The organism is Ornithinimicrobium sp. INDO-MA30-4, from assembly GCF_021535045.1.
In the GTDB taxonomy this organism is placed as follows: domain Bacteria; phylum Actinomycetota; class Actinomycetes; order Actinomycetales; family Dermatophilaceae; genus Ornithinicoccus.
Genome location: NZ_CP091056.1, coordinates 1,076,790 through 1,134,460, shown reverse-complemented (window position 1 = coordinate 1,134,460; position 57,671 = coordinate 1,076,790). Strand labels below are relative to the sequence as shown.

At 61.6% G+C, this 57,671-nt stretch carries 46 protein-coding genes and 13 pseudogenes (2 of these 59 cut by a window edge); 33 read left to right on the top strand and 26 right to left on the bottom strand.

Annotated elements, in window-relative coordinates; all coding sequences use genetic code 11:
* The 10 genes and pseudogenes from L0A91_RS06545 to L0A91_RS06505 form a co-directional block, all read left to right on the top strand.
* A pseudogene (locus L0A91_RS06545) lies at window positions 1-1,918 on the top strand (ATP-dependent DNA helicase) (it extends 263 nt beyond the left edge of the window).
* A 352-nt stretch (window positions 1,919-2,270) separates the two neighbouring features.
* Window positions 2,271-2,894 (top strand): DNA polymerase III subunit delta, encoded by a 624-nt coding sequence (gene holA, locus L0A91_RS18655; protein ID WP_397333822.1) that lies wholly within the window; start codon window positions 2,271-2,273, stop codon window positions 2,892-2,894.
* 189 nt (window positions 2,895-3,083) lie between these two features.
* A complete protein-coding gene (rpsT, locus tag L0A91_RS06530) occupies window positions 3,084-3,347 on the top strand; it encodes a 30S ribosomal protein S20 (protein WP_235246301.1) in 264 nt (87 codons plus the stop codon).
* 227 nt (window positions 3,348-3,574) lie between these two features.
* A pseudogene (gene leuS, locus L0A91_RS06525) lies at window positions 3,575-6,483 on the top strand (leucine--tRNA ligase).
* A gap of 37 nt (window positions 6,484-6,520) precedes the next feature.
* Entirely contained in the window at window positions 6,521-7,084 is a 564-nt protein-coding gene (locus L0A91_RS17350) for a DegV family protein (protein ID WP_260115315.1), read from the top strand.
* Window positions 7,081-7,218: a hypothetical protein gene (locus L0A91_RS17345; RefSeq protein ID WP_260115314.1), complete on the top strand. Its 138-nt coding sequence runs from the start codon at window positions 7,081-7,083 to the stop codon at window positions 7,216-7,218. Before L0A91_RS17350 ends, L0A91_RS17345 begins: the two co-directional genes overlap by 4 nt.
* On the top strand, window positions 7,215-7,388 hold the full coding sequence (locus L0A91_RS17340; RefSeq protein ID WP_260115313.1) for a DegV family protein: 174 nt from the start codon (window positions 7,215-7,217) through the stop codon (window positions 7,386-7,388). Before L0A91_RS17345 ends, L0A91_RS17340 begins: the two co-directional genes overlap by 4 nt.
* Window positions 7,389-7,498: 110 nt before the next feature.
* A complete protein-coding gene (locus tag L0A91_RS06515) occupies window positions 7,499-8,011 on the top strand; it encodes a hypothetical protein (protein ID WP_235246300.1) in 513 nt (170 codons plus the stop codon).
* The gene (locus L0A91_RS06510) at window positions 7,894-8,397 is read left to right on the top strand and encodes a helix-hairpin-helix domain-containing protein (RefSeq protein WP_311198153.1); all 504 of its coding nucleotides are present in this window, start codon (window positions 7,894-7,896) and stop codon (window positions 8,395-8,397) included. The genes L0A91_RS06515 and L0A91_RS06510 overlap by 118 nt, the downstream gene beginning before the upstream one ends.
* Window positions 8,398-8,424: 27 nt before the next feature.
* Window positions 8,425-10,845, top strand: a complete 2,421-nt coding sequence (locus L0A91_RS06505) for a ComEC/Rec2 family competence protein (RefSeq protein WP_235246297.1) — start codon at window positions 8,425-8,427, stop codon at window positions 10,843-10,845.
* A 9-nt stretch (window positions 10,846-10,854) separates the two neighbouring features.
* Here the strand turns inward: L0A91_RS06505 and L0A91_RS06500 are convergent, their stop codons facing one another.
* Both L0A91_RS06500 and L0A91_RS06495 read right to left on the bottom strand, forming a co-directional pair.
* Window positions 10,855-11,817, bottom strand: a complete 963-nt coding sequence (locus L0A91_RS06500) for a LysR family transcriptional regulator (RefSeq protein WP_235246296.1) — start codon at window positions 11,815-11,817, stop codon at window positions 10,855-10,857.
* 71 nt (window positions 11,818-11,888) lie between these two features.
* Window positions 11,889-12,317: a hypothetical protein gene (locus L0A91_RS06495; RefSeq protein ID WP_235246702.1), complete on the bottom strand. Its 429-nt coding sequence runs from the start codon at window positions 12,315-12,317 to the stop codon at window positions 11,889-11,891.
* Window positions 12,318-12,418: 101 nt separating this feature from the next.
* Here L0A91_RS06495 and L0A91_RS06490 point away from each other — a divergent pair, with 101 nt between their 5' ends.
* From L0A91_RS06490 to L0A91_RS06470, 5 genes and pseudogenes are all read left to right on the top strand, one after another.
* The gene (locus L0A91_RS06490; protein ID WP_235246295.1) at window positions 12,419-13,129 is read left to right on the top strand and encodes an AIM24 family protein; all 711 of its coding nucleotides are present in this window, start codon (window positions 12,419-12,421) and stop codon (window positions 13,127-13,129) included.
* A 68-nt stretch (window positions 13,130-13,197) separates the two neighbouring features.
* Complete coding sequence (locus L0A91_RS06485; protein ID WP_235246294.1) at window positions 13,198-14,265, top strand: aminotransferase class V-fold PLP-dependent enzyme; 1,068 nt, start codon at window positions 13,198-13,200, stop codon at window positions 14,263-14,265.
* Between the two features lie 33 nt (window positions 14,266-14,298).
* Window positions 14,299-15,029 (top strand): annotated as a pseudogene (locus tag L0A91_RS06480) (response regulator transcription factor).
* 3 nt (window positions 15,030-15,032) lie between these two features.
* Window positions 15,033-16,517, top strand: coding sequence for a cell wall metabolism sensor histidine kinase WalK (locus L0A91_RS06475; protein ID WP_235246293.1), 1,485 nt, complete (start codon window positions 15,033-15,035; stop codon window positions 16,515-16,517).
* A 124-nt stretch (window positions 16,518-16,641) separates the two neighbouring features.
* Window positions 16,642-17,421 (top strand): Sir2 family NAD-dependent protein deacetylase, encoded by a 780-nt coding sequence (locus tag L0A91_RS06470; protein ID WP_235246292.1) that lies wholly within the window; start codon window positions 16,642-16,644, stop codon window positions 17,419-17,421.
* A gap of 16 nt (window positions 17,422-17,437) precedes the next feature.
* On the opposite strand, the gene lexA is transcribed toward L0A91_RS06470, so the two are convergent.
* Window positions 17,438-18,148, bottom strand: coding sequence for a transcriptional repressor LexA (gene lexA, locus L0A91_RS06465; protein WP_235246291.1), 711 nt, complete (start codon window positions 18,146-18,148; stop codon window positions 17,438-17,440).
* A gap of 277 nt (window positions 18,149-18,425) precedes the next feature.
* Here lexA and L0A91_RS06460 point away from each other — a divergent pair, with 277 nt between their 5' ends.
* Window positions 18,426-18,851 (top strand): LysM peptidoglycan-binding domain-containing protein, encoded by a 426-nt coding sequence (locus tag L0A91_RS06460; protein WP_235246290.1) that lies wholly within the window; start codon window positions 18,426-18,428, stop codon window positions 18,849-18,851.
* A 116-nt stretch (window positions 18,852-18,967) separates the two neighbouring features.
* On the opposite strand, the gene L0A91_RS06455 is transcribed toward L0A91_RS06460, so the two are convergent.
* The 5 genes and pseudogenes from L0A91_RS06455 to L0A91_RS18645 all read right to left on the bottom strand — a co-directional run bounded on the left by L0A91_RS06455 (window position 18,968) and on the right by L0A91_RS18645 (window position 22,840).
* Entirely contained in the window at window positions 18,968-19,228 is a 261-nt protein-coding gene (locus tag L0A91_RS06455; RefSeq protein WP_235246289.1) for a hypothetical protein, read from the bottom strand.
* Window positions 19,228-19,458 (bottom strand): hypothetical protein, encoded by a 231-nt coding sequence (locus tag L0A91_RS06450; protein ID WP_235246288.1) that lies wholly within the window; start codon window positions 19,456-19,458, stop codon window positions 19,228-19,230. Before L0A91_RS06450 ends, L0A91_RS06455 begins: the two co-directional genes overlap by 1 nt.
* 112 nt (window positions 19,459-19,570) lie before the next feature.
* A pseudogene (locus L0A91_RS06445) lies at window positions 19,571-22,107 on the bottom strand (glycoside hydrolase family 65 protein).
* Window positions 22,107-22,358 carry an HAD family phosphatase gene (locus L0A91_RS18650; protein WP_311198068.1) on the bottom strand — a complete coding sequence of 84 codons (252 nt, stop codon included), beginning with the start codon at window positions 22,356-22,358 and terminating at the stop codon, window positions 22,107-22,109. The pseudogene L0A91_RS06445 and the gene L0A91_RS18650 overlap by 1 nt, the downstream one beginning before the upstream one ends.
* A gap of 35 nt (window positions 22,359-22,393) precedes the next feature.
* Window positions 22,394-22,840 carry an HAD family hydrolase gene (locus tag L0A91_RS18645; protein WP_311198067.1) on the bottom strand — a complete coding sequence of 149 codons (447 nt, stop codon included), beginning with the start codon at window positions 22,838-22,840 and terminating at the stop codon, window positions 22,394-22,396.
* A gap of 194 nt (window positions 22,841-23,034) precedes the next feature.
* Here L0A91_RS18645 and L0A91_RS06435 point away from each other — a divergent pair.
* A pseudogene (locus L0A91_RS06435) lies at window positions 23,035-25,122 on the top strand (RecQ family ATP-dependent DNA helicase).
* Here the strand turns inward: L0A91_RS06435 and L0A91_RS06430 are convergent.
* Together L0A91_RS06430 and L0A91_RS06425 are read right to left on the bottom strand one after the other, a co-directional pair.
* A pseudogene (locus L0A91_RS06430) lies at window positions 25,119-26,091 on the bottom strand (LLM class flavin-dependent oxidoreductase). The pseudogenes L0A91_RS06435 and L0A91_RS06430 sit on opposite strands and share 4 nt — an antisense overlap.
* Window positions 26,092-26,181: 90 nt before the next feature.
* Entirely contained in the window at window positions 26,182-26,661 is a 480-nt protein-coding gene (locus L0A91_RS06425) for a hypothetical protein (protein ID WP_235246287.1), read from the bottom strand.
* A 481-nt stretch (window positions 26,662-27,142) separates the two neighbouring features.
* Between L0A91_RS06425 and nrdR the strand changes: the two are divergent.
* The 3 pseudogenes from nrdR to L0A91_RS06410 all read left to right on the top strand — a co-directional run.
* Window positions 27,143-27,615, top strand: a pseudogene (gene nrdR, locus L0A91_RS06420) (transcriptional regulator NrdR).
* A gap of 51 nt (window positions 27,616-27,666) precedes the next feature.
* Window positions 27,667-30,556: pseudogene (locus tag L0A91_RS06415) on the top strand (vitamin B12-dependent ribonucleotide reductase).
* Window positions 30,557-30,655: 99 nt separating this feature from the next.
* A pseudogene (locus L0A91_RS06410) lies at window positions 30,656-30,928 on the top strand (magnesium chelatase); the annotation flags it as partial.
* 384 nt (window positions 30,929-31,312) lie between these two features.
* Here L0A91_RS06410 and L0A91_RS06405 read toward each other — a convergent pair.
* The 4 genes and pseudogenes from L0A91_RS06405 to L0A91_RS19700 all read right to left on the bottom strand — a co-directional run.
* On the bottom strand, window positions 31,313-31,768 hold the full coding sequence (locus L0A91_RS06405) for a hypothetical protein (protein WP_235246286.1): 456 nt from the start codon (window positions 31,766-31,768) through the stop codon (window positions 31,313-31,315).
* 45 nt (window positions 31,769-31,813) lie between these two features.
* Window positions 31,814-32,173 carry a hypothetical protein gene (locus L0A91_RS06400; protein ID WP_235246284.1) on the bottom strand — a complete coding sequence of 120 codons (360 nt, stop codon included), beginning with the start codon at window positions 32,171-32,173 and terminating at the stop codon, window positions 31,814-31,816.
* A gap of 40 nt (window positions 32,174-32,213) precedes the next feature.
* Window positions 32,214-32,411: a hypothetical protein gene (locus L0A91_RS06395; protein WP_235246283.1), complete on the bottom strand. Its 198-nt coding sequence runs from the start codon at window positions 32,409-32,411 to the stop codon at window positions 32,214-32,216.
* A 12-nt stretch (window positions 32,412-32,423) separates the two neighbouring features.
* A pseudogene (locus L0A91_RS19700) lies at window positions 32,424-32,516 on the bottom strand (DUF2752 domain-containing protein); the annotation flags it as partial.
* 250 nt (window positions 32,517-32,766) lie between these two features.
* On the opposite strand from L0A91_RS19700, the gene L0A91_RS06390 reads away from it, so the two are divergent.
* Window positions 32,767-33,210 (top strand): hypothetical protein, encoded by a 444-nt coding sequence (locus L0A91_RS06390; protein WP_235246282.1) that lies wholly within the window; start codon window positions 32,767-32,769, stop codon window positions 33,208-33,210.
* Window positions 33,211-33,467: 257 nt separating this feature from the next.
* Window positions 33,468-34,886 (top strand): amino acid permease, encoded by a 1,419-nt coding sequence (locus L0A91_RS06385; protein WP_311198066.1) that lies wholly within the window; start codon window positions 33,468-33,470, stop codon window positions 34,884-34,886.
* 97 nt (window positions 34,887-34,983) lie between these two features.
* Here L0A91_RS06385 and L0A91_RS06380 read toward each other — a convergent pair.
* Both L0A91_RS06380 and L0A91_RS06375 read right to left on the bottom strand, forming a co-directional pair.
* Window positions 34,984-36,179, bottom strand: a pseudogene (locus L0A91_RS06380) (acyl-CoA dehydrogenase family protein).
* 28 nt (window positions 36,180-36,207) lie between these two features.
* Complete coding sequence (locus L0A91_RS06375; RefSeq protein ID WP_235246280.1) at window positions 36,208-37,392, bottom strand: CaiB/BaiF CoA-transferase family protein; 1,185 nt, start codon at window positions 37,390-37,392, stop codon at window positions 36,208-36,210.
* Window positions 37,393-37,586: 194 nt separating this feature from the next.
* On the opposite strand from L0A91_RS06375, the gene L0A91_RS06370 reads away from it, so the two are divergent.
* The 6 genes from L0A91_RS06370 (at window position 37,587) to coaE (ending at window position 43,406) form a co-directional block, all read left to right on the top strand.
* Complete coding sequence (locus tag L0A91_RS06370; RefSeq protein WP_235246279.1) at window positions 37,587-37,835, top strand: DUF445 family protein; 249 nt, start codon at window positions 37,587-37,589, stop codon at window positions 37,833-37,835.
* Window positions 37,836-37,855: 20 nt separating this feature from the next.
* The gene (locus L0A91_RS06365) at window positions 37,856-38,839 is read left to right on the top strand and encodes a DUF445 domain-containing protein (RefSeq protein ID WP_235246278.1); all 984 of its coding nucleotides are present in this window, start codon (window positions 37,856-37,858) and stop codon (window positions 38,837-38,839) included.
* A 50-nt stretch (window positions 38,840-38,889) separates the two neighbouring features.
* Window positions 38,890-40,857 carry an ATP-dependent RNA helicase HrpA gene (gene hrpA / locus L0A91_RS18640; RefSeq protein WP_235246277.1) on the top strand — a complete coding sequence of 656 codons (1,968 nt, stop codon included), beginning with the start codon at window positions 38,890-38,892 and terminating at the stop codon, window positions 40,855-40,857.
* Window positions 40,740-41,855: a DUF3418 domain-containing protein gene (locus L0A91_RS18635; RefSeq protein ID WP_311198152.1), complete on the top strand. Its 1,116-nt coding sequence runs from the start codon at window positions 40,740-40,742 to the stop codon at window positions 41,853-41,855. Before hrpA ends, L0A91_RS18635 begins: the two co-directional genes overlap by 118 nt.
* A gap of 61 nt (window positions 41,856-41,916) precedes the next feature.
* Window positions 41,917-42,309 carry a DUF3418 domain-containing protein gene (locus tag L0A91_RS18630; RefSeq protein WP_311198151.1) on the top strand — a complete coding sequence of 131 codons (393 nt, stop codon included), beginning with the start codon at window positions 41,917-41,919 and terminating at the stop codon, window positions 42,307-42,309.
* A complete protein-coding gene (gene coaE / locus L0A91_RS18625) occupies window positions 42,306-43,406 on the top strand; it encodes a dephospho-CoA kinase (RefSeq protein ID WP_311198065.1) in 1,101 nt (366 codons plus the stop codon). The genes L0A91_RS18630 and coaE overlap by 4 nt, the downstream gene beginning before the upstream one ends.
* 12 nt (window positions 43,407-43,418) lie before the next feature.
* On the opposite strand, the gene L0A91_RS06345 is transcribed toward coaE, so the two are convergent.
* From L0A91_RS06345 to L0A91_RS06330, 4 genes are all read right to left on the bottom strand, one after another.
* Window positions 43,419-44,057, bottom strand: a complete 639-nt coding sequence (locus tag L0A91_RS06345) for a hypothetical protein (RefSeq protein WP_235246276.1) — start codon at window positions 44,055-44,057, stop codon at window positions 43,419-43,421.
* 87 nt (window positions 44,058-44,144) lie between these two features.
* Complete coding sequence (locus L0A91_RS06340; RefSeq protein ID WP_235246275.1) at window positions 44,145-44,312, bottom strand: hypothetical protein; 168 nt, start codon at window positions 44,310-44,312, stop codon at window positions 44,145-44,147.
* Window positions 44,313-44,473: 161 nt separating this feature from the next.
* Complete coding sequence (locus L0A91_RS06335; RefSeq protein WP_235246274.1) at window positions 44,474-44,716, bottom strand: hypothetical protein; 243 nt, start codon at window positions 44,714-44,716, stop codon at window positions 44,474-44,476.
* Window positions 44,717-44,749: 33 nt separating this feature from the next.
* Window positions 44,750-46,813, bottom strand: coding sequence for a prolyl oligopeptidase family serine peptidase (locus L0A91_RS06330; RefSeq protein WP_235246273.1), 2,064 nt, complete (start codon window positions 46,811-46,813; stop codon window positions 44,750-44,752).
* A gap of 90 nt (window positions 46,814-46,903) precedes the next feature.
* Here L0A91_RS06330 and L0A91_RS06325 point away from each other — a divergent pair, with 90 nt between their 5' ends.
* Window positions 46,904-47,875 carry a PAC2 family protein gene (locus L0A91_RS06325; protein WP_235246271.1) on the top strand — a complete coding sequence of 324 codons (972 nt, stop codon included), beginning with the start codon at window positions 46,904-46,906 and terminating at the stop codon, window positions 47,873-47,875.
* A 96-nt stretch (window positions 47,876-47,971) separates the two neighbouring features.
* Here the strand turns inward: L0A91_RS06325 and L0A91_RS06320 are convergent, their stop codons facing one another.
* Complete coding sequence (locus L0A91_RS06320) at window positions 47,972-49,171, bottom strand: hypothetical protein (RefSeq protein ID WP_235246270.1); 1,200 nt, start codon at window positions 49,169-49,171, stop codon at window positions 47,972-47,974.
* 117 nt (window positions 49,172-49,288) lie between these two features.
* On the opposite strand from L0A91_RS06320, the gene L0A91_RS06315 reads away from it, so the two are divergent.
* From L0A91_RS06315 to L0A91_RS06300, 4 genes and pseudogenes are all read left to right on the top strand, one after another.
* Window positions 49,289-49,999 (top strand): EcsC family protein, encoded by a 711-nt coding sequence (locus tag L0A91_RS06315; protein ID WP_235246269.1) that lies wholly within the window; start codon window positions 49,289-49,291, stop codon window positions 49,997-49,999.
* 113 nt (window positions 50,000-50,112) lie between these two features.
* Complete coding sequence (locus L0A91_RS06310) at window positions 50,113-51,183, top strand: DUF4192 domain-containing protein (protein ID WP_235246268.1); 1,071 nt, start codon at window positions 50,113-50,115, stop codon at window positions 51,181-51,183.
* Between the two features lie 41 nt (window positions 51,184-51,224).
* A complete protein-coding gene (locus L0A91_RS06305) occupies window positions 51,225-51,632 on the top strand; it encodes a universal stress protein (protein WP_235246267.1) in 408 nt (135 codons plus the stop codon).
* A 333-nt stretch (window positions 51,633-51,965) separates the two neighbouring features.
* Window positions 51,966-53,629: pseudogene (locus tag L0A91_RS06300) on the top strand (RNA polymerase sigma factor).
* Window positions 53,630-53,910: 281 nt separating this feature from the next.
* Here the strand turns inward: L0A91_RS06300 and L0A91_RS06295 are convergent.
* The 5 genes and pseudogenes from L0A91_RS06295 to L0A91_RS06270 all read right to left on the bottom strand — a co-directional run.
* Entirely contained in the window at window positions 53,911-54,744 is an 834-nt protein-coding gene (locus tag L0A91_RS06295; protein WP_235246266.1) for a transglutaminase family protein, read from the bottom strand.
* Window positions 54,672-56,014 (bottom strand): annotated as a pseudogene (locus L0A91_RS19695) (DUF3488 domain-containing protein). The gene L0A91_RS06295 and the pseudogene L0A91_RS19695 overlap by 73 nt, the downstream one beginning before the upstream one ends.
* Window positions 56,011-56,244, bottom strand: a complete 234-nt coding sequence (locus L0A91_RS06280; RefSeq protein ID WP_235246262.1) for a hypothetical protein — start codon at window positions 56,242-56,244, stop codon at window positions 56,011-56,013. The pseudogene L0A91_RS19695 and the gene L0A91_RS06280 overlap by 4 nt, the downstream one beginning before the upstream one ends.
* A 14-nt stretch (window positions 56,245-56,258) precedes the next feature.
* On the bottom strand, window positions 56,259-57,179 hold the full coding sequence (locus L0A91_RS06275) for a DUF58 domain-containing protein (protein ID WP_235246261.1): 921 nt from the start codon (window positions 57,177-57,179) through the stop codon (window positions 56,259-56,261).
* A 44-nt stretch (window positions 57,180-57,223) separates the two neighbouring features.
* On the bottom strand, window positions 57,224-57,671 hold the end of the coding sequence (locus L0A91_RS06270) for a MoxR family ATPase (RefSeq protein WP_235246260.1). The gene runs 524 nt beyond the window's last position; 448 of the gene's 972 nt are visible here — the last part of the coding sequence; its start codon lies beyond the right edge, outside the window; it ends in the stop codon at window positions 57,224-57,226.

The following is a 57,671-nucleotide window of genomic DNA, read 5'->3' as shown; positions in this document are numbered from 1 at the left end:
TGACCTGCCTCGTATTGCCGAAGCGTTGCGTCCACTGATGGGGCGGTTGCCTACGTTTGCCCTCGTCAAGGGCCGCTCTAACTACCTCTGCAAGCACAAGATGACCGGTGGCTTCCCCGACGAAGACGAAGACACCCTTTGTCGATGGGCTCCGTCGACGCCGACCGCTCGAAGTTGGGCGGCGAAGTGCTGCGGTTGCGTGATTGGTCTGACGTGACTGAGTCGGGAGACCGGGACGAGCTCGTGCCGGGCGTGAGTATGCGGGCGTGGCGGCAGGTCTCGGTCAGCGCTCGCGAGTGCCTCGGCTCAAAATGCCCGATGGCCACCGAGTGTTTTGTCGAGGTCAGCCGCGCGGCCGCCCAAGAAGTCGACGTCATCGTCACCAACCATGCCTTCATGGCCATCGACGCATTCGAGGGGCGCCGGATGCTGCCCGAGCATGACGTGCTGATCGTTGATGAAGCCCACGAACTCACTGATCGCGTCACCTCCACGGTGACCGATGAGATCACCTCCGCAACCGTTGCCATCGCTGCCAAGCGTGCCGCTCGCTATGGCAGCACCGAGCAACTCAACGATGGTGCAGACACACTGCAGTCAGTCTTGGACGAGTTGCCAGAGGGACGTTCAGCCCGCGGCCTGCCCGACGCGCTGGCCATCGCTCTCGGCGCTATCCGCGATGCCGCCCGCGGTTTGCAGAGCGAGCTCAAGGGCGACCTCAAGGGAGGCCCTGATGGAGCCCGGCAGATTGCCCGCTCTGGCATCGACGAAATCTTCGACGCCTGCGAGCGTCTGCTCGATGAGCGTGAATTGGATGTCGCCTGGGTTAGCAAGGACCCGCGGCGTGGGTCGTCGTTGCGGGTGGCGCCGATGAGCGTGGCCATGACCTTGCGGGAAAAGATCTTTGGCGACCGCACTGTCGTGCTCACCTCGGCCACTCTGGAGTTGGGTGGCACCTTCGACGTTGTTGCTGGCACGTTGGGTCTGCGCGGCGACAACGCCCGAAGTGGACCGGCCTGGATGTCGGCAGCCCTTGATTACCCGCAACAAGCGATTGCGTATGTCGCCAGTGGGCTGCCCGCGCCCGGCCGGGATGGCGCGGCTGACGTGGTCTTTGATGAGATTGAGCAACTGATCCGCTCGGCTGGCGGACGCACCCTGGGGCTGTTTAGCTCGCGGCGCGCTGCTGAGACTGCGGCCTTCCACATGCGCACACGGCTCGCTGACCTGGGCATCAAGGTGCTGTGCCAAGGCGATGACCAGACCCCGACGCTGGTGCGCGAGTTTGCCTCGGACGCCAAGACGTGCCTGTTCGGCACGATGTCGCTCTGGCAAGGCGTTGATGTGCCAGGGTCGGCCTGCCAATTGGTGATCATCGACCGGATCCCGTTCCCTCGGCCCGACGACCCGTTGTCCTCGGCGCGGACCGAGGCCATCTCCAAGATGGGTGGCAACGGCTTCATGGCGGTCTCGGCGACTCACGCGGCTCTCCGGTTGGCTCAAGGTGCTGGCCGGCTGATCCGCCGCCAGGATGACCGCGGTGTTGTGGCCTTCCTCGACTCCCGGATGGTCTCGGCACGCTATGCGGGTTTCCTGCAAAGTCGTTGCCGCCGTTTTGGCCTACCCAGGACGCCAAGTTGGTGCGCAAGGCACTCAAGCGGTTGGACGAAACAGCGCCCGATCCCGTCGACGTGGGAGAGGTCGCGACCCGTCCCGCCGCGGTCGCGCCCCTGTGGCCAGATCAGCCCGCACCGCGGTGACCTCCGGGCATGCCTGGAGTGAAGAAGAAGATCAAGAATTGCGCGATGGCGTCGAGGCTGAAATTAGCATTGAGGAGTTGGCCGAGCATCTCGAGTTGGCTCCCGATGTCATTACCGCCCGGATGAATCAACTCGAACTCGTGGAGGCAGCCGAATGAGCACTCCTTTCCCGCTCCTAGCGTTGATCAGCGGACCCGAAGAGGTGCTGGCTGAGCGAGCCGTCGATGCCATCTTTGGTGAGTTGCGCGATTTTGAGCGTGACGCCGAGACGGTCCGGTTGGCGGCAAGTTCCTACGCCCCTGGGGACTTGTTGACCCACGCCAGCCCGTCCCTGTTCGGTGGCTGGACGGGCATCGTGATCTCTGGCCTCGAAGAAGCCAGCGATCCACTGCTCGAGGACGTGCTGACATACCTGGATCAGCAGCCAGACAGCGTGGTGCTGATCTTGCGGCACAAGGGTGGCAATCGCGGCAAGCGAGTCGTTGATGCAGTCAAGAAGGCCGGCGCCCGGTGGTTGAGGCCAAGGCCATCAAAACCGAAGGTGACAAGGTTGCTTTCGTCACCGGCGAGTTCCAGGCAGCCCGGCGCAAGATTTCTCGCGATGCCACCGTGGCGCTGGTCAATGCGGTCGGGCGGGACGTTCGTGAGTTGGCGTCAGCCTGTTCGCAGTTGATCCGTGACACCAAGGGCATGATCGACGTCGCCGACGTTGAGTTGTATTACGGCGAACGCGTCGAGACGACTGGCTTCAAAGTTGCCGAAGCCGCACTGGGCGGAAAAGAGGCCGAAGCGTTGCGGTTGCTGCGGCACGCGATGAGCGGGGGCTCGACCCCGTGCCGATCGTCGCTGTTCTTGCCATGCAGTTGCGCCAGGTTGGTCGTTGCCTCCGCCGGGCCTGGGCCCTCAGCCTCCATGGCCAAACAACTGGGGATGGCCCCGTGGCAGATCGATCAGGCTCGTCGGGTTGCTCAGGGATGGAACGGCGCTCGCCTGGGTGCGGCGATTCAGGCCGTCGCCGAGGCAGATGTTGAGGTCAAGGGCGGTTTACGCAACATTGCGCACCGCGCCGGAGACCCGGCATTCGCGGTCGAGCGAGCTGTTGTTGCCATCTGCGCCCTGCGCAGGGCGGCCTGACCGCCACCAGTTTTGGGGAATGGCTTAAGCGACCGGTACTGTTGGACATTGCGTGCGCGCTCAGGTCGTGCGCGCACGAGCACCACCCTCGCAAGGGATTCACCACGGGTACCCCCACGCCCAGTCTCTTAACTTGCGAATGTCGCCCTCTACGACAACCAGTGACCGACCAATCAGGAAGAATACTTCGTGGCAAACATTAAGTCTCAGATCAAGCGCGTTAAGACCAACGCCGTCCGCACCGAGCGCAACCGGGCCCACAAGTCCGAACTGCGCACCTGGTTGCGCAAGTTCCGCGAGGCTCTGGCCAGCGGCGACGCGGCCGAGACGCAGAAGGCTCTGGCCGCTGCTTCGCGCAAGCTGGACAAGGCTGTCACCAAGGGTGTTATCCACAAGAACCAGGCCGCCAACAAGAAGTCGGCCATGGCCAAGCAGGCTGCAAAGCTGGGCTGATTCACCCTTGTGCTGACGGGCTCGCCGGCAACGCACTTGTAGAAGGCGCTCACCCTGATGGGGTGGGCGCTTTCTGCGTTACCATGGCATCACCATGACGATCTTTCGACTTTGCTTATTTGGCAGTGCTGAGTTAATTCAGATCACGCACTGCCACCCCTCGACGCCCGAGGGGTTTTTATGTACGGGCCGGTCCGCCGGCATACGAGGCAAGGAAACGCACGAACATGAGCCAGGACACCCCACAGCATCGTTACACCGCGGCACTGGCCGGCGAGATCGAACTGCGTTGGCAGCAACGCTGGGATGACGAAGGCACGTTCAGCGCGCCCAACCCGGCTGGCCCTGGGCGGAGCCCAACGATTCTCGCCTGCAGGCGGGCGCTGGCCACACCATGGTGATGGACATGTTCCCCTACCCTCCGGCGCCGGTCTGCACGTTGGCCACCCGCTGGGCTTCATTTCCACCGATGTCTTCTGCCGCTACCAGCGCACGATGGGCCGCAATGTCCTGCACACGATGGGCTTCGACGCCTTCGGACTGCCCGCCGAGCAGTATGCGGTGACCACCGGCCAGCACCCGCGCACCACCACCGAGCGCAACATGGAGGTCTATCGAGGCCAGTTGCGTCGCTTGGGCATGGGCCATGAGAAGCGTCGGTCATTTGCCACGATTGACCCCGATTACTACCGCTGGACGCAGTGGATCTTCACCCAGATCTACCAGAGCTGGTATGACGAGAGTGCGCCTCGCGCGGACGGCAGCCTGGGCAAGGCTCGCCCGATCGAAACCCTGATTGAGCAGTTTGAGTCGGGGGAGCGGTCGACACCGAGCGGCCAAGCTTGGGCCGACCTGTCGGCGCCAGAGCGCGCTGCCGTGCTGGACGACTACCGACTGGCTTACGTCTCGGCCGCGCCGGTTAACTGGTGCCCAGGCTTGGGCACAGTGCTGTCCAACGAAGAAGTGACCAACGAGGGCAAGTCTGAACGCGGCGACTTCCCGGTCTTCCAGCGCAACCTGAGCCAGTGGAAGATGCGGATCACCGCATACGCTGACCGGCTGGTGGATGACCTGGAGCGCCTCGACTGGCCCGAGCGGGTCAAGACGATTCAGCGCAACTGGATTGGCCGCTCGACTGGTGCTGCCGTGCACTTTGCTGCTTCCTCGAGCGCTGGCTCGGCCGACATCGAGGTCTTCACCACCCGGCCTGACACCTTGTTTGGTGCGTCGTTTATGGTGTTGGCGCCGGAGCACCCGCTGGTGACTCAGTTGACCCCCGAGGCTTGGCCCGAGGGCACCAAGGACGCGTGGACCGATGGCGCAGCGACCCCCACTGAAGCCGTTGCGGCCTACCGAGTGGCGGCCTCGCGCAAGACCGATCTGGAGCGCCAGACCGACACCAAGACCAAGTCCGGTGTCTTCATCGGAGCCTTTGCCACCAACCCCGCTAACGGCGAGCAACTGCCAGTGTTCATCGCTGATTACGTGCTGATGGGATACGGCACCGGTGCGATCATGGCGGTTCCTGCTCAAGACGAGCGCGACTTCGCCTTCGCCCAGGCCTACGAACTGCCGATTCGCCACACAGTCCAGGCGCCCGAGGACTACCCGCAGGGCCGGGCCTACACCGGCCCCGGCGTGGCCATTAACTCTGCCAACGACGAGATCAGCCTGAATGGCATGGCTCGCGACGAGGCCAAAGATGCCATGGTTGAGTGGCTGGCAGGCAAGGGCGTCGGCGAGGCAACCATCACCTACCGTCTGCGCGACTGGCTGTTTAGCCGTCAGCGCTACTGGGGCGAGCCGTTCCCGGTGGTTTGGGACGAAGACGGCGTGGCCCACACGGTGCCCGATTCGATGTTGCCCATCGAGTTGCCGGATGTCCCGGACTATTCGCCGCGTACCTATGACCCCCAAGACGCTGCGTCCATGCCAGAGCCGCCGCTTTCGCGTGCCACCGAGTGGGTTGAGGTCGAACTTGACCTCGGCGATGGGCCGAAGAAGTATCGCCGCGACACCAACACCATGCCCAACTGGGCTGGCTCCTGCTGGTATCACCTGCGTTACCTGGACCCCAAGAACGACCAGGCTCTGGTTGACCCCGAGGTCGAAAACTACTGGATCGGCCCACGCGATGAAGCCGTCGCGGGTGCGCCCGAAGGCGCCGTTGACCCCGGTGGTGTTGACCTCTACATCGGTGGTGTCGAGCACGCCGTGCTGCACCTGCTCTACGCCCGTTTCTGGCACAAGGTGCTGTTTGACCTGGGCCATGTCAGCAGTGAAGAGCCCTTCCGCAAGTTGATCAACCAGGGCATGATCGAGGCGGCTGTCTACCGCGACGACCGCGGCCAACCGGTGCCCGCGATTGAAGTCGAAGAGCACACGGACTCTGCCGGTGGCGCCTCGACATACACCTGGCAGGGCCAACCTGTCACCAAAGAGCACGGCAAAATGGGCAAGTCGCTCAAGAACGTCGTGACACCAGATGAGATGTGCGAAGAGTATGGAGCCGACACCTTCCGCATCTATGAGATGTCGATGGGGCCGTTGAGCAATACCGCCCATGGGAGACGCGTGCCGTCGTTGGCTCACAGCGCTTCCTGCAGCGGCTGTGGCGCAACATCTTGGACGAAGAGACCGGCCAGTTGACGGTCACTGACGACGCCCCGATGCCGCCACCGAGAAGTTGCTGCACCGCACGATCGATGGCGTGCGCAGCGATTACGAGGGCATCCGCTTCAACACGGCGATCGCCAAGATGATCGAGTTCAACAACGCGCTGACCAAGCTGGACGCGGTCCCGCGCAGTGTTGTTGAGCCATTGGTGCAGATGGTGTCTCCGGTGGCTCCGCACATCGCTGAAGAACTGTGGACCCGTTTGGGCCATGACGGCTCACTGGCCTATGCGCCCTTCCCTGAAGCCAACCCAGAGTTGCTGGTGGAAGACGCCGTGACCTGCGTGGTGCAGATCAAGGGCAAGGTGCGCGACCGCCTCGACGTGCCGGTCGACATCTCTGAGGACGACCTGAAGGCACAAGCTTTGGCCCTGCCTAAGATCGCTGAGTTGTTGGGCGACTCGCAGATCCGCATGGTGATTGTGCGGGCACCCAAGTTGGTCAATATCGTTCCAGCATGAGTATGCGGTCAGCGGCAGCGCGCGAAGGAGCCACGCCATGACGGTTGTTGTGGTGACTGACTCCACCTCGTGCCTGCCGCTGGACCGAGCCCAGGCTGCCGGGGTCGAGGTCGTGCCGTTGCATGTCACGGTCGGTCGTCGCACCTTGGTGGAGGGGCGTGACATCTCGACCGATGAGGTCGCGTCGCTCTTAAAGGCGGGCAAGGAACAAGTCAGCACCTCACGGATTGCGCCGGGCGACCTGGTGGTGGCCTATCGCGAGATCGCTGAACGGACCGGGGCCGACCACATCGTTTCCGTTCACCTGTCGTCGCGGGTCAGCGGCACAGTCGACGCTGCCGAGTTGGCGGCCGCAGCGGTGCGCTCGCAGGTCGCCGCCACGGTGATCGACAGCCGCACACTCGGCATGGCGATGGGGTATGCGGCGCTGTGGGGTGCGGATGCTGCACGCGCTGGCAGCGACGCCAGCGAGGTGGCAGGCATCGTTCGGTCGGCCTGCGCCGATTCGAGGGCCTGGTTTTATGTCGACTCTCTGGAGTATTTGCGCCGAGGAGGACGAATCGGCTCCGCCGCTGCGCTGTTGGGGGCGCACTCTCGATGAAGCCGCTGCTGCAGGTGGCCGATGGCCAGGTGCAACCGTGGGAGCGGGTGCGGACGAGGGCTAAGGCTCTTGCACGCTTGCACCTCCAGACCGTGCAGCAGGCCAAAGTTGGGCCGACGCTGGCCGTCAAGTGAGTATCGCGGTCCACCATTTTGCTTGGGCGCAGCAGGCTGACCTCGCTGCCAGTCAACTTCGTGAGGCCTTGCCGGACGCCACCGTGGACGTGGTCGAGTTGGGGGCTGTGACGGCCGTGCACACGGGGCCCGGGACCTTGGCTGTTGTCGTGTCAAGCCATCCCATGTAGCGCGATCGCAGGCAGATTCTCGGTCTTCCACACCGATCCGCTCAGCAAGGCTTCGTCCACCGATTTTGATGAGAACCCCAGGGGAGGCACGTCGTCCCTAGCGTCGAAGCATGGCTCCTGGACTTGGTGATCTCGATCGACTGACGCATGCCTTGCGTGGCGAGTCGGAGCGCCCTGACGCAGTCCCGCAGGGGAGACACCGCGGCACTCGCTTCACCCGCGAGCACGTGGATCTCGACGCTGACACGGCAGCAGAAGAGATCGACGAAGAGCCGACTCCGCCGGTGCTTAGTATCCCGCCAGCCATTCAGCAGGGCCGGTTCCGGCTGAGTGGCCAAGCCGTCTGGGGTGTCCTGCTCACGGTCGCACTGATGGCAGCCGTGTTTATGGGCCGGATGTATGTCAGCCAGGCCACGGCACCCGCCCCTTGCCTGTGGCTGCGCAGGACAATCCCACCGAGCCTGCTCAGCCCGAAACAGCCGCAGACCCAACCGACCAAGGCTTGGTGGCGACGGCCACACCTGCATCAACTCCCGCCGAAACGGTGGTCCATGTCATCGGCGCGGTCAAAGACCCAGGCGTCTACACCTTGCCCGGTGGATCTCGAGTCGTTGATGCGTTGACGGAGGCAGGCGGCTCCACCGAGGCCGCCGAGTTGAGCCGGATGAACTTGGCATTGATATTGAGCGATGGCGACCAAATTTGGGTGCCGGTTCATGGGGAGGAACCACCTGATGTCGTTGCAGTTGAGAGTCCGATCAGTAGCGACGCGCCATCCGTTGGCCAGGGCGTGGCTGATGGCGAGGAAAGTCTGGGCGCGGTCGGCCTCAACTCCGCGTCCTCGCAACAATTGGAGACCATCCCAGGAGTGGGGCCGGTGACGGCTGGCCGCATTTTGGCGTTCCGCGAGGAGAGGGGACCGTTCACCAGCGTTGACCAATTGCTCGACGTCAGCGGGATTGGCGAAAAGACTCTTGAGAGTCTGCGGCCGTACGTGAGCCTGGACTGAGGCTGGCCGCAGCGCATGAAGCAGGACGTGACCGCGACCAATGCTTCGCGTGCGCCCACCGGGACGCCACCTGATTTCAGATTGCTTGTCCCGTCCTTGATCGCTTGGGCTGCGACTTGTGGCCTTCTCTACACCGGGTACCGCGTCCAGCTTGCGATTGCCTGCTTGTGCTTGGGCAGTGGACTCTTGGTGTGGATCCTCGGGTGGCTGGGTGTTAGCCGTAGCGCGGGGGAAGGTAGCGAGCAGACAATTCAACCCGTCTGGTCTGGGTTTATCACGGTGGCGCTGCTTATCTGTGCACTCACCCTCTTCGCTGGTGGCGTTGATGCCCGCGCCCGCCAGGTGGGACCAATTGTCGATCTAGCCGAGCAACGGGCCGTCGTGACAGTGCAAGCCTCGGTCGCCACTCAGCCGCGACTCATTCCGAGCACCACGAACCAACCAGACCTGTTGGTGCTGACTCTCGACATCGCTCACGTCACCGCGTCCAACCAGGCAAGCATCCCGACTGACTCGGTGCCCGTGCTGGTCTTCGTTGCAACGGGTGAAGGCTGGGATTCCGTGCAGTGGCGATCTGGTGTCGAGGTCACCGGTCGCCTCTCGCCGTTGCGAGAGCCCAGTGCCGATGTTTCGGCTCAATTTGCGCCACTTGATGAACCGCACGTCGAAAGCGCTCGCGGACCAGTGCTGGCAATGTCGGATACAGCCCGAAAAAGGCTGCGGGACTCCGTCGGCCCGTTGCCCGCGGATGCGGCTGGGCTCATTCCTGGGCTGGTGATTGGGGACACCTCGTTGACCCCAGGTGACCTGAGCGCCGCGATGAAAGTCACTGGCATGAGCCACCTGTCGGCCGTCAGTGGGAGCAACGTCGCGATCGTGCTGGGCACCGTGGTGCTGCTGTGCCGGTGGACGGCCTTGGCGCGCCGCTGGCGGCCCTGGTGCGCTGTGGTGGCTCTTGTGGGCTTCGTCATATTGTGTCGTCCGGAGCCAAGCGTGTTGCGAGCCTCGGCGATGGGCCTGGTTGGTTTGGTTGGGCTGAGCACAGCACGACGGGGGAGCAGCCTCAGTGCTCTGTCGGTCGCGATGGTGGTGCTGCTGTGCTGGGACCCGGGTCTGGCTCGCTCGTATGGCTTTGCCCTATCGGTGTTGGCCACTTTGGGCATTGTCATCTTTGCCCGACCGTGGGCCGACGCCATCTCGGCGCGATTGCCCCGCATACCTGCTTGGTTTGGTGAAGCAGTGTCGATTCCGTTGGCGGCACAAGTGACCTGCGCCCCCGTCATTGTGTTGCTCCAGGGCAGCGTGAGCACGGTCGCTGTCTTCGCCAACCTGCTTGCGGCGCCGCTCGTTGCACCGACCACGATTCTGGGCATCGTGGCGACTATCGCTGGGCTGGTCTGGCCACCGCTGGGGGCCATCGGCGCCTGGCTGGGTGCACCATCCGCGTGGCTTATCGGCAGGATTGCGCGTGGCTGCTGCGCTGCCGGGCGGCACGATGAATTGGCTGGATGGAGCGCCCGGAGCCTTTCTGCTGGCGGCGGTCAGCCTTGCCGTGGTCTTGACGTTTCCGTGGTTGTGGTCTCACTTGTCAAAAGTTGGCTACCCGGGTGTCTGGCGCTGGCCATGCTCATCGCGGCGGTGTGGCCAACTCGGCAGGACACGCACTGGCCGCCGGACAACTGGCTCGTGGTCGGATGTGCCGTGGGCCAGGGGGACGCGTTCGTCGTGACGAGCGGAGACGGATCTGCCGTGCTCATCGACACGGGCCCATCGCCGGAGTTGCTTGCAGAGTGCTTGGGTGACTTAAGCGTGCAGCGATTGGATGCCGTGGTGTTGAGCCACTTTCACGCTGACCACATCTCGGGTTTGAGCGCAGTGCTAGCAGACTACGAGGTTGGCCAGATCTACCTGCCGCCCGGCACGAGCGATACCACTTCCCAGGAGGAGTGGGCGCTAGCGCAGGCCAGGGAAGCGGGGGTGCCCACTGCGCGGGGCTATGCGGGTGACACCTGGCAGTGGGGAAATGTCTCAGCCCAGGCATGGTGGCCTACGGGCCAGTCGGCGCAACACTTGCAAGCCAATGATGCGTCACTGGTCGTCAGCATTGAGGTCCAGGGCAAGGATGTGCTTTTCCTCGGCGATGTTGAGGGACCGGGCGCACGAGCGTTGCTGGCACCGTTAGCGGGCCAAGAATTCGACGTGGTCAAGGTTGCCCACCACGGCTCGGCCGATCAGAATGAAAACCTCATCGAGTCCATCAATCCGGCCGTCGCGATGATTGGGGTCGGGCCAGACAACACCTTTGGTCATCCGAACCCGATCGCGCTGGATATGTTCACCGGCCGCGGTGCACGTGTTTTGAGGACCGACACAGACGGCAACTTCGCGGTGCTCCTCATTGAGGGACAACTCGCAACTCAGATGCAGAACGGGACAGTGAACCCTTAAGGGCTAGACCTATGTCGACAGCGCGGGATAGCCGCTTGGTGTTCCGTCGCGCATCGGCTCGGACTGGATTTCTCGAGCACTAGCGCAGAGAGCATCAAGAGTGGCCGACACCGCAGGGACTCGCTGCAAGTCTGGTGTCGTGACGATGCGAATCGTCCGCTTTGACGACGGCGAGATGGAGCGAGTGACCACGCCTGGGTGGCTAGCCGAATGCAGAATCAATTCGGGGACCAGCGCCACCCCAAGGCCAGCCGCGACCAGGCCAAGGACAGCGACGTAGTCTTCGGTCTCAAAAGACACGTCAGGCACAAAGTCATTGCGGCCAGCCAAGGCCAGCAAATGTCCACGACAGCGCTCACACCCGGCAATCCATGATTCGTCGGTCAATTCATGCAGGGGCACCACGGCCAGCTCGGCCAACCGGTGGTTAGCTGGCAAAGCAATGCGAACTGGGTCGACCATCACATCAAGGACGACGAGACCTGTCAGGTCATCGTCACCTTTGATTGGGTCATCGTCGTCGTAAACGAAGGCCACTGCCAGGTCCTTGGTGCCCTCCCGGATGGCAGCAAGAGATTGCGGCGGCTCGCCTTCTGAAAAGCTGACCGTGACTCCGGGAAATTCAGTCTTGACCTTGGCTAAGGCACGTGGCACCAACGTCGCAGACGACGACGGAAACGCCATCAGGCGGACTCGGCCGCTTTGCAAGCCAGCTATTGAGGCGATCTCAGCCTCAGCATTATCAAGAGCCGCGAGAACATTGACGGCATGCCTAGCCAGCACGCGACCAGCCTGCGTCAGGCGCACTGAGCGCCCGTTGCGTTCAACCAGAACTGTACCCGAGCGCTCTTCTAGCCGACGCACCATCTGTGAGATGGCGGGTTGGGTGTAGCCCAACGATTGGGCAGCCGCGGTGAAACTCCCGTGATCTGCAATCGCGCGCATGACTCGTAAACCCGCTGCGTCAAACATGCTCTTAGCCTATAGGCAAATGTGCAGTTATACCGTGGAACGCTATTCGCGAACGGCTAGGGCCGATGTGCCTACCCCGAGAAGGAGGGCGGAGGCGGTGGCGGAGGTGGCCGTTGACCCGAGTCAGGCCGTGGCCCGCCGTCGGGTGCCGGAGGCTGTTGCCCCGAATCGTCATCCTGGGGACCGCCGCTTGGCGGCGGGGGCGCCATGCCTCCAGGGGGAGGGGGCGGACCCCCGGGTGGTGGCGGGTCAGTGTGGGACAAGTGCAGCGAGCCCAATCTTCCTTGCTGCTCAAAGTCAGAGAGTGCTTTGAGCGCTCGTTGACGTGCTTCCTCATCCACGGGCTCACCGCGCTCGGCGCGAAACGCAAGAATGCCTAGATCGCGCAGGTATCGATCGGTCTCGCGCTCGCCGCCCGATTGGGTCGCCTGATTGATTGCTGTGTCTGCTTTTGCTGCAAGGTCGTTGGCTGCGGCCTTGGCTTTGTCCAGAAATCCCATCGTGACTCCTTGGTATCAGCCAGTAGTGCGTGCACTCTTCCTTGAGGCACGTATTTGCAGCATAGTTATAGGTACCCACCCACGAAAGGGCTGACCACACCATGGCCATCCACGGATCCCTGTTTAAAGACTTCAAAGAGAACCAGTCGACTGATCCCTTCGTCCTGCAAAACAAGAAACTCCTCAAGATCTCGATGGCATACGGGCCCGTGTTGGCCCTCACCGGATCGATGGTCGCCTATCAGGGCGATGTGCGTTTTCAGAACAAGGGCTCTGGCGGGTTCAACAAGATCTTGAAGTCGGCGATGACCGGTGAGGGGGTCAAGATGATGAACTGTGAGGGCAATGGCGAGCTCTTCGTCGCTGACCAGGCCAAGGAAATTCAGGTGATGTACCTGGAAAACGATGAGATTTCGGTGAATGGGTCCAGCGTCCTTGCCTTTTCCTCATCCATTGACTGGGATATCCACCGCATTCAAGCCCGTGGCGGCATGATGACCGGTGGCATGTATAACGTCAGCCTGCGTGGGACTGGGTATGTTGCCGTCACGACTAAGGGTGACCCGATCGCACTCGATGTTGCGTCAGCGCCGACCTTCGCGGACGCACAAGCCGTGGTGATGTGGACGGCCGGCGTCAATATGGACATCAAGATCGACACCGGTGGACTCGGATCAATGATGCGAGGCGGCACTGGCGAGGCACTGCAGATGCGCTTCGGTGGTCAAGGGTATGTGCTGGTCCAGCCTTCGGAGGTGTGGTGGCCACGGGCGCTCAGTAGGCCCCGCCTGGATGAGGCTCGATGTGCATAACTTAATCTAATGGATAACAAAAAATACATGTACTTGTGTCATGGTTAAGATTGTTGCACCCTGAGGGTATGACCGCACTCCACACTTTGCAGCGTTCGTTTGCCGCAACGACGGGTTACCTCAACGCCTCGACCGTAGGTCTGCCGCCCATTCCCGTGGTCTCGGCCATGTCGGACCTGATGAGCCAGTGGCAACGTGGCGACACCGACCCCGTCGCGCTGGGGGCAGACGTCGAGGCCAGTCGAGCCGCCTATGCCCGCATGGTGAAAGTGCCTGCATCAGCCGTTTCCGTTGGATCGATGACGAGTGTGTTCGCTGGGACCATCGCGACATCCTTGCCCCCGAATGCGGAAGTGGTTGTGATCGCCGAGGACTTCACCTCGATGATTTTTCCTTTCCTCGTCCAGCAAGACACGGGTCTGCAGGTTCGTCAGGTGCCTCGCGCCGATCTCGCGGAAGCAATTCGGCCGAGCACCGATCTGGTCGTGTTTAGTTTGGCTCAAAGCGCGTGTGGCTCCCTGGTTGATCTGGAGGCAGTGCTGGGAGCTGCGCGTGACTGCGACGCTATGACGCTCTGCGACACCACTCAAGCTGCGGGGTGGCTGCCCATTGAGGCGAGCCTGTTTGATATCACTGTGTGCTCTGCATACAAGTGGCTCTGCCAGCCGCGAGGCACGGCCTATATGACGATTAGCCCTCGGGCGAGTGATCTGCTGCGTCCTAACAACGCAGGCTGGTATGCCGGTGAGTCCGTCTGGGACTCCGTGTACGGGCCAGAGATGGATCTGGCTACGGACGCTCGGCGGTTTGACGTCTCACCTGCGTGGTTTTGCTGGTCGGCGGGACTGGTAGCAATGGAACTGTTCGCGCAGGTGCCAACGCAGGCGATCAGGGACCATGACGTAAGCCTCGCTAATGAGTTCCGGTCCAGGATCGGTCAAGCTCCCGGCGTGACCCCTGTCGTGACGCTCGCAGATCCTGGTGCCGACCTGGTGCGAGCCTTCGAGGCAGCGGGCGGGAAAATCTCCTCAAGGGCGGGCTGTGCTCGCATCGCCTTTCACGTGTGGAACAGCCTCGCCGATGTCGACCTTGCTGTGGAAGCAGTGGCGCACAGCAAGGTCACAGGTAGGGCATAGGTCCCTGCTACGTGTGGCAGATTAGGTAGCACTATGACTTCCCGATCTGCCACGCCAACTTTGACCCGACTCGATGGCTCTCCCGTGCGTGTTCTCGTTGTCGACGACGAACAGCACCTCACTGAATTGCTGTCGATGGCACTGCGCTACGAAGGCTGGGAAGTAGCCAGCGCGGGGGATGGGGCACAGGCCGTGAAGGTGGCGCGCGACTTCCAGCCCGACGCAGTTGTCCTTGACTGGATGCTCCCCGACTTTGATGGTCTCGAAGTTCTACGGCGTATGCGTGCCGATGCGCCCGAGGTTCCCGTGCTCTTCCTCACTGCGAAGGACGCGGTGGAAGATCGTGTTGCTGGGCTGACTGCAGGCGGCGATGACTACGTGACCAAGCCCTTTTCGCTAGAGGAGGTTGTCGCGCGGGTCCGTGCCTTGATGCGCCGCACGGTGATGGTCGCGACCGAATCATCATCGACGGTCGTCGTTGGCGACCTGACCCTAGACGAAGATTCCCACGAGGTCCGCCGTGCAGGCCAAGAAGTGTCGTTGACGGCGACAGAGTTTGAGTTGTTGCGTTTCCTGATGCGCAATCCCAAGCGCGTCCTCTCGAAGTCCCAGATCTTAGACCGAGTGTGGAACTACGACTTTGGTGGTCAAGCCAACATCGTTGAGTTGTACATCTCTTACCTGCGCAAAAGATCGACCACGGGCACTCGCCGATGATCCACACAATGCGCGGCGCAGGCTACGTCCTGAAGCCGGCCACCTAGGCGATGACCGTTAGTAGCCGCACGCCTTGGACCCTGCGACGCACGCTCGTCGTGTGGGTTTTGGTGCTGATCACGGGAGTTTTGACGGCAGTGGGGGGCTTGACCGTCGTGACCTTGCAGAGGTCCCTGACCGCAAACCTTGATCAAGACCTCGAGTCGACCGCCAACGTGATCCTGGGTGGCGTCCCCGGCGACAATAGTGACCTTCAAAGCCCTCGGGCTGGGGAGGGTGAGTCTCCACGAGGCGGACAACTTGGCCCCCCTGGTGGAGGAACATCCTTCTTGGCGATTAAGTTCGACGACACCGGTGCCGTCATCACTGCATCGGATGAGTTCTCCAGCCCTCAGAACATCGCGACCGACCTCACGCAAGCGCAGACTCAACTGCTGCTGGAGGTGCCGTCTTCGAATAGGGCACAAACCGTTGATCTAGGGGATGGCATTGGTGAGTATCGGGTCTTGGCTCGCTTCGAGGCTGGTCAAACCTCTGTGATCGGTTTGTCATCCAGCGGAGTGCAGGCCATCACGCGGCAGCTGATCTGGACCCTAGGTGTTGTTGCGCTTGCGTCCCTGATCGCGGCCGCGTTTGGTGTTGCGTTCCTGGTCCGTCGCAGCCTGGCGCCCCTAGGCAGGGTGGCCGGAACCGCCAGCGAGGTTTCGCGGCAGGACTTGCACCTGGGGGAGGTCGCCCTGGCGCTCAGAGTCGGGGACCGTGACACGAACCCCGCAACTGAGGTCGGTCAAGTCGGACTAGCCCTCAACAATTTGCTGGACACGATGGAAAGTGCCCTGCAGTTTCGGCACGAAAGCGAGCAGCGGGTGCGTCAATTCGTCGCTGACGCCTCGCACGAGTTGCGCACGCCGCTGGCCTCAATCCGTGGGTATGCAGAGTTGTCCCGCCGCAGTAATGCCCAGGTGCCCCCAGAGATCGTCCATGGCCTGGGACGGGTCGAGTCTGAATCGCTGCGAATGCAGGGGCTCGTCGAAGATCTCCTCCTGCTGGCTCGGCTTGATGCTGGCAGGCCGTTGGAGCGGGATACCGTCGATCTTTCGCTGCTAACGATCGATACGGTCAGTGATGCGCGTGTTGCTGGGGGAGACCACCGGTGGGTGCTCAACCTCCCCGACGAGCCAGTTGAGGTCATCGGCGATGCGGCTCGCCTGCAACAAGTCTTGGTGAACCTGTTGGCCAATGCCAAAGTGCACACCCCTGAAGGTACGACGATCACGACGACGCTTCGGGCTGGATCTGCCACGAACAGCGCTGCTTTCTCCGTCGCGGATGACGGCCCGGGCATTCAGGACAATGTGCGCGAGCGGATATTTGAGAGATTCGCCCGGGGCGACGATTCCCGGTCGCGCAAAGCTGGGTCGACGGGCCTTGGGCTGAGCATCGTGGACGCAGTGGTCGGTGCTCATGGCGGGGCGGTCGAGGTGGGTTCCAGTGACCAGGGTGCGACCTTCACCGTCACATTGCCGAAGCGGTGACTTAGGCTGTCCGTGTGTCAACGACGCTCACCTCCCGCCGGCTAGGCCTGTTGCCGAGGCTGACTACCAGCAGGTTCTTGATATTGTCGGCCGGGCCGGTGTCATGGTTCTTACCGGCGCGGGAATGTCCACCGCCTCCGGCATACCGGACTATCGCGGGCCCGACGGCCAGCGCCGGGTTACCCTGATGCAGTACAGCGAGTTCCTCGCAGATGAGGCCGGGCGTAGACGCTACTGGTCGCGGGCCTATACCGGCTGGACCCGTTTTCAACAGGCTGAGCCGAATCGTGCGCACTACGCTCTGGCGGACATCGAGCGCGCTGGCTTTCTCACCTCGATCGTGACGCAAAATGTTGACGGATTGCATCAGCGGGCAGGCGCCGAGCAAGTGCTTGAGCTGCATGGCACCTTAGGGCGAGTGACGTGCCTGGACTGCTCTGCGGCCTTCTCCCGGGCTACCGTGCACCGCTGGCTGACGCTAGCGAACCCCAACTTTGATGTGCAGGCGGGTGAAATTCGCCCCGACGGTGATGTGCTGATCGACCAAGAGCGGGTCGACTCTTTCGTTTTGGCGCACTGCTCTCGATGCGAGAGCAACAAACTTAAGCCGGACGTGGTTTTCTTTGGCGGCTCGGTGCCCAAGCCCAGGGTCGACGCGGCCTACGAGTTGCTAGGGCGAAGCCGGGCACTGTTGGTGGTGGGGTCGTCGCTGCAGGTGATGAGCGGTTATCGCTTTGTGCGTGCCGCTAAAGCCGAGGGCAAGCCCGTCGTCATTCTGACTCGTGGGCAAACGCGAGGCGACGCTGACGCAAGCGTCAAGGTGGATGCGCTCTTGGCAGACGTGTTGCCGAGGCTCACCGCCGACCTTGTGGCTGAGGAAGACACCGGTCGACTAGACGGCTAGGTGACGACGAGGCCGGTCACACCCGACGCAATACCGCGGTGACCTTACCCATGATCACCGCGTAGTCGCCGTCGATCGGGTCGAACGACTCGTTGTGCGGCATCAGCCAAACCTTGTTGGCTGTCCGCTTGAACGTTTTCACTGTCGCCTCGTTGTCCAAGAGCGCTGCAACGATGTCCCCGTTGTCGGCATGCTGCTGACGATGCACCACAACCCAGTCACCATCACAAATGGCGGCGTCGATCATCGAGTCGCCGACCACCTTCAGAAGGAAGAGCTCACCGTCGCCCACGAGTTGCTTTGGCAGCGGAAATACTTCTTCGACGGATTGCTCGGCGAGGATGGGCCCACCGGCCGCGATCTGGCCAACCACGGGAACGTAGGCGGCTTCGGGGAACGCCTCGCGGCGTGCGGCTTCATCCTCGACGACTTCTTCTGGCTCTGCTCGTCGGTAGCCCGCTTGGTCGTGTGCACGCCCTGGCAACACAACCTCGATGGCGCGAGGTCGATTGGGGTCACGGCGCAAGTAGCCCTTGCGCTCTAGCATCTTGAGTTGGTGGGCCACCGAAGAGGGAGAGGTCAGCCCAACCGCCTCGCCGATTTCGCGCAAACTTGGCGGGTAACCATGGTCGTCAATGGAGTCACGGATGACTTCGAGCACGCGGGTCTGACGCTTGGTCAGCTCGCTGGCGCCTTCGCGCTCCGGCAAGTCGTGAATTTCGGCCATCAGCTCTGCCCCTTATTGGTATAAACCCAGGTCAGCAGGTATGTCGGTGGTCCCTGCTCAAATACTTGGTGTGAACACATCGTACGAGTGGCCAGGCCAGGAAACAAACATTTGTTCGATCCGCGTGTCGACTTCTTCGTACGTCCGTGCTAATAATAGGACAAGCGTACGATCGAACGTGTAGTAGCAAGGCGGAGGGTCAGTGACCCCAGCAGTCCGGCTAGGCAGCAGTCCGATCAAGCAGACGAACCGGATCGTAGGTCCCTTAGGAGGAGCCATGAGCGCACAGCCAGTGTGGGAGCAGCCCAACATCGCCACTGAGGTGGCACCAGAGCGGCACCTTCGCTTGGTGACCGATGTCGCTGACGCCGGACCGGCCATGGCCCGGAGCAACGGCGGTGGCCATGGGCGGATGCGACTGACTCGGCGTGGGCGACTTTCCATCACCATCGCCTCCACCGTCTCGGCTGTCGTGTTAGCGGCCGGCATGGTCTTGAGCGGCGGCGCGGCTAACGCGACGACCGAAGAGGTTGTTGTGCAACCGGGTCAGACCTTGTCGCAGATCGCCGCTGCCGAATTGCCCGACACCCGCTTGGATATGGCGATTGTCGACATTCAACTGGCCAACAACATGAGCACAGATCAGGTCAGGTCTGGGCAGACTCTGGTGATTCCAGCAGACCAGGGATTCCACAACGGCTAGTCCTTCTCCCATTGGGCCTTGCGGTTCGGGTCCGCACGCCCGGTCACTGCAACGCAAAGAGAGGCCTTCCACCGGTCGGTGGAAGGCCTCTCTTTAGTTCGGCTGGCTAGCGTGACTCAGCCTTGTGGTGTTTCAGAGTCCGGGTCAGCCTTGACTGCCTGGTGCACAACTGGCAATTGGGCCGAGGGGATGAAGTAGCCGCTGATGTGCGGATCGAACATCAATCCGTCGATGCCAGCCTCAACGTAGGCATCGGCGGAGTTCACAACCTCTTCCGGCGTCAGCGCGATGGCGCTGAGGTTATCGTCAGCCTCGATCATGCCTTGGGCAACGGCGAAGTGTCGGGCTCGCTCGGCGTCTGTGAATGCGAGCAACATCAGTTGGTCGTCAATTTCGGCCGCGGCGGGTGATTCTTGGCCCTCATCGCCAACTGCGATGAACCACCATTCTCCAGGTCCATGGTGACTCGCCAAAGGGCAGCCATTCCGACCTGATCGTCGACCCCAGAGATGTTGGCAACGAGTCGGTCGGTCTCAGACTCGGCAGGCATCGGCGGCGCTTCGATGTCGCCGGTGTCTGGTGTTGTGGTGTCAGTGGGTTCGCTCATGCTCCTATCCGACCACAGGTGGCGGCACAATTTCGAACTCAGACAAGCCATGAGGGGCATAGCACCGAAGTACCGTGCCCTCACCACAAGGAAAGTCGCTTCTCGGATTCGCTCAGGGGGCAGTGTGCGCTTGAAGGTCCGGAGCGCTGATTTCGTCGGACCACGAGTGCGGCACCGTCGCGGTGATCGTGCTGCCATCATTGCGGCGGCCACCCAGTGACGGGTGAACTTCAAGGAGCCCTTCACGCATGGGTCCCTGGTCGCTCAGCGGCACGGCGGTGCGCTCCGTTGAGATGTTCACTTCCTCGCCACGCACCTTGACCTGTTCGTCGGGACCGTTCAAGACCGTGAAGGCGATCTCATCGCGCAAGACTTCGATCTTGAGTTTCGAGGCGTGCCAGAGCATCGTCCATTCGATTCCTTCCCATTCCTGAGGTACCCGTGGGTCGAACGTCAATTCACCGGCGTAGTCACGAAGTCCACCGAAGCCGCCAGTCAAGGCGGACCAGACGCCGCCGGCCGAAGCGATGTGCGTGCCGTCAGTGGTGTTTCCGTGACGGTCATCCAGGTCAACGAATAGGCCTGAGTAGAAGTACCGCAGTGCCAACTCGTGGTAGCCCACCTCAGCGGCGACGATGGACTGCACTACGGCCGAAAGAGTTGAGTCGCCGGTCGTGATCGGGTCGTAATACTCGAAGTTGGCCAACTTCTCATCCGGGGTGAATTGGTCACCCTGAAGGTAGAGGGCCAACACGACATCAGTCTGCTTCAGGACCTGGAAGCGGTAGATGACCAAGGGTGGTAGTGCAGCAGCAGGGGGCGTTTGTCGTTGGGGGTGTTCTCAAGGTCCCACATTTCGCGTTCGAGGAAGTGCAGGTCCTGGGGGTGAATGCCCAACTTTTCGTCGAACGGGATGTGCATCCCGTCGGCGGCGTTTTCCCTCCGTCACCTCGTCATCATTGAGGCCCAAACGGGACACCGCCCGCTGGTAGTCGGTGGGATCAGTCCGCTTGACCTCGTGGACCACCTTGGCGGCAGCGCGCAAGTTAAAGCGGGCCATCACGTTGGTGAAGAGGTTGTCATTGACAACGGTGGTGTATTCGTCGGGACCAGTGACTCCGTGAATGTGGAACGTGTCATCGCCATTGCTACGCCAGAAGCCCAGGTCGGCCCACATCCGTGCGGTTTCAACAAGGATGTCGATGCCTTCGCGGGCCAGGAAGCTACGGTCGCCGGTGGCCCGAACATACTTAATCAGTGCATTAACGACGTCCGCGTTGATGTGGTATTGAGCCGTGCCCGCGGCAAAGTATGCCGAGGCCTCCGCGCCGTTGATCGTGCGCCACGGGAAAAGAGCCCCGTGCTGAGCCAGTTCGCTGGCACGCTCACGAGCAGAATCAAGCATGTTGTGTCGGAAGCGCAAAGCGTTTAAGGCTGACTGGGGGTTGGTGTAAACGAGGAACGGCAGGACATAGCACTCGGTATCCCAGAAGTAGTGACCGCCGTAGCCTGACCCGGTCATCCCTTTGGCGGGTATGCCGTGGACACCGGCCCCAGCCGATGCCTGGGCCAGCTGGAAGAGGTTCCACCGAACGGCTTGCTGGACGGCTGGCTGCCCTTTGACGACAACGTCAGAGGTAGACCAGAACTCGTCCATGTAGGTCCGCTGATCAGCGTGTAGATCTGTCACGCTGGTGCCCGCAGTGCGGTCGAGGGTTCGCCAGCAACGGTCTGACAACTCGCGCACTGGCACGCCGTGTGAGGTGTGGAAGGCCACCAACTTCTCCAGGCGAATCGTCTCGCCCTCTTTGGCTTCGATCTGGAAGACGTGCTTGGCCATGTCTTCGTCCACGGCCAGATCTTCGGTCCACTTGTTCTTGGTCTCTAGCTTGTGGTCGGTAGCAACGGCGATGGTCATTTCGACTCGTGGCAGCGATAGCCAAGCAAGAGCCGACCATCCTTGACCTCGCTAGCGCGTGGGTCCAGAACGCGCCGGTCAAAGCCCTCTGCCTTACGTGGGTCAGCGCCTTCGCCCATGGCAGCCGACTTCACATGATACTCGTCTGAGCCGTCTTGGCGGTTGAGGACCTGGGACGAGATGACGATGGCCGCGTCGCCGCTCAGCATCTCGACGTCCATCGTGAGGACTGCCAAGTGCGGGTCAGAGAAACTCGTCATTCGAGTGGTGCTGACTCGCAAGCGCTTGCCGGAGGCGGTCTTCCAAATAACCTCGCGGCGCAGCAGGCCATCGGCAAAGGAAAGCCTGCGGTCATAGTGCTCGAGGTCGGCGTTATCCAACAACAAGGGCTCATCATCGACGTAGAGCTTCATGACCTTGGGGTCTGGCGCATTAATGATGGTTTGACCTACCCGCGCCAGGCCGTAGGCCTCTTCGGCGTGATGAATGGGCCACGTCTCGTGGAAGCCGTTGACGAAGGTGCCGTGGGTGTGCGAATCACGACCTTCCTCCGGGTTGCCCCGCATACCGAGATAGCCGTTGGCGACGGCAAAGACGGTCTCGGTGGTTCCGAGGTCTTGGTTTGAATAGTCAGACTCGACCAGTGCCCATTCGTCCGCAGGGAAGCGGCTACGGTCCAGGGGGTCGACAGCGGGCTGAGGGATGTGCGGGGAGGGGTACTTGTGGCCCATCAGATCAACTCGTTTAGGTCTGCGACGACGATCTCGGCGCCGTTGGTGGTCAGGGGTTCAACGCCAGCGCCGCGGTCAACACCGACGACCAGGCCAAAGTCTCCGGCAGCTCCGGCTTGAACACCTGAAATGGCGTCTTCGAAGACGACACACCTGCGGCTATCCACGCCAAGCTCTTGCGCGGCGAAAGTGTAGGTGTCGGGCTTGGGCTTGCCGGGGATGTTCTTCTCGGCAGCGACGCCTCCGTGCACAACGACAGGGAATCGGTCAGCGATCCCGGCGACAGCTAGGACATCCGGTGCATTTTTGAGGACGAGACCACGGCCATCTGGACACCAATGGATTCCAGATGGTCAAGCAACTGCAGCGATCCGGGGTATGCCTCGATCCCACCATCGCGTAGCACCTGGGTGAAGAGTGCGTTTTTTCGGTTGCCGAGTCCGCAGACGGTGACTGCTTCTGAGCCATCCTCGGGGTCGCCGAACGGGAGGTCAATGCTGCGGGAGTCTAGGAAGCTCTGGACGCCCTCATAGCGGGGCTTGCCGTCGACGTAGTCGAAGTAGTCCTGCTCGGTGTAGGGGGTGTGTCCATCAAGTTCACCGAGATAATCGTTGAACATTTTCTCCCAGGCGCGCATGTGCACTTCGGCGGTGGGGGTGAGGACGCCATCGAGGTCAAAAAGGGCAGCGTCGTAGTTGGTCCACGAGAAGTGGCCCAGCGAGGCTGAATCCATAGTGAATCTCCGCAGTTGGGGGTGCGCTGGTCAGTTGTCTTGCGCCACAACACAGCACCGTAGTTCTCCGGTAGGGCGATGCGGTGCGAGGCGTTAGGTCCAACCTTAGATGCCAAGAGCCCGTTCGCTGCACCCTCAGGGGAAGAAAGAACAGCAGTTCGGGTCTGTCAGGGCTAACACCTAGCGTGGGCAACATGAGGGAAGAAGCGACCGCCGCACTGCAACAACTCGTAGGAAGTCCTGACGCGTCGTTTCGTGACGGACAGTACGAGGCCGTTGAGGCTCTCGTCCAGGATGCTGCGAGGGTCTTGGTCGTCCAGCGCACGGGGTGGGGCAAGTCGGCGGTGTACTTCGTGGCCACGGCCTTGCGCCGGGCTGCGGGCTTTGGGCCGACCGTGATTGTCTCTCCTCTTTTAGCCCTGATGCGAGACCAGATCGCCGCGGCGCAGCGGGCCGGCATCCGAGCGGTCACGATGAACTCTTCCAATGCGACTGATTGGGACGATGTCCGTCAGGCCCTCGCCAACGACGAGGTCGATGTGCTCCTGGTGAGCCCGGAGCGACTCAATAATCCTCGGTTCCGAGATGAGCAGTTGCCGGGTATTTCTGCCCGGGCTGGTCTCCTCGTCGTGGACGAAGCGCATTGCATCAGCGACTGGGGGCATGACTTTCGCCCGGACTACCGCCGTATCTCTACCCTCCTGTCGGATCTGCCGCCTAATACTCCTGTCTTGGCGACCACTGCGACGGCGAATGAGCGTGTGGCCCACGATGTGGCGGAGCAGTTGGGCGTCGGGGAGCCCGGTGGAGACAATACGTGGCCCACTTGCTCGTGCGTCTCTCAGGCTGGGTTCGTTACCCCGACTCACGCCCGAACAACGCATTGGCTGGATGGTGGCGCACCTGTTTGAATTGCCGGGCAGCGGCATCATTTATTGCCTGACCGTTTCGGCCGCAGAACAAGTGACCCAGGCGCTGAAAGACGCTGGCGCGCAAGTGGCCTCCTATACCGGTCGGACCGACCCTGCTGAGCGCGAGGAGTTGGAGGACGCACTGCGGCACAACCGGGTCAAGGCGCTCGTCGCTACCAGCGCCTTGGGGATGGGCTTCGACAAACCTGACCTTGGTTTCGTGGTCCACCTCGGGGCTCCCTCTTCACCTGTGGCCTACTACCAGCAAGTCGGCCGTGCAGGTCGAGCCACCGACAAGGCCGACGTCATTCTGCTGCCCGGCTCCGAGGACCGCGATATTTGGGAGTACTTCGCAACTGCGGGTATGCCGCGGCAAGAGCATGCAGATGCCGTCCTGGCAGCGTTGGGTGATGCCGGGCGTCCGCTTTCTACCCCAGCCCTTGAGGCCTTGGTCGACGTGCGTAGGACCCGCCTGGAGCTGTTGTTGAAGGTCCTTGATGTTGAAGGTGCCGTTGATCGGGTGAGCGGCGGCTGGGTGGCCACGGGGCAATCCTGGGTTTATGACAAGGATCGGTATGTTCGCGTAGCCCGTGCCCGGACGGATGAAGCCCAAGCCATGCTGGAATACATCGCCACCGATGACTGTCGAATGGCTTTCTTGCAACGCAGCCTGGATGACACCACAGCGACCCCTGCGGACGCTGTGACAATTGCTCGGGTGCATTCTTTCCCACCGAGGTGCCGCAGGCAGCGCTTGAGTCTGCTCAGGCTCAATTGAGCGCGGTGGGTGTCCGATTGGAATCGCGGGCGCAGTGGCCAACCGGCATGCCCAAACTGGGCGTTGACATCAAAGGCAAGATTTCGCCAACTGAGCAGTTCAGCACCGGCAGGGCGCTGGCTAGGCTTAGCGATCTGGGTTGGGGGCAACGCATACGCGAAGTCTTGCAGCAAGACGGGCCCGTTCCCCAGCCTCTGGTCCAAGCGGTCGTCCAGGTCCTGGCTCAATGGGACTGGAACGTGCGGCCAGTGGCGATCGTGACGATGCCCTCACGCACACGCCCAGAGCTGATCAACAGTCTGGCTGACCAGCTATCAAACTTGGGCAGGCTGCCTTGGCTCGGGTCGCTGGACTACGCGCACGGTGGGCCGACCGGAGAAGCGGGTGGTAACAGCGCTTTCCGCCTCGCTGGTGTGTGGGATCGGATCGTGGTCCCGGACGACCTGGCCAGCGAGGTTGACCGCACCCGAGGGCCCATCTTGTTGATCGATGACGTCGTGGATTCTCGGTGGACAATGACGGTCGCGGCTAGGGCGCTTCGCCAGGCTGGGGCTATGGACGTGCTTCCCCTGGTGTTGGCTCAGCAGGGTTAACTGGCCCGGGCGCCTGTCGTTTCTGTGGGCACCCAAGCGTCTGCCAAGAGCTCATAAGAGCGTCGACGCATCAGCGGGTCGTGGGTATAGGTCGTGACGATGAGTTCGTCGACATCGTGGACGGCAACGAAACCATCCAAGTGCTCCACGACATCATCTGGGGTGCCAACGGCGCGCACGGATGCTTGTCCTTGAGCCAGCGGCAGGAGTTGGTCGGGCAGGACGGCCGCGAGGTCCTTCACTGGTTCGTCGAGCAGACCTGGCTGGCCAGTGCGAATGCGCACTGCCATCAGCTGAGCGGTGGTGAAAAGGAACTTGGCTTCTGCGGTGGTGGGAGCTGCCAGCACGTTGATGCCGGCCATGACGTGCGGCTGGCTGACTTGCGCCGTTGGCGCCTGCGCGTTGAACCGGCTCCGGTATAGGGCAATCGCCTGATCGAGTTGATCGGGAGCGAAATGCGAGGCGAAAGCAAAGGGCAGCCCCAGGGCTGCCGCTACCTGTGCTCCTCCAGTCGAGGAACCAAGCATCCAGATCGGCACGTCGGTGCCTTCCCGGGAATTGCGCGCACTCGGCTACCCGGGCGATGCGGTCCAAGATAGCCAGCCAGGTCGGTGACGTCGTTAGCAAAGTGTCCAGATCACCATTGCCACGCGACAGAGCGGCTGCCGTCATGGGGTCCGTTCCAGGGGCGCGGCCAAGCCCTAGGTCGAATCTGTCGCCGTAAATCGTCGCGAGGGTCCCGTAGTACTCAGCAACCATCAGGGGTGCGTGGTTCGGCAGCATGACGCCGCCGGAACCAAGGCGGATGGAGGTGGTGTGCTCAGCAATGTGACCCAGCAAGAGGGAGGTCGCAGACGACATGAAAGTGTCGGTGCCGTGGTGCTCGGCGACCCAGAAGCGGGAGTACCCCAAACCGTCGGCGTCCTGGGCGAGGAATCGCGACTGCTGTAGCGCCTCGGCACGCGACATGCCGGTCGATCGTGGGGCCAAGTCGAGAATGGACAGGGTAGACGCTGGTGGGCTGAACTCATACTGGCGACAACTACGGCGCTGCGGTTCTCATTCCACTGCTTGCGGGCGGTCAGCGTGGGTGCCTGTGGGGATGCTTGGTCCGTTGGTCACCAGCAACTCAATGATCTCCAGGTCGGAGCCCGATCTGTGGATTGTAGAATGCAGGTGGGTGGTCTCGAGGTCAAGGCCAGGAGTGATGGTGCGCAGCAGCAGCGTCACTTCGCTCGAGTTGCCCGCAGTCGTCACTGTCGTCGGTCCCTCAAGTGCCAACGGGGCGACATGTCGGGTCTGGGTCAGACCAGCCGAGTGGGAAGTAGCGGCGGTCAGCGTCGTGCAGAGATCACACGTTGAGGAGGACATGTCAGCCAGTTGCTCGGAGTCCCCGGTGAGCCACGCGTGGTTGTAGGCATTGACGTAGAGCTCAGCAAAATGGCCGGGGTCATCCATCGACTCACTCGGCCGCAGTAGTCGAGCTGGCTCTTGAGTCTGGCTTTCTCGCTCGATGGAGGCCGAGCCATGCTCCAGCACAGCGCATCCGGAAAGGGCTAGGCCAAGCGTGAAAAGGAGAGCAACGCGAGCAGCGAGTCGTTGGTGAATGAGATGCCTTCCTCTGGGCGCGCCGGTTTGAACAGAGGGCCGTATCAAGTGCTGGGGAAGACCTGGAGCGACCGAAGATGAGAATAGACAGTTCCGTGGCGAGCGTCATGATCGTGCTGATGGAGCCTTTGTCCACGTCAGGTGACTAGCCAGTAGTACTGTCATCTGTGACGGGCAGGGCCAAGCACACCGGCCCGCGGCGGCGACACGCCCATGAGGTTGTGCTTGTAGTTGCGTCGCGTGCCCACGATGCCTACTATTCCTATATCTAGTAGTTACACACCTGTGGTTAATCCACATCTTGTGCACAGCCGGTGGGGGTTCACCCACAAGCCATCCACAAGTAGTCCCCAGATTTATCCCCAGGGTGTTTCTCCGCCCATAGCAACCTCGCCACGATGAAGGAGTTTTGATGCACTGCCCATTCTGCCGGCACACCGACTCCCGAGTCATGGACAGCCGTGTCCAAGAAGAGGGAACTGTCATCCGTCGCCGGCGGCAGTGCCCAGAATGCGGTCGCCGCTTCGGCACCGTCGAAACGGCCATGTTGGCGGTCACTAAGCGCTCTGGAGCAACTGAGCCCTTTAGCCGGGACAAGGTCCTGGCCGGTGCTCGGAAAGCATGCCAAGGTCGCCCGGTGACCGAGGACGATTTGCAGCGTTTGGGGCAGACAGTAGAAGAGACCATCCGGGCTCAGGGCCAGGCTGAGATTGACGCTCACGAGGTTGGGCTGGCCATCTTGGCGCCGTTACGGCAACTGGACGAGGTCGCCTACCTGCGCTTCGCCTCGGTTTATCAAGCTTTCGACTCCTCGAGGACTTCCAGGCCGCGATCACGTCATTGCGGGCTGAGCGAGACACATCCGGGTCTGTCAGTGGTCACTGACATCTTGGAATCAACGACCAGCGCAACACCCAGCACACAAGGAGCAAGGACATGACGGAAACGACCGGGGCAAAGTCTCGTTCGCGTCGAGCGGGCAAGGGTCTGAACATCGAGCGCATTTTCACCACTCCTGGAGTGCACCCGTACGACGAGGTGACCTGGGAAAAGCGCGACATCCACCAGACCAACTGGAAGACTGGCGAGACGGTCTTTGAGCAGCGCGGTGTTGAGTTCCCAGACTTCTGGTCTGTGAACGCATCGACCATCGTCACCAGCAAGTACTTCCGTGGTGCTGTTGGCAGCCCAGAGCGTGAGGCTGGTCTGAAGCAACTCGTTGACCGTGTGGTCCTCACCTATGTGCGTGCTGGCCAAGAAAACGGCTATTTCTCGACAGACGAAGACTCTGAGATCTTCGAGCACGAGTTGACGTATGCCCTGGTGCACCAGGTCTTCAGTTTCAACTCTCCAGTCTGGTTCAACGTCGGCACCAAGAGCCCGCAGCAAGTCTCTGCCTGCTTCATCTTGTCTGTCGATGACTCGATGGACTCGATCCTCAACTGGTACAAGGAAGAGGGCTTCATCTTCAAGGGCGGCTCGGGTGCTGGCCTGAACCTCTCGCGCATCCGTTCTTCCAAGGAGCTGCTTTCCTCCGGTGGCACGGCCAGCGGGCCGGTCTCCTTCATGCGCGGTGCAGACGCATCGGCCGGGACCATCAAGTCCGGCGGCGCCACTCGCCGCGCGGCCAAGATGGTGGTGCTTGATGTTGACCACCCAGACATCGAAGAGTTCATCGAGACCAAGGCCGCTGAAGAGGACAAGATTCGCGCCCTACGCGACGCTGGCTTCGACATGGACCTGGGCGGCAAGGACATCGTCTCCGTCCAGTATCAAAACGCCAACAACTCAGTCCGCGTCAACGACGAGTTCATGAAGGCTGTTGAAGACGGCAAGGAGTTTGGCCTGCGCTCGCGTCAGGATGGCTCTGTCATCGACACCGTGGATGCTCGTGAGCTCTTCGACAAGATGACCGCGGCAGCATGGGAGGTGCGCCGACCCGGGCATCCAGTACGACGACACCATCAACGACTGGCACACCAACCCCGAGACCGGTCGGATCACCGCATCCAACCCTTGCTCGGAGTACATGTCGCTGGACAACTCCTCGTGCAACTTGGCATCGCTGAACTTGCTCAAGTTCCTGCGCGACGACGACACCTTTGACGTTGAGGCCTACCAGAAGGTCGCAGAGCTGGTCATCACCGCGATGGACATCTCGATCTGCTTCGCTGACTTCCCGACCGAGAGCATCGGCGAGACCACGCGCAACTACCGCCAGTTGGGCATCGGCTACGCCAACCTGGGCGCATTGCTGATGGCGACCGGTTTGGGCTACGACTCCGATGGTGGTCGTGCACTCGCGGCTTCTTTGACCTCGCTGCTGACCGGTGCCGCCTACAAGCGTTCAGCTGAAATGGCTGGAGTTGTTGGCCCCTACGCTGGCTACGCCCGCAATGAGAGCGCCCACAAGCGCGTCATGCGCAAGCACCAGGCTGCCAATGACGAAGTTCGCACACTGCACTCGATCGACACGGATGTGCACAAGGCAGCCACCAAGGCCTGGGACGCCGTCATCAAGACCGGTGACAAGCACGGCTACCGCAACGCTCAGGCCTCGGTGCTGGCTCCCACCGGGACTATCGGCTTCATGATGGACTGCGACACGACCGGCATTGAGCCGGACTTTTCGCTGGTCAAGTTCAAAAAGCTTGTTGGTGGTGGCTCGATGCAGATCGTGAACCAGACCATCCCGCGCGCTCTAAAGAACCTCGGCTACAACGGCGAGACCATTGAAGCGATCGTGGAGTTTATCGCCGAGAATGGCCACGTCATCGACGCGCCCGGCCTGAAGACTGAGCACTACGAGGTCTTCGACTGCGCGATGGGCGCTCGGGCGATCCGTCCCATGGGCCACGTGCGCATGATGGCGGCCGCCCAGCCGTTCCTGTCTGGGGCTATCTCCAAGACGGTGAACCTGCCGGAGTCGGCCACGGTTGAAGAGATCGCTGATGTTTACACCCAGGGCTGGAAGCTTGGCTTGAAGGCGTTGGCTGTCTACCGCGACAACTGCAAGGTTGGTCAGCCGCTCTCGGATGGCAAGAAGGACGAAAAGAAGTCTGACGAGTCGGTCGCGGAGCCCGTGGTCGAGAAGGTCGTGGAGTACCGTCCCGTCCGCAAGCGTCTGCCCAAGCGTCGCACCAGCCAGACCACGTCATTTGCCGTGGGCGGAGCCGAGGGTTACCTGACCGCAGGCACCTACGACGATGGCAGCCTTGGCGAGATCTTCCTGAAGTTCGGTAAGCAGGGTTCGACGCTTGCCGGTGTGATGGACGCCTTCTCGATCGCCGTCTCGGTAGGCCTGCAGTACGGTGTCCCGCTCGAGACCTACGTCGAGAAGTTCACCAACCTGCGCTTCGAGCCGGCTGGCCTGACCGATGACCCGGACGTCCGGATGTCGCAGTCCTTGATGGACTACGTCTTCCGCCGGTTGGCCTTGGACTACATGGACTTCGAGACTCGTTCATTCATGGGGATTCACAGCGCCGAAGAGCGTGCCCGTCAATTGGAGACCGGCTCGTACGTCGCCGGTGACTCTGACACCGACGACGACTACGAAGAGGCCCTTGAGTCCTTCAGCCAGTCGGCGGCGCCTGCTGCCAAGAAGCAAGAAGGCTCGCAAGAAAGCTCGGTCGTTTCCTCCGGTGCTGGCGCAGCCGATGCACGCGATGCTGGTGCCAAGGTGCACTCGTCAGCCGAGTTGATGGAACAGTTGCAGGGAACGTCCGCCGATGCGCCTATCTGCATGACCTGCGGCACTAAAATGCGCCCGGCCGGTTCCTGCTACGTCTGCGAAGGATGCGGCAACACCAGCGGTTGCAGCTGATCACGAGGTAGTTGACGGAATAGCAGAGTGAGGGGCGGGCCAGTTGGCCCGCCCTCACTCGTCATTCAGAGATAGGTTGGGCTTTTGAGTTCACCTGCGATTTCGACTACACCCCCGACCCCTTCAACTCTGGGTGAGCTACGTGCGAGTGGGCACGAGCTGATCTCGATCCGGGCCGAAATTCGCAAGAACCTGCTCACTGATTTGCGTGCTTTCCTTGACCCTGGCAGTGGCCTGCATGGGTTCCAAGACACCGTTGTCCCACAAGCCGAGCGAGCATTGCTTGCTGGCCACGACTTCGTGTTGCTGGGGGAGAGGGGCCAAGGTAAGACCCGATTGCTGCACACCATCGTTGGACTGCTGGATGAGTGGAGGCTCAGATGGCGGGTGAGCCTCTCGCCGAAGGCGATCCGTCAGCTCGGGACCTCCCTGTTGCGTGACGGTGCTGCTCGCCTTTCCGGCAAGATGGGCGCAAGAGACGCAAGCCAATCTGGTGCCGCTTGCGAACGTACGGGGAGTTCCCGGTCTCGGGAGTTTGGGGATTCTGAGCCGTGGAATGTGCCGCGAACCATCCTGGACGCTCAGCTGCGCACCTAGAATCCGGGGGCTATGCCTTCTTTGACTACCCGCCTCACCCGATGAGCCTGGCTCGCACAGCTTCAGTTCTTGACGAGTCGGTAAGGCTGGGCGCCCACATGACATTCTTCAGACTCGGTGATGGCCCCGGGCTCCCTTCACTACGTTGACGTGCGGGGGCTAGACGCCGCTGGTACCCGCCACGATGAGGCCCGTGAAAATGACGAGGATGAAGAGGGTAACCAACACCGAGAGCACGACGTTGACCACACCGAGCCAGAAGCCGATCGTGCCTAGGGGAGCATTGTTCGCTTCACCAGCCGCTACCAGTTTTTGCGACTTGCGACCGTAAATGATGGCTACGATGCCTGCCACGAACGGGCAGATGACAAAACCAACGATTCCGGCCACGAGGGCCACTACGCCCGAGGTGTTACCGGCCGGCGCTGCTGGCGCCATGTAGTTGCTCGGCTGGCCGTACTGGGTTTGGTCGTACTGCGCCTGTCCGTATTGGGGCGCGCCGAACTGCTGGTCGGCGTTGCTCGCCTGCTCCTGCCCGTAGTAGTTGGGATTAGTAGGCTGCTCGTCGTCTTGGTTGGGGGAGGAGTAGGGGTTGTCATCGCTAGGGGTGCTCATGCGGGTCCTTTGTGTGGTGGTGATTAGTTCAGTCTATTGGGGGTCCTACGGCTCGGCTGGCATGCCATCCATAATGCTGAACATGCCTACCCAGACGATGCCGAAGACGGCGTAGAAGAGGACAAAGATGGCGATGAAACAGACCCAGAAGATGATCGCTGTGATGCCTAGCCAGTAGCCGGCTGAGCCCATAGACCCGTTGTCGGCTAGTCCTGCTGCTTGGGCCTGTTGCGACTTCTTGCCGTAGATCATGGCCGGTGCCGCCAGCACAGGGCACATGATGAGTGCTAAGACGCCGGTGATCAGCGCGATGATTCCCGCGTCGTTCTGCGACTGCCACAGCGGTGTTGGCTGAGGACCAGGACTGTGCTGACCACGATTCGGTGGGCCTGCAGGTTGACTCATGTTCACTCCATCTCGATCCGATTGCCGAGCAACCAGAGAATTAGGTCAACGGGGCTAGGTACGGCAGAAGGACCGCGGTGTTGCGCAACACCGCAAAAACTGCCAAGCCCGCAACGACGATCCAGAAGGTGGACGCGCGCGCTAGGTAGTCGGTTCCCTGTCCCTGGATCGCTCTCCAGAGCGCATATCCGCAGAGGCCAAGGGCGGTTGGGATGGCAGCGACAATCAACGGGTTCAACCCCCAGGCGACACCGAGGTCGCCGTGCGTTAGAGCGTGGACTGCTCTCGTCGCGCCACAAAGGGCACAAGAGGCCGGTTGTCCAGCGCAGCGGGCAAAGGCCATAACTACCACCCACGTTGGGGTCATAAAGGTGAACGATCACGGTTGCGACCCCCAGGCCAGCGCCCCAGCCCAGCCATAGCCTGAGGCTGCGCCGATCAACTGATCGGGTGCCCCGCACTTTGGCTGTCCGTACATCGCTTCCCACACCTCCAGCCTAGCGGCGCTCACTTGTCGAGGGTGCGTCATCCACAAGAACTTGTTTGAGGTGGCCAATCGATCTGTTGTCCTCAATGATCAACAGATGAGGGTGATGTTGACTGCAGCGGTTTCGACGCTGATCTTGCTGGCTTCCTGTTCGACAACCGATGACGGGGGCACCGCCACCCCGGCTCCTGTCACCAACGCCACACCCCAGTCCGATCCAGCGCTGACCACGAGGGCTCAGCCGACCTGCACTGGGCAAGTGCCTACGGCTGACGCCGACACGCTGCAACGCTCACTGGCCGAAGCCACCGAGATCACTTTGACCGACAACACGGTGTTGTATGACGACGTTGTTGAGTTGACCGTGGATCGGCCGGACGCTGTGTCAACAACTGATGAGGTTGTCCTCCAGATCACCGCGCGAAACATCTCTGGTGCTCCACGGGTGCCGATCTCAAGGTTGGTCTTGATCGTAGATGGGCGCGGGTGTGCCCTCAGGAAGTCGATCCGGCGTTGTCGGCCCTGGCCCCTTCTGAAGCTTCGCGGGTGACTGTAATTGTGAGATTCGTCACTCCTCAGGTGAGCTTGGGCAGCGCTAGTTTGGTGCTAACCGATCAAGTCACCGGCCAAATTCGTGCTGAGTGGCCGCTCTCGGGTCAGTAAAGTTCAAAGCGAGGGTCGCTCCGCCTCGTGGCTGGCGCAAGCACTTGCTTGTGCGGTAATTCGGACTACTTGTCAGTCATCTTTACAGTTCTTCACATGTCACATTCAGACTCTTCTGGTTCCAGCGAGCAATTCACTCGCGTCTTGGGCACCCGAGATATTCTCGCCATCGCCTTCGGTGCCATGATCGGCTTCGGATGGATCGTCCTGACCGGCGACTTCATCCGTGACGCCGGCACGCTGGGCTCTGCCCTGGCGTTCGTCATCGGTGGCTTCATCATCTTGCTCATCGCGTTGACCTACGCAGAGTTGGTCTCCGCTATGCCCCAGGTCGGTGGTGAGCACCAATACGTGCTGCGAGCCATTGGCTCCCGAGCAGCCTTCATCTGTTCCTGGGCCTTGGTGCTTGGTTACATTTCAGTTGTCGCCTTCGAGGCTGTCGCGCTGCCCCAAACTTTGTTGTACCTCTTCCCCGACATGCTCGCGGTGAAGTTGTGGACCGTTGCTGGCTATGACGTCTACCTGTCCTGGGTAGCGGTCGGTGTCGGCGCATCCATCCTGATGACCTACGTCAACTACCGCGGTGTTCGTCCCGCAGCCGTTTTCCAGACCGTTGCCGTGGCCTTCCTCTTGGTTGTTGGCCTCGCCCTGATCACCGGCGCGTTTGTCGGTGGCTCGGTGAGCAACATGGAGCCACTATTCACCGGCGGCATCGGCGGCATTATCGCTGTCCTCGTGGCCGTGCCATTCCTGTTCGTCGGCTTCGATGTCATCCCGCAATCCGCTGAAGAGATCAATCTGCCGTACCGCAAGATCGGCGTGATGCTCCTGGTGTCGGTCACGATGGCAGTGGCTTGGTACATCATGATCGTCGTCACTGTTGGTGCTGGCCTGACGCCTGACGTCCTGGCCGACACCGAGTTGGCAGCTGCGGACGGCATGGCCGGTCTGTGGAACAGCCCCACCATGGGCAAGGTCCTGGTCATCGGTGGTATCGCCGGAATCCTCACCTCCTGGAACGGGTTCCTGATTGGCGCTAGCCGCCTGATCTTCGCCATGGCTGCCTCGGGCATGCTGCCGGCATGGTTCGGCAAGCTGCACCCCAAGTACAAGACGCCTAGCAACGCGCTGCTCTTCATCGGCATCTTGTCGGTCATGGCGCCGCTCTTCGGTCGATCGACCTTGGGTTGGTTGGTAACCGCAGGTGGTGTCAGCCTGATCATCAGCTACGTCATGGTGGCCATCAGCTTCGTCATCCTGCGCAACAAAGAGCCCGAGATGGAGCGCCCGTTCCGCACCCCCGGTGGTAAGGCGACCGGCTATGCAGCCGCGATCCTCGCGACCGGTCTGGGCATTCTTTACCTGCCCGGTATGCCGTCCGCTTTGGTCTGGCCGTACGAGTGGGTCATTGTCGGCGTGTGGACTGTTGCTGGTGCCATCTTCTTGAGCCGCGTGCCCAAGGTTGGTCCCGGTCCCGAAGCACACGCCTACATGGTCAAGGTAGCGAAGGAGCGTGGCATGAAGAACGCCTCCGCTGAAGCGACTTTGCCGCAGGACAAGTAACCATCACGACGCGCTGAGCAGGGTCAGGGCACAGCGCAAAGCAGAGGCCCCAACACCACGTGGTATTGGGGCCTCTGCTTTGCCGTCAGGGAAAGGACTACCGGAAGGCAGCAATCCCGGTGAGGGCCTGGCCCACGACCAGGGTGTGCATTTCTGGCGTGCCTTCATACGTCAGCACGGACTCTAGGTTGTTCATGTGCCGAATGACGGGGTACTCCAGCGAGATGCCGTTCGCCCCAAGGATGGTGCGGGCCTCGCGAGCGATCTCGATGGACTTGGTGACGTTGTTCAGTTTGCCCATGCTGACCTGTTCTGGCCGCAGAGTGCCGAGGTCCTTGCGGCGACCGAGGTGCAGCGCTAGCAGCATGCCATTGGTCAACTCCACCGACATCTGCGCCAACTTGTTTTGGGTCATCTGGAAGCCGCTGATGGGCTTGCCGAACTGCTCGCGGTCACCGGCATACGAGAGTGCCGTGCCCAGCGAGTCACGGGCGGCGCCCAGTGAGCCCCAGACAATCCCGTAGCGCGCTTCGTTCAGGCAAGACAACGGGCCCTTCAGGCCAGTGACATCGCCCAAGACAGCGCTCGCAGGCAAGCGCACACCTTCTAGCACCAATTCGCTCGTGATCGAGGCACGCAATGACATCTTGTGCTTCACGACCGACGCGCTGAATCCAGGGCTGTCGGTCGGGACGACGAAGCCGCGAATGCCGCCCTCGGTTTGTGCCCACACGATGGCGACATCAGCGATGGAGCCGTTGGTGATCCACATCTTGGAGCCGTCCAAGATCCAATCGGAATCCTCGCCGGCGCCGGCGCGTCGGGCCCGAGTTCGCATATCTGCGGGGTTAGACCCGTGGTCTGGCTCAGTGAGACCAAGCACCCGATGGATTCACCGGTAGCCATTGAAGGCAGCCACTGTTGCTTTTGCTCTTCGGTGCCAAAGCGGTGCAGTGCGAACATCGCCAGCGAACCCTGGACGCTGACCAAGGACCGGATGCCAGAGTCGCTGGCCTCCAACTCCAGGCAGGCCAGGCCGTAGTCAACCGCGCTCATACCCGCGCAACCGTAGCCCTCCAGGTGCATCCCCAGCAGCCCAAGGGAGCCAAACTCGCGGGCCAGCTCACGTGCCGGCAGGTCACCCTCCTCAAACCACTTCGCAATGTGTGGGTCGACAGCACTGTCGCAAAGGTGACGGACCGCAGAGCGGATCGCCTTCTCTTCGTCGGTCAGGACGTCATCAATGCCGACAAAGTCCAAGGGGTTGATACGTGGCTTAGACGTTGAAGTCATCACGAACCTTTCACTGAGTTTGCGCTGGCTAAGCCAGCTTTGAGTTCTGAAGCGTTGCTGTGCGGGTTGGCCAGCCAACTGCGGAGCAACGCGCCATGTTCATTGAGCAAGGGCGGGGAGTGGCATCTGCCATCAGTCCTGAGTCGTAGGCCACTGGGTGTCGGACGACAGGCGTTTTGCGGGGTCCGTCGCCGACATTAGTCCACGGATCTAAGCCCAGGTCTTGAGCGAGGGCGAAGGCATCCGCCAGATCGCCGACCTTGCCTGCGGGCACCCGCACCTGACGCAACACTGCTTGCCAGTCTGAGGCGTTCCGATCGACGAGGCGAGTCTCTAACTCGGTGATGAGTTCAGCCCGGTGAGCCACTCGGTCCGCGTTGGTGATGAAGCGCGGGTCACTGGCCAGGTGCGCTGCTTGCAGGGCCGTTGTCAATCTGGCGAACTGGGCGTCGTTACCGCAGGCGATCGCGAGGTCGCCATCAGCGCACTGCAGGGCCTCATACGGGGCGATGGAGGGGTGCCGATTGCCCATACGACCGGGCGGCTTGCCGGTGGTGAGGTAACCCTGGGCTTGGTTAGCCAGACTCGACAGGAGGCTGGAAAGCAGGTTGACCTCAACGCGGCAACCCTGGCTGGTGATGCCTCGTGAGGCTAAGGCAGCCAAGACGCCGATCACCAGGTCCTTGCCGGTCAGCACGTCGACGAGGGCAACTCCGACCTTCGTCGGCGGGCCATCTTGGTCTCCGGTGATACTCATTAATCCACCGACGGCCTGCACCAGGAAGTCATAGCCCATCAGGTCTGCACCCCCGGCGCGGCCAAACCCGGTGATCGAGGCATAGATCAGGCCCGGGTTATCAGCGACGGATTGTTCGTAGCCCAATCCCCACGCGTCGAGTGCCCCGGGTCGGAAGTTCTCCACCAGCACATCGGCACGCCGAGCTAAGTCGCGCGCGACCGCCAAGTCATCAGGGTCAGTGAAGTCCAGGGCCAGGCTCATCTTGGAGTGATTGGCCGTGTCGAAGTATGACGAGGAACTGGATGACCACGGCGGTCCCCACGCTCGGGTGTCGTCGCCAAGTCCGCTACGTTCCACCTTGATGACGGTCGCGCCGAGATCAGCAAGCATCATGGTGGCCAGCGGGCCGGCCAGCACACGGCTGAAATCAGCGACGATGAGGCCTTCGAGGGGCGGGCGTGCGGATTCCGGCATTGCCGCCTCCTTCGTTGGTGGGTATTGACGGTGGTCTCCCTCAGGTTAGGCGTCGTGCTGCTGAGGGCCGTTGTGCCAATCTGGCACTGATGTTAGCCCGCTGCTACGAAAAGTCACTGAGAGGGGTCTAGCAGCCTGTTAGCTCCTCCGTGAGCGAAGATAGATCCGTGCCATCGAAGCCCTGGGAGTCCTGAATGCAGATCACCGCCGTCTCGCAAGGCGATCAAGCGCGTCTCAAAGCACTGCGCACGATGCGGGCGTTTGCGACAGGACTGCTGATTCTCGCCGGCGTCATCTTCGTCGCCACCCATGGCCGGGACGGCTTCTGGGGTTACGTCAATGCCAGTTCCGAGGCAGCCATGGTGGGAGCGATCGCCGATTGGTTTGCGGTGACAGCGATTTTCCGGCACCCCTCGGTGTGCCCATTCCGCACACCGCCCTGATTCCGCGCCGCAAGGATGCCTTGGCTGAAAGCCTCGAGGAGTTCGTCTCACAGAACTTCCTGACACCCCAAACGCTGCGGGAGCGTTACCTCGATGCCGAAGTATTGCTCCGGGTTGGTCACTGGCTTTCAAAGCCCGAGCACGCCGAGCGAGTCATCACCGAAGCGCTCCCAATGGTGCAGCGCGGTTTGCGCAGCGTCGATGAAGAGGTGCTGACCGAATTCGTGGATCAAACGTTGACCCCGCGACTCAAGCAAGAGCCGATTAGCCCTCTTGCCGGGCACCTGCTTGAGGCAATCGAGCGTGATGGGGCTCATCACGGGCTGGTCGACATCGCCGCCAATGAACTGCATTCCTGGATGGTGTCTCACCCCGGCGAAGTCGCTGCCATCATCGGGTCTCGGGCACCCTGGTGGTCCCCGCAGTGGGTTGACGCCAAGGTCACTGGTCGGATCACCGGCGAGCTTGTCGCCTGGGCAGAGCAAGTTCGCGATCAGCCACATCACCAAGTGCGGTTGGCCATCGACTCCTATCTGCGCGACCTCGCCCATGGTCTGCAGAACGACCCGGTCACCATGGCCAAGGCAGAAGACCTCAAAGTTGCAGTGTTGTCCCACCCACAAGTTGGCTCAACTGTGTTTGCTCTCTGGGAGGCCACGCGAGAGGCCGTCTTGGAGGCACTCGATGACGCCCAGGGCCAGTTGCGGACGCGGCTTAACGATGAAGTTTCCGGTCTGGGCGCCAAACTGCGCGAAGACGAGGCGTTGCGCTCACGGCTGGACTCCTGGATTGCCGACCTCGTCGTGGCCGGTGTTGACCGGTATGGCGCGGAGGTCACGTCCGTCATCACCTCAACGATTCGGGCGTGGGATGGCAAGCTTGCCGCCGACCGCATCGAGTTGCACGTAGGCCGCGATCTGCAGTTTATTCGCATCAACGGAACGGTCGTGGGCGCGTTGGTCGGCCTGGTCATCCATGCCATCAGTCAACTGCTGCCGGGTTAGCCATCTGGGCACCGTCACCTGGCGCCAACCGAGGCCATATTCTGTGACGTATGCCGCCCCAGTCTCGCCGTCGTCCACGCAAGGCGGATCCAGAGGCAGCGCAGCGCCGGTTGGCGCGTATCGCTGAACGCGAAGCCGCCCGGCCCACGGCACTGAACTATCCGGCGGAGTTGCCCGTCGTCGAGCGAAAAGATGATCTGCTAGAGGCAATCGCGGGTAACCAGGTCGTCATCATCGCCGGAGAGACCGGCTCGGGTAAGACCACGCAGATCCCCAAGATGTGCCTCGACTTGGGCCGTGGGGTTGCCGGCACGATCGGGCATACCCAACCGCGCCGGATCGCCGCTCGATCTGTTGCCGAGCGCATCAGCGAAGAGCTGGGAGTCGAACTAGGCACGACCGTTGGCTACCAGGTGCGTTTTACCGACAAATCGCGGCACGACACCCTCATCAAGGTGATGACCGACGGCATTCTGCTCTCGGAGATGCAGCGGGACCGCGACCTGCGCCGCTACGACACGATCATCATCGACGAGGCGCACGAGCGAAGCCTCAACATCGACTTCCTGTTGGGCTACCTCAAGCAGTTGCTGCCTCGACGCCCAGACCTCAAGGTCATCGTCACCTCGGCAACAATCGATGTGAATCGCTTTGCCGAACACTTCGCCGACGCTGCTGGCAAGCCCGCTCCCGTTATTGAAGTCTCGGGGCGGACCTTCGACGTGGAGGTGCTGTATCGCCCGTTGCTTCGTGAGGGCCCACCCAAGGGCAAAGGCGCCGACGCTGAAATCAGCGAAGTCGAGATCGACCAAGTGACCGGCATCTGTGAAGCCGTCGAAGAACTGTGGACCAGCCCCACCTCGAGCGACACCGGCCCGCAAGACATCCTGGTGTTTTGCTCAGGTGAGCGCGAAATTAGAGACGCCACCGAAGCCCTCTCCGGAATGAAGTTGCCCGGCACTCAAGTTTTGCCGCTGTATGGTCGGCTATCGGCTGCTGAGCAGCACCGTATTTTTAGCCGCTCCTCGGGCAGGCGCATCGTCGTAGCCACCAACGTGGCCGAAACGTCGCTGACCGTGCCCGGCATCCGGTATGTCATCGACACCGGCACCGCGCGTATCTCGCGGTATAGCCAACGGCTCAAAGTGCAACGTCTGCCGATCGAGCCCATCAGCCAAGCCAGTGCCAACCAGCGCTCCGGTCGATGCGGACGCCTCGCTCCGGGCACCGCGATCCGCCTGTACTCCGAAGAGGACTTCGAGGCACGTCCCGCCTTCACCGACCCCGAGATTCTGCGCACCAACTTAGCCAGCGTCATCCTGGGGATGACCAACCTGGGTTTGGGCGCGATCGAGAAGTTTGGCTTCATCGAGCCACCTGATTCGCGACAAATCGCGGACGGCCTGCGCCTGCTGGAGGAGTTGCAGGCGATCAACACGCAGGCTCCGGCCAACCAGCCACGCAAACGTCTGACGAACTATGGCCGAGCTCTGGTGGCGCTCCCCGTCGATCCGCGACTGGCCCGCATGCTGGTCGAAGCGGAGCGCAACGGCACGCTGCGTGAAGTCCAGATCATCGTGGCCGCCCTCTCCATGCAAGACCCGCGGGAGCGACCAGCCGACAAGCAAGCACAGGCGGATCAGCAGCACGCCCGCTTCAAGGACGACGAGTCTGACTTCATGTCTCTGCTCAACTTGTGGAACTACCTCAAGGCACAGCAGAAAGACCTTTCAGGCAGCGCCTTCCGGCGCATGTGCCAACGAGAGTTCCTGCACTACCTGCGGGTGCGGGGTGGCAAGACCTGCATACCCAGATCAAGCAGGCGGCCAAGTCACTGGGGCTGCAGGTCAACTCCACGCCTGCCTCACCACAAGCGATCCACCAATCACTCTTGGCTGGCTTGTTGTCGCACGTCGGTCTGTATGACCGCGACAAGCGCGAGTATCACGGCGCCCGAAACGCTAAGTTCCATCTGCAGCCCGGCTCCACTCTGTTCAAGAAGAACCCCGACTGGGTGATGACGGCGGAGCTCGTTGAGACTTCTCGCTTGTGGGCCCGTACCAACGCGGCCATTGACCCGGAATGGGTCGAAGCGATTGCTGGCCATCTGGTGAAACGCAGCCACGCTGAGCCGCGCTGGTCGCGTTCCCGGGCGAGTGCCATCGCTGATGAGCGAGTGACCCTTTACGGAGTGCCCCTGGTGGCCGGTCGTCCCGTGCCGTATGGCCGCATTGACCCTGAAGTGGCCAGGGACTTGTTCATTCGGCACGGTCTGGTCGAAGGCGACTGGGACACACGACACGACTTTTTCCACGCCAACCGACGGCTCGTGCGCCAATTGGGCGAACTGGAGGCGCGCGCTCGCCGTCGCGACATCATCGTTGATGACGAAACATTGATCGACTTCTACGATGAGCGACTGCCGGCCGACGTGGTGTCCGGCGCTCACTTCGATGCCTGGTGGAAAAAGGCTCGGCGCGACGATGCTGAATTGCTGACATTCACCGAAGACCTGTTGCTCAGCGATACAGCAGATGATGTCAGTCACGCTGACTATCCCGGGAGCTGGAAGCAAGGCCAGATCTCATTGCCGCTGACTTATCAGTTTGAGCCTGGCTCGGACGCCGACGGGGTGACCGTGCATGTGCCGATCGAAGTGCTCAATCAGGTAGAGCCGGTGGGCTTTGACTGGTTGGTGCCTGGGCTACGGCAAGACTTGATCATTGCGATGGTGAAGGCGCTGCCCAAGAATGTGCGGCGACACTTTGTGCCAGCACCAGATCACGCCAGGGCCGCGATGGCTGCCCTCGAAGCCTCAAACGAACCAGTCACCGCAGCGCTCGCCGCATACCTCAGCCATCGTGGCGCGGTGCCGGTGCGCGGCACTGACTTCGAATGGGAGCGAGTGCCGGATCACCTCAAGGTCACCTTCCGCGTAGAACGACGACAACCCGCGCAAGGTCGCAAGGGCGCGGACGGGCACGCGTCGAGATTCTCGGTGAAGGCAAGGACCTAGAGACCCTCCAAGGCGAACTGGCCCCGACAGTCAGGAGCACTCTCCGGCTGCGGCGTCAGGGATCGAGCGCACCGGACTCACGTCGTGGGACTTTGATCGATTGCCAGAGACCTTCGAGCAAACCAGCCACGGCAGGTCCGTGCACGGCTACCCCGCGCTGGTTGACCGGGGAGATCGAGTGGATATCAAGGTCTGGGACACTAAGTCGCAGGCGCACAGGTCAACCGTCATTGGGATCCGCCGGCTGCTCCTGCTGAACACCACGCCTCCGTGGAAGCGAGTGCTCGCAATCCTCAGCAACGAGCAAAAACTGGCATTAGGGCACAACCCGCACGGTTCGGTCCCTGCGCTGCTGGACGATGCGCTAGCGGCGGCCGTGGATTCGGTGGTGGAGCAGATGCCGGGTGCCGTGGTCCGGAGCAGGAAGACTTCGATCGGGCGCTGGCGCTCGTGAAGCAGCAAAGCGTGCCCCGGATCATCGAGATCTTGGAGCAGACAGTCCCCATCTTGGATGCTGCCCGACGAGTTCAACTAGGGCTGCGAAATCTCACTTCGCCCCGGGCGGCACACATGTCCACCGACATGCAGCGTCAGATTGGCGAACTGATCAAGCCGGGCTTTATCGCAGAAGTGGGCTACCGCCGGATGTCTCGCATGGTGATCTACCTGAAGGCAATGCTCGAGCGCCTTGACAAAGGCGTCCAAGACCTCGACCGCGATGCCGAACGAACTGAGCAGGTCCAGGTGGTTCTCGAGGAGTATGCGTCGTTCCTCGCGAGTTTGCCGCCGCACCGGCGCCTCGGCGCCGATGTGCGCGACATCTGGTGGCAGATCCAAGAGTTGCGCGTCTCGCTCTTTGCGCAGCGGCTAGGAACGGCGGGTCCGGTATCGCCGAAGCGAATCTATACCGCGATGGACGCCGCGGAAGCCCAGGCTGTTGCCATGGTGCGGATAGGACTGACCGGCGGCATTGGCTCAGGCAAGTCAACGGTGGCTCGTCTCCTGGCTGAGCGCGGCGCTGTGATCATTGATGCGGATCGCTTGGCCCGCCGGGTTGTTGAGCCGGGCACCCGGGGCCTAGCCGAGATTGCCGAGCATTTTGGCCCGGGTGTGTTGCAGGATGACGGGGCGCTAGATCGCGCAGCATTAGGTGCGATCGTCTTTGCCGATCCCCAGCAGCGATCAGTGTTGGAAGGGATCACCCATCCCCAGATCAAGAAACTCACGAGGGAGCGGTTTGCTCAAGCCGCCGATGGGGATGTCGTGGTGCATGACATGCCACTTCTCGTCGAGCAGGGACTCAGTGACGACTATGACTTGGTCGTGGTGGTGCACGTCCCGTTGGAGCGACGCATTGAGCGTTTGATGAGTGATCGAGCGATGAGTCGAGAAGAAGCCCAATCACGAATTGATAGCCAAGCCACTGATGCGCAAAGGGCCAAAATCGCTGATGAGATTGTCGACAATTCGGGCGACCTCGACAACTTGGCGCAGGCGGTAAACGACCTGTGGGTCCGTCGCATCGAACCGATGCAACGAACCCACAGTTAAACCCTCAGTGCTTTAGCTCTGCGGTGGTGGCGGGGGAGCGTATGGTCCGCCGTTGTTGTTTCCGTTGTCGTTGTAGTTGGAGCCCTGGGTGGTGTCGTAGCCACCCCGGTTGTAGTCGCCTCCGGTGAACTGCTCGTTACTCTGGTTGGCGCTCATGAGGGCGCTCTTGCGCTTAGAGCGACCGACAAACCAGAGGATGGCACCCAGAATGACCAGGAAACCAGCAATGACAATGCCTAGCCCGCCAAGTGCAATTCCACCGAAGCCGCTGAGCATTCCGGCATCAATGAAGAAGAAGGACGCTCCGTTGGTGCAGTTGATCGTGAGGCCATCCGATGAGTCAGGTGTGAACTGCACGACCTCAGCGCCGTCTTGAGCGCCCATTGACTGCAGGGTCAGCGTTTGGCCACTGGTGTTGGTGACAACGCAGTCTGAAGCGCCCCCGTCAACAATGACCATCGTTTGCAGAACGCCGGCTTCGGCACTGACGACACCGTCTGTCTGTGTCTCCACGCCGTCTGTGCTGATCGATCCGAGACTCACCACAATGGCAACCACGGAGATAATGCCAGTGATGATGCCAAGCCAGAACAGGCCCCCGCCCCAGCGTCGTAATCCCTTGCCTGCGGATTCAGGTCCGTTGTTTGCCATGTTGTTGCCCTTCTCGTTCACGTGGTGGCGAAGATTCTGACTTCCGACGCCGATGGATGCCTGCTGGTTCCGCAAACCTGAAAGAAGTCAGTATTGGGAGTACCCGGGTGGCGGTGGGGCGTCGTACCCGCCGCCGTTGTACTGCTGCGCATTGCGCAAAGCGCTCTTGCGCTTGGACCGTCCCACGAGCCACAGAATGAAGCCCAGCAGGATGAAGAAGCCACCGATGAGCGCGCCGACAAAGGCACCAATCACCGCGAGGACGCCGCCGCCCGCGTTGCTGACCGTGTCCTGGTCGGCGAATGCAAACGTCGCGCCGTTCTGGCACGAAATGGTGTGCTGGCCGTCCTCAATCGGGACCAGCGAGACGATGTAGAGATCATTAATCTGGCCTGATGACGGGCCGTAGGGCAGCGCTACCCCGAGGGGCCCGTCACGACACAGTCGTCTTCACTTGAGCCGCGAACGACCAAAACCTGCTCTGTGGTGAGTGTCGCAGTGCCTTCGGAGGCAAAGTCGAGGTCATCGACATTGACGTTCCTCGCGCCAATCACGCCGATCACGACCGAGGCAAAGAGAATCACGATGCCAAGCAAGAACAGGCCGACACCCCAGCCCCGCAAACCGCGCCCAGCCGTCGCTGGTGAGTACATCGTCATGGTCTTCTCCGTCTACTGGTGGTTGTGTTCGGGTTACGTATTGGACTGCTCGGTTGCTTCAGGCGCTGTGCGACCCAATTCAACGGGTGAAGTGACGTCTGCGTCACCCAGGACATGAGCCTGGAGGAAGTTACTGACAACTTGATACCAAATTTTGGCGTGTTGTGGTGCTTGGATCCAGTGGTTCTCTTGAGGGAAGTAAAGGAACTGGTGGTCGCTCTCGCCGTTTTCGTCGGCTGGACGGCCGGACTTGGACAGCAATTCGTACCAAAGTCGAAGACCCTCGCCAATCGGCACCCGGTAGTCGCGATCACCGTGAATGACCAGCACCGGGGAGACGATGTCCTCAACGAAGCGATGTGGCGAATTCTTAGCTGCCATCTCTGTGCTCATCTCGCGCTGCCAATAGAAGCCAGCATCTGTCGTGGGGCCAAAGCCCTCCAACTCCCACAGCGACGCGTGAGTCACGATCGCCTTGAACCGGTCGGTGTGTCCCGCGATCCAGTTGGCCATATAGCCGCCGTATGAACCACCCATGGCAGCCGTGCGGCTGGCATCAATGTCTTGGCGCTGCTCGACGGTGTCGGTGATCGATATGAGATCCGTGTAGGACGCGCCGCCCCAAGCACCCCAGCCGCGCTGAATGAAGTCGTAGCCGTATCCCGTGGATAGTGCTGGATCAGGCAGTAAGACGGCATATCCCTGAGCAACCATCAGCCACGGGTTCCAGCGCCAGGTCCAAGCGTTCCAAGAACCTAGCGGCCCGCCGTGAACCCACAAGAGCATTGGAGCAGGTGAGCTAGGCCCAGAAGAGTCCGGCATGGCGAGCCATGCGCGCACCGGTGTGCCATCTTCGGCAGTGGTTTCAACCTCTTCTAGCCGACCCGGCAGGGCTGGGCGCGCTACGGGGTTCTTCAGCGGCGTTGCTTCTCCAGAAGAGAGATTGATGCGGACGACCTCGGCCGGGAACCGGTAGCTGCTGCGAACGCCATACAACGTCTGGCCATCCGGGGCTACGACCACCGTGGAGTATGCGGCGTCTTCGGTGGTCACCTGGCGTACCGAATCGGTCACCACGTCAATAGCAAAGACGGGGGCTCGGCCAAGATCATCAGTGACGACAATCAACTCACGCCCGTCGCCAGTCCATGCCATCGGAGTGGGCCAGCGGTCCCAATCCTCGGCAAGTGCGGTGATCTCGCCGGTGCTGAGATTTAATATCGCCAGCACGGTGCTGGGTGCGGATTCGGTGGTTGACTGCGTCGATTGAGTCAACACAGCTCGGGTGCCGTCTGGGCTAATCGGGCCAACACCAAACTCGATGCCTGCGGCGTCGGCGACAATGTGGTGGGCACCGGTCTCCAGGTCTATCCGCACGACTGTGTCGCGACGTTCGGCGCGAGCCATCGGTCGGGCCACGGTCGTGAGCACGAATGTTCCGTCAGGGCTCACTTCCTGGTGAGTTTCTTCCAACTCAGCCCCGAGGTCCGCGCTCAGCAGCTTGAGCGAGCCGTCTTGCGTGGGTGTCCAAATCGCTGGGTGCGATGGTCCGAGGTCGTGATCCCAGAACCGGACGGGATAGCCGGTGTGCAGAATGGCATCAACTCCCGAGGCCTTCCGGGTCTTGCTGAGCTCGGCGTGTTCGGCGGCCGAAGTTGCACCTGCCATCTTGGGAGCGACGAGATATAGTTGGTCGGCCTGGCGAGCAGGGATGACTTTGGAGATGCCACCGGGGTGCGAGCGAACAAACTCTGCTTCACCACCCTGGCGCGGCAACCGCCACAGGCTCGCCCCAGAGGCTTCTTCCTCTGATGCAGGCAGCGGTCGCTTGGAGGTGAAATAGAGGTTGCAGGAGTTGTCGAATACGGGGGCTGCTTCGCCAGCTTCACTACGAGTCAGTTGATGAGCTTCGCGTTCACCCGTCGGGTCGACTTCCCAGAGGGACGTGGTGTATCCAGTTTTCTCATCGTTTAACTCGCTCACCGTGGTGATCAAGCGGGTCCCGTCCGGCGATAAAACCAGTCCACTTTGTCGAGCGAGTGCCACGTAGGCATCAAGATCATGGAATGGCTGGGTGTCCGACGGCATCAAAGTCATTCCCAAGGTCTACCATCATCGTTGCCGGGAATCGTTGCGACTCTGTGGATGTTTAACGTATAGATATCAAGCCCTGTTAAGGAGGGTCCGGTGACTGAAGAAAACTCGTTGTTCCGTCTGGAGACGGATTCCGACCATTTGGCGCAACACGCGCCTTTACTGCACTTGTCTATCGATGGGTTTGTTGACGCAGGTCAGGTGCGTGGCCAGATCGCTGACCACATCCTTGACACGCTGGACCACGAGGTGTTGGCGTCCTTTGACGTTGATCAACTCATGGACTACCGGTCACGGCGCCCCATGATGACGTTCGACTCCGACCATTTTTCTGAAATTGATCAGATCAGCCTGGTCCTCTACCGCGTCAAAGATGCCGAAGGCTCGCCCTTCCTGTTCTTGCACGGGTCAGAGCCTGACTATCGATGGGAGGCCTTCACCGAGGCTGTCCATCAGCTATGCAGGGCATTTGGCGTGCGCAAGGTGGTCGCTGCTCACGGGATTCCGATGGCCGTGCCGCACACACGCCCGGTCGGGATGACCCGGTTTGCCAGTGACCCTGACTTGATCCCAGGCAACCAAGCGCTGTTTGGCAAGGTGCAGGTCCCGGCGAGTGTTGAGTCATTGATTCAACTGCGTCTTGGCGAAGCAGGCTTGCAAACTTCTGGTCTGGCCGCTCATGTGCCGCATTATCTGGCCGAGTCCGCCTTTGGGGACGCTGCAGTAGCAGCCATGGAGGCTTTGGGTGAGATGACCAACCTCAGCATTCCATCTGACGCGTTGGCGGCCAGCGCGGTCGAGAACCGCGGTCAAATCGAGGAGCAAGTGAAGCAGGCCCCCGAGGTGTTGGAGGCCGTGTCCGAGCTTGAGAAGCGCTACGACCAGTTCGTTGAAGGCCAGCGCAGACAGAGCCTCTTGAAGCAGAGTCGGAAGATATCCCTTCCGCGGACGAGCTCGGCGCTGAGTTTGAGGAGTTCCTCAAGGAAGCGGCCGGCGAAAGCGACGAGAACCCGACCCCCGAATCGTGATGGGTTACTGAAATCCACTCGCCCGACGTTGCAGTGAATACGTGCTCGGGACCAAGAGAAAGCCCGAGTTGGTAAACCAACTCGGGCTTTCTCACATAACGGCTCAGATGGCGGTGCCGTTCAACCCCGGCGATCAGGAGTTAGACGGGGGTGGCGGCGGGGGCCAGGAGTTGCCATAGCCCAAACCCTGACTTGGCTTGTCGCTGCTGGTGGGCGGTGGGCCGTATCCGTTGCCGGAAGCCTGTCGGCCCTCTTCCTCAGACTCAGTCTCATCCGCAGCGGAGTCATCACGATCGTCCTCGTGGTCCTGGGACGACTCTGCGGAGTCGTGGCTCGGCTCGTGGCTCGTCGTCTCATCGGCCGACTGAGAGTCGGCTGGTGGTGCCCACGTGCTTTGGCTCATGGGCATCTGCTGGGTTTCATCGCCAACCGGTTGGGTGGGGTCTTGGCCGTATGGCTGCGACGTGGGAGGCGGGCCATACGGGTCCTCGTCCGCACCGGTGCTCGGCGGAGGCGGGGGAGGAGCCGACTGTGAACCGTAGGGGCCGGGAGCTGCCTGTGCGTTCCCGTAGGGGGATGACTCTTGCGGGGTCTGCTGACCGTAGGGCGCATAGTCGCCTTCGGCGCCTTGATCCCGCGCGGTCTGCTCCTGGCTATATGGGTAGTTGTCGTTCGCCTCAGGCGCGGACATCGGCGGGGGAGGCGGGCTGGCATACGGGGAGGTGTACCCCGATTGCGCATAGCCAGACTCAGGGTAGCCAGACGCTGGCTGGCCGCCCTGCTGTTTCTTGGCTTTGCGGCGGTTGTTGAACGCTAAGGCCACTGCCAATAGCAGCAGGACTCCGGCAATCAGCACCAGGACGACCCCCACGACGACTCCGGTGAGCCCCATGACTCCACCGGATGACATCAGAGTGGCGCGCGGACCGGCATAGGTTGAGGTCCCCGACTCACAGGCGACCTCATACGAACCTGCTGCCATGCCGTCCGGGGTGCGCGCAATCTCGTAGTAGTCGCTCCCGGAAACTTCAATCGAGAAGCTCTCGACAGGCCGATCAAAGACCGTGGTGTTGCCATCGACAACGGCTTGGCACACGGTCGAGTCTCGGACGTCGTCAAGGGCGTAGACCGACATGCCGCTGTCTGTGACGTTGATCGTCTGCCCGTCGTTAAAACCGTTCAGGTTGGCAACCGGCACCTGGTTGAGCCCAACAACCCCCAAGACAAGGAGAGTGACTCCGGCAATGCCGATCACCGTCGAGAGGATGCCCGAGGTGAGCGCGCCTTTGCTTCGTTTGCGCGGGGAGGGGCCCGCTTCGGTCTGATTCGCCATGGCAGAACGCTAGCGTACGGGTGGGACAATACGTGCGTTATCGGCAGGGCCGCGCCGCTCAGAGGGCTAGAAGTGGCAAGATAGCGTCAATGTCAACGGCCACCCTAAGGAGTATCAATGGGGATTTTTAGTTCAGACGACAAGGGCGACGGTTCGAGCCAGGTGGCTGAGGTGACTGAAGAGGACGCGTCACTGACATCCAAGATTGCTCTGTCGACAGTGAAGCGCATTCTGGCAGTGGGCCTAGATGGAGTGGGACCCCTCAAGAGCGCGGATGACATTGTGGCTAAGGCCCGCAGCGAGCACAGTGACCCGGAGAAGGTCATTGACGAGATCTGCTCTGATCACGTCCGAGAGGCGGCCATCGGAGGTTTTGCCACAGGTGTTGGCGGCCTTTTCACGATGCCTATTGCACTGCCAGCGAACGTGATCTCCTACTACGTGTTGGCCGCACGGATGGTCGGTGGTGTTGCTGCCGTTCGTGGCTACGACGTCAAAGACCCCGACGTGCGAACCGCTTTGACTTTGACCATGATCGGAGCAGACGCCGATGACATGTTGAAGAAGGCCGGGGTGGCCGGCGGCGGAAAGATGGCTGCCATCGCCCTGGACCGGGTGCCCCGGGCCGCGGCCATGATGATCAACAAGGGTGTGGGTTTCCGGGTTGCCACCCAGTTGGGATCGCGCATGCTTGGCCGGTTGGGCAGGGTTGTCCCATTGGCCGGAGGCGCGATTGGTGCCGGCTTAGACGGCTTCATGATGGGCCGCCTGGCCGATGTCGCGCGTCGTGAGTTCCCTGAAGTTGAGGGAAACCAAATCACCGAGTAGTCCGGCTAGCACGGCACGGGGCATCAACTCCACATGGAGTTGGTGCCCCGTTCGCTATCCACAGATGGCCGGATTTGCTGGCTCGCAGGCGTCCTACCGCCAAGTGTTGGGGGATGACTTTTCAGGAGAACTTACAGCCCGAAGCTTTTCGGGCAGCGCGCTCTGGACAAGGTAGCGCCGCAATTCGTGGGGTCGGCCAATTGGTCGCGGTGCTGCCCTATCACCTGGGGTACCAGCCCGCCGACTCACTGGTGTTGGTGTGCTTGGAGGCGGCGCCCGAGGTGCCCGAGCAATCAAGAATCAGTCTCACCGCTCGGGTCTCCATGACGTCTCAAGCCGCTCCCGCGGAGTTGGCGCAGGCGCTTGCCCCGGCGTTCTTGCGAGCCAGGCCGCGCGCCGTTGTGTGCCTGGGATTCGAAGGCGAGGTCACGGACTCACGGCCGTTTCTTGGGTCTGTGGAAGAGGTTGCCCGTCAGGCAGGTGTCGAACACGTCCATTCCGGTCGAGTCTGGGCGCAGAATTGGTGGAACTGCTCGTCGCCTGAGCCCAGCTGGGAACCGGTTCCCGCTGCTAGGGACGTTCCAGCGGTTGCGGACTATGTTGTTGCGGGCACCCACCCACTTGCCTCCCGCGCGCACATCGAACAGTGTCTGAGGCCAGCGATCTCGGTCGAACGTGCCGCAGACATTAGCGCTGCGGCACGGGCTTTCCAGGTTCGGCTGCCGGACGCTAGCGCCGTGGTGCAGGGGCTGCAGGTGATTTCCACGGTGTTGAGCGATCCGCTTGTTGACCCCAGCGTGCTCTGCCCTCGTGACGTTGGCAGCTTTGTCGGGCTGATGGATTGGACGGCTTCCCGCGACGCGGTTTTGCAGGCAGCGGCTCCTGGGCTGGTGGGCGCCGACGTTGGAGATTCATTGGTGAGCCTGGCCAGAGAGATCATCCCGACCCTGTCCGATGTTGACGAGGGCGCTGCCCTCAGGTTTGCCAAGCTGGCCGCCCAAGTGCCGGTGGGTCCTGGTTCGAGTGCCTCGGCGTGGGCATGTGCTGCATATCTGGCGTGGTGGAAAGGAGATGGATCGCTGGCCAACATCGCCAACGATCGCGCTCTGGCGATTGACCCTGAATATCGGCTTGCCCAGCTCATTGATTCAGCCTTGCGAACAGCAATGCCGCCAAGCCGTTAGTCTGGCGCCAGATCACTGTTAAACAATGCAAAGGGTATCGCATGACGATCGTCGTTGGGTATGTTCCGACACGCGAAGGTAGGGCAGCACTGCGCCGTGCAGGGGAAGAGGCGACGGCTCACGGGGTCGACCTGGTTGTTGTCACCTCGGAGCGGACAACGGCAAACGCCGCAAGCGAAGAGAACCAGGCCTTTGAGGCGCGGCTGGCACAGGTTAAGTCAGACCTAGAAACGGCACAATTGGGGGTCGAAGTATCCTCAGGTGCGTCAGCGCAGGATGTGAGCGACAACTTGCTCGACGTGGCTGACCAGCGCAATGCTGCCGCGATCGTGATTGGGCTGCGGCGCCGGAGCCCGGTGGGCAAGTTGATCTTGGGGTCAGCTGCTCAGCGGATCCTCCTTGAGGCCTCATGCCCGGTGTTGGCAGTCAAGGCCACTGACCAGGACTGATAGTCGGCTGGATCATGTCGTAGGCTGGGCGCTCTCGGTGTCAAAGTCGTGAGCACAGCCCGTGACGTTTTATAATGGTCATATAGCAACGTCGGATCAACAGATATCGCGGCGATGTTAGACCCTTTTCGCAAGCCACTCTTGAGTGCTCTCGCACATGGCGTTCCGTGTGTAAGGCCCCTGAGGTCCTCAGCGCCCCAGAGTAGAAAGTAGTTGGTGCAACCCGTGTCAGCCACATCGGCCACGTCCACCGAATCCAGCGAGTTGCCGCAGGAATTCACCGATCCGACTCTGCGCGAGTTGTATGCGCAGGGCAAAGATCGCGGTTATCTCATGCTTGCTGAGGTGAGGGCCGCGCTTGAGGCCTCTGACTTGAACAAGAAGGGGCAGACGAAGGTTCTGCGCACGTTCCACGACAGCGCTATCGAAGTCCGCGAGGACGAGACCTCGGCGTTGCCGAAAACGAAGGCAGCCGCGCGGAAAACTGCTACCAAAAAGACTGCCACGAAGAAGGCTCCAGCCAAGAAGGCGGCCGCTGCCCCGCCAGCCAAGACCTCGGCTGCGCCAAAGACTTCCGCGACGAAGACTGCTGCAGCTAAGACGGCTGCAACGGGAGACGCAACAGACGCACCTGAGCCCGAAGCGCCAGCAAAGAAGGCGCCCGCTCGCAAGGCTGCGGCTAAGAAGGCTGCGACCGTAGACGCAACAGACGCACCTGAGCCCGAAGCGCCAGCAAAGGAGGCGCCCGCTCGCAAGGCCGCGACCAAGAAGACTGCAACGAAGAAGGCAGCGACCACTCGCGCCGCTGCAAAGACCGCTGCAGCAGAGCCGACTGAAGCCGCCGCCCCACGCAAGCGGGCCACCAAGAAGACGGCCGCAGCCAAGAAGGCTGCTGCTGCCGCTGAGCTGGAGACCCCGGACGACGTTGAGGAGCAAGACGACGTCGTTACCGAGGCAGGACGCGGCGCGGCCCAGGATGAGACGGTCGGCGCTAAGACTCCAGCTAAGGGCACCAACGAAGACGAGAGCTTTACGCTGAGCTCTGCTGACGACGACGACGCTCCCGCCCAGCAGGTCGTTACCGCTGGCGCCACGGCTGACCCCGTCAAGGACTACCTCAAGCAGATCGGTAAAGTCGCACTTCTCAACGCCGAGCAAGAAGTTGAGTTGGCCAAGCGCATCGAGGCGGGCCTCTTCGCTGAGGAGCGGCTCAACTCCGGGGACAAGATTGAAGCCAAACTTAAGCGCGAGTTGTGGTGGATCTCCCAGGACGGCAAAAACGCCAAGAACCACCTGCTAGAGGCGAACCTGCGTTTGGTCGTCTCGCTGGCTAAGCGCTACACCGGTCGTGGAATGCTCTTCTTGGATTTGATCCAAGAGGGCAACCTAGGCCTGATTCGTGCAGTCGAGAAGTTTGACTACACCAAGGGCTACAAGTTCTCCACCTATGCAACCTGGTGGATTCGTCAGGCGATCACCCGCGCCATGGCTGACCAGGCTCGCACGATTCGCATCCCGGTCCACATGGTTGAGGTCATCAACAAGTTGGCCCGCGTGCAGCGCCAGATGCTGCAAGACCTGGGCCGCGAGCCCACGCCGGATGAGTTGGCTGCCGAATTGGACATGACGCCGGAAAAGGTTGTCGAGGTTCAGAAGTACGGCCGTGAGCCCATCTCGCTACACACCCCCTCGGTGAAGACGGCGACAGCGAGTTCGGTGACCTGATTGAGGACTCCGAAGCAGTCGTCCCCGCCGATGCTGTCTCCTTCACCCTGCTCCAAGAGCAGTTGCACTCGGTGCTGGACACGCTTTCGGAGCGCGAGGCTGGCGTGGTGTCGATGCGCTTCGGCCTCTCTGATGGCCAGCCAAAGACGTTAGACGAAATTGGCAAGGTCTATGGCGTCACCCGCGAGCGAATTCGGCAGATAGAGTCCAAGACCATGTCGAAGTTGCGTCACCCATCGCGGTCGCAGGTGCTGCGCGACTACCTCGACTAAAGAGTTTCACGGCGCTACCAACAGAGCCCGTTCGCTTCATCACGAAGTGAGCGGGCTTTGTCGGCTGGTGCGTCGCCGTCCTGCGCGCCCGTGATTGCGCCTAGAAGCGTTTGAATAGACCCGGCAGCCCGCTGCTAGGAATCCAACGCGCACGAAGTCTCGTGCTCGAGTCACTAGCTTCCGCTACCTTCGCCACGATGTCGTCAATCGTGGCGAAGGCGGCTGGCTTGCCTGAGCATCGCTGCCATTCGGTGCGTAGCGCTCTGCCTCTAGTTGGCTGGTCAGCCTTTCCAATGAATCTGAAGCATCGGTTGGCCACGATGGGAGCGCGAGGTAGTGATCGCGCATCGCCCGGGGCTGCGCTGCGGGCTTCGCGGCAGCCCCAAATCCTCAAGGCGCAGGGCCAGCAGCTTCCACGCTGACTCCATGCCGGCAGGATCTTGAGCGAGATCCTGCCGCATCTTGGCCATCCTTCGCCTGCTGAGGATGGGGATGATCAGCAGCAAAGCCAGAATGACCAGCAGGCCGAGGACAACCCACAGGGCGCGTAGGAGAGTCTGGCTCAGGGCGGATCGAGGCTCATCGGTCTCTGGGTTGGCTGGGTCGGCTGTTGGCGTTGCCTCGGTTGTCGAAGGCTGCTCCGTGGTGGGGTCGGCCGACGCGGACGGCGTTGCGCTAGGGGCTTCTTCTTGAGCATAAGACGGGGCAGCGCCTGACCGGGTGCCTGGGGTTGGCTCAAAACTGGTCCAACCGAGCCCATCCAAATACAACTCTGGCCAGGTATGCGCGTCAGCAGCGAGCACAAAACGCTCACCGGTCGGCGTCCGTTCGCCCGGCAGAAACCCGACTGCCATCCGTGCGGGGATGCCTTGGGACCGAGCCATCATCACCATGGCCGTTGCAAACTGCACGCAGTAGCCCTGTCGATTGGCCAAGAACTGAGAAACGGGATCACTGGGGACCCCAGGCTGAGTGGGCAGCAAGTCAAGCGAATAGGTGAACTCTGGGCCCCGCAAATAGTTCTGGATCAACGTCGCTTGGGTCAAAGCGGATGTCTCGGAGCCGATTGCCTCCGACGTTGCGGCAACGACCGCCGCGCGTGACTCGGCGGGCACGAACAACAGATCGTCGGACCCGTTGGGCGGTGTCCCTGCCGATTCGCCGACCCCGGCAGCCAACTCGGTAGCTCTGGGCACCTGAATGTAGAGTAGGAGTACTGGGGCGCGGGGCGGTCGACGACGACGGTCGCGCCAGCAGGGTTGTAGAGCGGGTCAACTTCAGGCCCGAGCTCGTCGAGAGGAGTGGAGATCGCTAGGTGCGGAGCGTTGAGGTTGTTCGATAGAACCTCCACTTGGGCCACATCGCCGGTGCCGTCGGTGGGGCCGCCACCAATCTCGTCCAGTCGAATCTGTGGGACCACCGAGTCATCCGGCGGTTGCCACACACCGTCGGAGAAATTGCTGGTGCTCGTCACCCGTAGGGGAGCGGCGACCTGCGCATCGGTTGTGTATGCCAAGACCGGAGCCTGTGACTGATTTCTGAGGTCTTGGGCAGGATCCATGGTTTCGATGAAACTCAATCCGCCGGTGCCGCCGCTGACATTATTGGCGTCGGGGTTTGTCGCTAAGCCGTCCGACAAAAAGGTCGGGGGCAGGTGTGGCAGGAGCGTCGCGAGAACTACCGAACAGACGAGGACTGCCCCCACCAGAACACGGGCGCTGAGGACACCGGAGCGAGCCGCCGCACGGCTCTTCGCCTGGTCGTGGTCGGCTCCAGCACCACGGGATGGCCAGGAGCCGAGGATGTGTCGGTGCTGCTGGATGATCAGGAGCAGCCAAAGGCCCCGGTCGTGACAAAGAACCATGGCCGCAGTGCATCGCCATTGTTGGAAACTGAGACCATGAAGGTCGCCGCGAGTGGGATGCCAGCAGCGGCGGGTGACTCGGCAGTGACACCGATGGTATCGACCGCCACGCAGGTGAGCCCCAAAATGAGGACCACGAGAAATGCGACGCCGGCAGGCACTGGGGCAGGTGCTGCGAACGTCCGCAGCACTTCGCCAGCATCTTGGAGAAGGTCGCCAGCTAGGGGCAAAGTCGAGGCGGTGGGCAGGCCATAAGCCAGGGAATCCCCCAAGTAGAGCCATGTGACCGTGGCCATGCTGGCGAATAGTTGAGTGAGGCATACCCACCCGGAGAGGAAGCCGAGCAGCCGGGTCAGCATTCCTGTGATGGCGACTACAGCAATGACGACTGCTGCTGGCTGCCACCAGGAACTGCCATCCAAGAGGGTGGTGAGTGGCCATGCCACGGACAAGGACGCCAATCCGGCGAGGACACCCTCGGCAGGCAAGACGCGTCCCCAATGAAGTTCGATTTTTCTCATCGCTTCCCACCAAGCAAGCTCCAGCTTCGGGAAAGAGGTATGTCGGGCCCGGCCGTCGCCACCTTCCAGCCGCTGTGTAGCAGGGGAGCGGCAGGGCCGTCTTCGCTGGGGCGCAGCGCCTGACTGTGTGGATCAAGGACCAGAGCCCGACCTTCATGGCCAGAGGCCCGCACTTGAGCCAACTTTGCGAGATCAGCGCGGTCGTAGGCGAAGACAATAGCCACACTCAAGCACCCACCTGCGGTCAGGGCATGCGCACCAGACATGGTCTGCTCGAGCCCAACCTTGCGCTCCAGGGTGAGTCGAGCAAGGAGTCCATAGCCTCGTTGATGTCGATACTGGCAGCTGCCCGACCATTTCGGACCGAGGTCGGGCTGACCAGGTGCAACGTAAAGCCGTTCGCCACAAGGTGGTGCGCTATCGACGCTGCCGCCGAGACTGCATACTCAAAGACTTCTGGGTGGCTGCCCGCATAGGCCTCAGCCCGTGTGTCGATGATCAAAACAGCGCGTCGTTGGGCCGGCCGGTCCTCTTGGCGCACCATGAGTTCGCCCCGGTTGGCCGTTGCTGGCCAGTGCACCCTGCGCAATTCATCCCCGTGGCGATAGGTGCGAATACTGGCGTCATCCTCACCGTGCAGGGCGGACATCAGCGGTCGATCACCTTTCTCGCCCTGACTTGCTGGCAGCCCGGCGTCACCCCCAACGGGGAGCAGCCGCGGCAAAACGATGACCTCAGACGTGGACGAAAGACGAACCGCGACGTAGGTCAGGCCCAGAGCGTCTCGATGGCGCAAGCCCAGTGGGCCTACTTGGTATGAGCCGCGCAAGTGCCCGTGTACGGGATAGCGGACGGTGTATTCGGCACCGACCGTCAAGCTTGGCAGCAGAAAGCGAGGAGAGGCGCCTAGGGCGCGAGGCAGCGTCTCGGTCGCTAGATACGGCGAAGTGCGGCGCCGCCCAACGTTGGTGAAGGTGGCGAGCACAGCGGCGTTTTGCCCCGCTTCAAGGCGGCTGGGTTCGACTGTTCGGGAGACGGCCAGGGACGGGGTCCGACGCCGCGAGACAATCAGCATTGCCACGGGTAAGAGCGCTAACGCGAGCCCAATCCTGGTGACGTCGGGATAGCCCAACCCCATTCCGCAGAGGACGGCGACAATCCCCAACCACAAAAACGTGTGGCCGCGGGGTGTCAGAACCTGCAATGGATTCACGAAGCGGCTGGCACTCGAGTGTTGCGGATGATGTCGGCCGTGATCGATTCGGTCGTCGCGCGCGCCAGTTGGGCTTCGCCACTGAGCATCAGGCGATGGGGCAGCACCGTCGCAGCCATGAACTGAACATCCTCGGGGATGACGTGATCACGCCCGGTCAGCGCAGCATGAGCGCAGGAGGCGCGCAGGAGTTGCAGGCTGGCACGCGGGGAGGCCCCCAACCGCAATTGGGGGTGGCTGCGGGTGGCGGCGACTAGGTCGACAACATACTGACGCAAGGCTGGAGCAGCGTGCAGTTTGCGCACGGCGTTGACCACGTGTCGCATTTGCTCAGCGGTGGTCACGGGTTGCAGAGCGGTCAGCGGGTCTGTCGAACCGTGTGAAAGCAACATCTGGGCTTCGGCGGTTGCGCTGGGATAGCCCACGGAGATGCGGGCCATGAAC

Excerpts from the sequence above, each read along its gene's own strand:
- L0A91_RS06470 (WP_235246292.1), top strand. The coding sequence starts at position 16,642 with ATGTCCACCGCCTCCGGCATACCGGACTATCGCGGGCCCGACGGCCAG.
- lexA (WP_235246291.1), bottom strand. The coding sequence starts at position 18,148 with ATGGCCGAAATTCACGACTTGCCGGAGCGCGAAGGCGCCAGCGAGCTG.
- L0A91_RS17350 (WP_260115315.1), top strand. The coding sequence starts at position 6,521 with ATGACGGTTGTTGTGGTGACTGACTCCACCTCGTGCCTGCCGCTGGAC.
- L0A91_RS06515 (WP_235246300.1), top strand. The coding sequence starts at position 7,499 with ATGGCTCCTGGACTTGGTGATCTCGATCGACTGACGCATGCCTTGCGT.
- L0A91_RS06390 (WP_235246282.1), top strand. The coding sequence starts at position 32,767 with ATGTTGACTGCAGCGGTTTCGACGCTGATCTTGCTGGCTTCCTGTTCG.
- L0A91_RS06475 (WP_235246293.1), top strand. The coding sequence starts at position 15,033 with ATGACCGTTAGTAGCCGCACGCCTTGGACCCTGCGACGCACGCTCGTC.
- L0A91_RS06315 (WP_235246269.1), top strand. The coding sequence starts at position 49,289 with ATGGGGATTTTTAGTTCAGACGACAAGGGCGACGGTTCGAGCCAGGTG.
- L0A91_RS06500 (WP_235246296.1), bottom strand. The coding sequence starts at position 11,817 with ATGTTTGACGCAGCGGGTTTACGAGTCATGCGCGCGATTGCAGATCAC.
- L0A91_RS06305 (WP_235246267.1), top strand. The coding sequence starts at position 51,225 with ATGACGATCGTCGTTGGGTATGTTCCGACACGCGAAGGTAGGGCAGCA.
- L0A91_RS06370 (WP_235246279.1), top strand. The coding sequence starts at position 37,587 with ATGCAGATCACCGCCGTCTCGCAAGGCGATCAAGCGCGTCTCAAAGCA.
- L0A91_RS06455 (WP_235246289.1), bottom strand. The coding sequence starts at position 19,228 with ATGTTGCTCGCATTCACAGACGCCGAGCGAGCCCGACACTTCGCCGTT.
- L0A91_RS06375 (WP_235246280.1), bottom strand. The coding sequence starts at position 37,392 with ATGCCGGAATCCGCACGCCCGCCCCTCGAAGGCCTCATCGTCGCTGAT.
- L0A91_RS06405 (WP_235246286.1), bottom strand. The coding sequence starts at position 31,768 with ATGAGCACCCCTAGCGATGACAACCCCTACTCCTCCCCCAACCAAGAC.
- L0A91_RS18645 (WP_311198067.1), bottom strand. The coding sequence starts at position 22,840 with ATGGATTCAGCCTCGCTGGGCCACTTCTCGTGGACCAACTACGACGCT.
- L0A91_RS06490 (WP_235246295.1), top strand. The coding sequence starts at position 12,419 with ATGGCCATCCACGGATCCCTGTTTAAAGACTTCAAAGAGAACCAGTCG.
- L0A91_RS17345 (WP_260115314.1), top strand. The coding sequence starts at position 7,081 with ATGAAGCCGCTGCTGCAGGTGGCCGATGGCCAGGTGCAACCGTGGGAG.
- L0A91_RS06485 (WP_235246294.1), top strand. The coding sequence starts at position 13,198 with ATGACCGCACTCCACACTTTGCAGCGTTCGTTTGCCGCAACGACGGGT.
- L0A91_RS06400 (WP_235246284.1), bottom strand. The coding sequence starts at position 32,173 with ATGAGTCAACCTGCAGGCCCACCGAATCGTGGTCAGCACAGTCCTGGT.
- L0A91_RS06310 (WP_235246268.1), top strand. The coding sequence starts at position 50,113 with ATGACTTTTCAGGAGAACTTACAGCCCGAAGCTTTTCGGGCAGCGCGC.
- hrpA (WP_235246277.1), top strand. The coding sequence starts at position 38,890 with ATGCCGCCCCAGTCTCGCCGTCGTCCACGCAAGGCGGATCCAGAGGCA.
- L0A91_RS06495 (WP_235246702.1), bottom strand. The coding sequence starts at position 12,317 with ATGGGATTTCTGGACAAAGCCAAGGCCGCAGCCAACGACCTTGCAGCA.
- L0A91_RS06320 (WP_235246270.1), bottom strand. The coding sequence starts at position 49,171 with ATGGCGAATCAGACCGAAGCGGGCCCCTCCCCGCGCAAACGAAGCAAA.
- L0A91_RS06345 (WP_235246276.1), bottom strand. The coding sequence starts at position 44,057 with ATGGCAAACAACGGACCTGAATCCGCAGGCAAGGGATTACGACGCTGG.
- L0A91_RS06330 (WP_235246273.1), bottom strand. The coding sequence starts at position 46,813 with ATGACTTTGATGCCGTCGGACACCCAGCCATTCCATGATCTTGATGCC.
- L0A91_RS06450 (WP_235246288.1), bottom strand. The coding sequence starts at position 19,458 with ATGAGCGAACCCACTGACACCACAACACCAGACACCGGCGACATCGAA.
- L0A91_RS06460 (WP_235246290.1), top strand. The coding sequence starts at position 18,426 with ATGAGCGCACAGCCAGTGTGGGAGCAGCCCAACATCGCCACTGAGGTG.
- L0A91_RS06335 (WP_235246274.1), bottom strand. The coding sequence starts at position 44,716 with ATGACGATGTACTCACCAGCGACGGCTGGGCGCGGTTTGCGGGGCTGG.